Here is a 57,671-nt window from a genome sequence, read left to right as displayed (position 1 = left end):
AATAGTAAAATAGTTGAAATTTCAAGAAAATCTATTAAACAACGTCTAGCAGTTTTTAAAAATAATCCTAGCTATGCTTATGATTTTTATAGTAGAAAATATGAAAGTCAATTTATAGATCCAACTTTTCAGAGTTTACTTATTACGGCTCCGCAAAAATCTATTGAAGATAATTCTACATTTTTATTAAGGGTAAAAAATAAAATTGTTGAACAAATATATTTTGGTAATTTATCCAAGATATTATTTTATCTTATGAAAGTTTTTCAGTTATTTATTTACCTATTCACTTTAATTTTTTCAATAATTATTTTTAAAAGAAGAGATGAATTATATTTATTTATTCCCATATCTTTTATTGGTGGTAGTATTTTTCATATAATATGGGAAGCAAAGAGTAGGTATATTTTCCCATATTTTGTATTTTTAATTCCTTTGGCGGCTTGTAGTTTTGTTTATACAAAAAATTATCTTAAAAATATTATATTCAGAAAGGAAAAATACTATGAGTAAAATTAAAAAAATTATATTAGCATCAACTATTGCATTTATTTTACTTATACCTAATAATAGCTATGCATTAGGCAACTACATTCCTTTTCCAAACGCTAATCAAGAAGATAAAACAGAAGAGGTAATCTTTAGAGATTTAAACTTAAAAGAAGCCCTTCTGGAACATTATAAATTCCATATTGATAAGAATTATAGGGGAAATATTTTAACTAAAAAAATGATGACTGAATTTACAAGCTTGACTTTATCTTGGGCTAATATATTTTCTTTAGAAGGTTTAGAATATGCTATTAACTTAACTAGTTTAAATTTATCAAATAATTTTATTGAAGACATTACACCAATATCAAATTTAAAATACTTAAAAGATTTAAATTTGAATAATAATAAAATTAAGGTTGCTGATAAGTTAGCAAATTTATTACAATTAAAAAAGCTTGCTATCAGTAGAAATACTATATCAAATTTAGATTTTATCCCTAACGTTTCTTTAGAAGAATTAGACATATCATCTAATGGTATTTTAAAAAATGAATTAACTAAGGATGTTAATTTGTCATCATTAAGAGTTTTAAAAATTTCTAAAATGGGTTTGGATAATATTTCTTTTTTAGATAATGCCAATCAATTAGAAGTTTTGTATGCAGAAGATAATCAAATAAAAGATTTATCTCCCCTAAAAAATTTATCTAATTTAAAAATTCTTTATCTTGATAAAAATAATATTACAGATATTTCAGCTTTAAAAAATTTAGCAAATCTTGAAGAATTTACTGCTGAGAAAAATAATATAAAAGATATTTCATCATTAGATAATAAATTAAAATTACAAAGAATTGTTTTAAATGATAATTTAGAATTAAGAGATATTTCAAATTTAAAATCAGTAGAGAATTTGGCAAGTTTGTCAATTAACAATACTCAGGTTAGTGATATTAGTTCTTTGGTAGACTTAAAATATTTATATTATTTATCACTTGTTGGATCTAAGGTAGACAAGGATAAACAGGATGAATTAAAATTCTATAATGAAAATCCAAAAAAATTAAATAATATAGAGAAAAAATTAGAGATAATCAGCAATAAGACAGAAAAATATTTTTCTCTAAAAAATTATTTATTTATCTTCTTTATTATACTAATTACTTTTAGTGGAATAGTGAGTTATTGGAGAAAAAATAAATAATAAATAACTTGACAAGTATTATATTTAAAATTATAATATAAGCAACAATTAAATAACACCTCACTAAAGGTGAGGTGGAGGTCGCGAACTTTATTAGTAGGCATAAGTAGAGTGTAGAACTTGTTTAGGTGTGCCGAAAGGAATTTTCGCCGAAATGATATTTGTTACTACGCAGATATTGTTGGGGCTATACTTAATAGGTATAGAACTGTCATAGCTAAAGCTATGTTGAGCTACTGACTTTTAGAGGGGTGTTTTTATGCACAACTCTAGCTATTTGGTTGTGCATTTTATTTTTTAGGAGGTCTTTATGACAAAAAACGAATCAAATATTAAAAGAAGTCTTAAATCAAGACATATTACCATGATAGCCATAGGTGGTTGTATAGGAAGTGGTTTATTCATGACTAGTGGACAAGCCATCAGCAGTGCTGGACCTGGTGGAGCTTTATTATCCTACCTGTGTATAGGTCTAATGGTTTATTTTTTAATGACATCTCTAGGAGAGATGGCAACATATTTACCAACTACTGGTTCATTTAGTACTTACGCAACTCGTTATGTTGACCCGTCTTTAGGTTTTGCACTAGGTTGGAATTATTGGTTTAACTGGGTTATTACGGTTGCCGCTGATATAGAACTATCTTCCCTAGCTGTTAGTTATTGGGAACCTATGAGAATTTTACCAAGCTGGATATGGAGTATTATATTTTTATTAATTATCATTATACTAAATTCTTTAAGTGTAAAAGTTTATGGAGAGAGTGAATATTGGTTTGCCCTTATTAAAGTAATTACTGTTATTATATTTTTAATTATTGGTTGTCTTACAATTTTTGGAATTATGGGAGGAGGCTATGTTGGTTTTTCTAACTTTACATTAGGAGAAGCGCCTTTTGTTGGGACTGATACATCAACTTCTAGTAAAATGTTAGCGGCCTTAGGAGTATTCTTAATAGCAGGGTATTCTTTCCAAGGAACAGAATTAATAGGTGTTACTGCAGGAGAAAGTGAAAATCCAGAAAAAACTATTCCTAAAGCAGTAAAACAAGTATTCTGGAGAATATTAATTTTTTATGTTTTAGCAATATTAGTTATAGGCTTATTAATTCCTTATACTTCTGAAGACTTATTAGGAGCAGCTAGTAGCGAAGAAATAGCAAAATCTCCTTTCACTATTGTTTTTAAAAATGCAGGTTTTGCTTTTGCAGCTAGTGTAATGAATGCAGTAATTTTAACTTCTATATTATCTGCAGGAAATTCTGGCATGTATGCTTCTACTCGTATGCTTTATGCTATGAGTAAAGAAAAACAAGCCTTTGATATTTTTTCAAAATTAAATAAACAAGGAACACCGATTAATTCATTGCTAGGAACAACAATAGTTGTTGTTTTAGTTTTCTTAATTCAATTAACAAGTGCAAATGCTTATGTTTATATTGTTGCGGCTAGTGGTCTTACTGGATTTATAGCTTGGTTGGGTATAGCCATAAGTCATTATAGATTTAGAAGAGCTTACATAAAACAAGGTAAACAATTAGCAGGTTTAAAATACAGGGCTAAGTGGTTTCCCGTTGGTCCTATTTTAGCACTAATATTATGTATCGTTGTTATTATTGGTCAAGATACACAATTAATAACTCAAGGTATCGTTGATTGGGGTTCAATTCTTACAACATATATGGGAGTTCCTGTATTTTTATTCTTCTACATATATCATAAAATAAAATATAAAACAAAATTAATACCGCTTGATAAAGTAGACTTATCCCAAAAGTAATATAAATATTTCTAAAAAATTTATAATACAAAAAATATTATATAAAAACAAAAAAGAGTTTAACCTTTAAACTCTTTTTTGTTTTGCTCTTTTTTTTCTCCAAGTTTGTGAAGATAGTAAAACTATAAATGGAATAATTTCTAACCGTCCTAGTAACATAGACATAGATAATATTATCTTTGAAAAATATGGAATGCTAGAAAAATTTTCCATTGGTCCAAATTTATTAAATCCAGGTCCAACATTATTTAAGGTAGTTAAGATAGCTGAAAAAACTTCTTCAAAATCATTTAGTTGAAAAGATAATAAAATAGAAAATATAGAAAATACAATTATGTACAGTACAATATAATTTGAAATTTCACTTGTATCATTAATAACTTTATTATCAATTTTTAATGAAATTACTTTGTTTGGATTAATACATTTTTTTATGTAATTCTTTGTATTTTTTATCATAAACATTATTCTTGGAATTTTAAGTCCACCTGCAGTACCACCAGCACCACCACAAATCATTAAAAATAAAATAATTATTTGTGAAAACATTGTCCAGTTACTAAAGTCTAAATAAGTAAAACCTGTGGTTGAAATTATAGAACTTACTGTAAATAAAACATCTAGTAGTCTTTCATTAGGCAGATTTGCAGTATAGTATATATTAATGAATATGGCTATCGTAGCTAGTAAAATAATTATTAAAAATAATTTTAGTTCTTCATTTTTTAAGGCTTTAAAATATTTTTTTACTATAATTATATATATCAAATTTAGATTAAGTGAAAAGATAATCATAAATATTGTTATTATGCTAGTAACATAGTCGTTATTATAGTATGATATTCCGGAGTTTTTAGTAGAAAATCCTCCAGTTCCAGCAGTAGAAAATGTTAAGTTTATACTTTCAAATATGCCGATACCTGAGAACATCAATAGAATAAACATAATTATTGACAAGCCTATATATATTGAATATAGATAAATAGCTGTATTTTTTATAGAAGAAACTACTTTACCAAACATGGGACCTGCTACTTCTGCTTTCATAATATGTATATTATGAGGAGAGTGGGGTAAGACTGCTAGAGCAAATACTATTACTCCCATACCACCAATAAAATGGGTCATGCTTCTCCAAAATAATATACTCTTAGGTAATATTTCTATATCATTTATTATAGAAGAACCAGTAGTAGTAAAACCACTGACAGTTTCAAAAAAAGCGTCTATAAAATTAGTAATAGAATTTGAAAAAATGAAAGGTAGTGAACCCAACAAGGAATATATTATCCAAGTTATAGCGACTATAACTAAACCTTCCTTTGTGTAGAAATTTTTTTTCATTTGTTTTTGATTTGCAAGGAATAAAAATATATATGAAATAAGTATTGTAATAATTATTGTGTAAATAAAAGATAGGGTAATATTAAAATTTTCTTTATATATGACGCTACATAGAGTTGGAAATAATAGAAATATAGATAAAATTTTAAGAACCTTAGCAAGAACAAAAGATATAATTCTATAATTCATTACTTATCTCCTTTTATTAAAATGTCATCAAGTTCTTTAATATTTTGTTTATAGTTTACTATTACTATATTATCATTTGGAGCTATTATGTCATAACCGTTAGGGAAGATAAGTTTATTATTTCTGATAATAAAAGCAATAAGAATATTACTGTTTAAATTCAAATCTTTTAGTGCTATATTTGTAATTTTGCTATTTTCACTAACTTTAAATTCTATTAATTCAACTTGATTGTTAGCAATTTTATAGATATTTTCTATTAGGGAATCCTTACTACATTGTAAAGATTTACTATGTTTTGCAATAATATCTCCCACAATTCTTTTTGGTGTGATGTAAGAATACAAACCAATATCTTCAGCTATTTGCGTCAGAGAATTTCTATTAATCTTGGCTATGGCTTTGGATACTCCTAATTTTTTTGCATAAAGGCTAATAATAATATTTTCTTCGTCTAGTCCTGTAAGAGCAATGCAGCTATCAAATGTTTCTATACCTTCTTCTATTAAGACATCTCTATCGCTACCATCTGCTAATATAACATCTATATCTGGATAACAAGCACTGATTTTATTTGCTTTTTCCATATTAATTTCTACATTTTTAATATAAATATTTCCTTCTCTTAGTAAATCAATAAGATAATGAGTTAATTTACCAGAACCAATAATTAGAGATGATGAAATTTTATTGTTAATATTATCTTTTTTTCCTAGTAATTTATAAAATTGTTTTAAGTGTTTTTCATCAGCTGTGATGTGAACTCTATCACCAACTTTAAAAATATAATCTCCCTTAGGAACTATAACTTCTTCTTTTCTTTCTACAAGACATACTAAAGCAGGAAAATCAATAATTTTTTTACTGTCTATAAGTGAGATATTATTTAGAACACTTCCCTCTTCAATAGTAACTTCAATCATCTTAACCTTGTCTTTATAAAAAATTTCTATTTTATTTGCAGAAGGATATTTTAGCATATAGTTAATTTGTTTTGCAGCTTCGTATTCAGGGTTTAACATTAAGTCTATTCCCAAAGAATTTTTTAAAAATTCTTTTGTTTTTGTATATTCAGGATTTCTAATTCTAGCAATGGTATATTTAGCTCCCATTTGTTTCGCTGTAATGCAAGAAATAATATTTATTTCATCACTTGCTGTAACAGCTATAAACATATCGGCTTTACCTGCTTCTGCTTCTTCTAATATATTATAGTTAGCACCGTTGCCGGCTATGCCCTGAATATCATAAAGTTCAATTATTTTTTGAACTAATTTTTCATTTGTTTCTATTAATGTTAATTCGCTGTAGCTAGCTGATAATTCTTCACAAAGTAGATTACCAACTTTTCCGCCACCGACAATAACTGCTTTCATACAATTTCTCCTTAAAATATGACATAAAAAATTTAAAATAATTATATAACTTTAAAATGATATAGTCAAACAAATATTATGGCTACTACTTATACAAAAATATCTTGGTTATAATTGTGTTTTTAAATTTAGCTACTTATGATATAATTATATAGAATTGGAGGTATGTATGTTTAAATCATTATATAGAAAATATAGACCACAAACTTTTTCTGATGTAGTAGGTCAAAAACATGTTGTTTCGGTACTGCAAAGTGCCATAGTTCAAAAAAAAATTGCCCACGCTTATATTTTTTATGGTTCGAGAGGAACGGGTAAAACTTCTTTGGCAAAAATATTTGCAAATGAAGTGAATAATAATGCAGAATATTTAAGCGATAGTGTTGATATTATAGAAATTGACGCTGCAAGTAATAACGGGGTTGATGAAATTCGTGATTTAAAAGAAGCTATTAAGTTTTCACCAACTCAAAGCAAATACAAAGTATATATAATTGATGAAGTTCATATGCTAACTACCTCAGCTTTTAACGCCCTATTAAAAACTTTAGAAGAACCACCTGCCCACATAATTTTTATTTTAGCAACTACGGAAATACATAAAATACCTGCAACTATCTTGTCAAGGTGTCAAAAATTTGAATTTAAAAATATAAGTCAGGCTGAACTTGTAGAAAGATTAAATTATATAGCTGAAAAAGAAAATATAAGAGCAGAAAAAGATGCCTTAATAAAAATAGCACAGGTAGCCAAGGGCGGACTTCGTGATGCAATAGGAATATTGGAGCAAGCATCTAATTATAATTTAGAAAAAATTTCACTATCTGATATCTTAGCCCTAACCTCATCAGTAGGGGAAGAAGAAATACTTAATTTTTATAGATTAATATTGGAAAATAATAGCTCACAAGCACTTTTAGAATATTCTAAATTTCTAGAATTAGGCAAGGATACAAAATTATTACTTAGCGACTTAATAAATGTATCAAGAGATATAATAATTTATAAGAATATTAATAATAAAGATTTTTGTGAATATAGGGTTGAAGAACTTGCTGAAGTATTAAAAAATATTTCAACTGAAAGAATTTACAAAAACATAGAAGAATTAGCGAGTGCAGAAAATAATATAAGATTTTCAACAGAATATATTAGTTATATGCAGATATGTATAATAAAAATGTGTCAAACACCTGCTGAAAAAATGGAAAATAAGAAGTTAGATAATTCTAAAATAGAGCTATTAGAAAAAAGAATACAAGACTTAGAAGAAAAACTTAATAATATAAATCTTGCTAGTATAAATACAAATTCAAAAAATATAGATGATGTTGTAGAAAAAAACGATGTTGAAGACGAAGGAATTGAAAAACTAGACTCTTACTTTATTCCTAATAGGAAAAAAATAGAAAATTTAATTTTAAATTCTAACGACAAATTCACCATATATGCAAGAAATATTTTTTCAAAAATTCTTAAGGAAAGTTCGACTATTAATGGTGATATAAGTAATTTTTTAAAAAATTCTGACTTCTTATCTTCATCTAAAAATGGGGGTTTAATTGTTCTTAATAATTCACTTGATATTTTTAAAGTTAGTTCGGATGCTAAATATAATGACTATTTAGAAAATTCTTTTTCTAAGTTATTGGATGTTGAATATAGTATATACATATTACAAAAAGAACAATACGAATATTTATTAGAAAATATGAATATGAGTAAAGAAGAAAATTTAGAAGAAGAAAGTCTAGTCGAAGAAAAAAAAGAAAATACATTAAAAATAGAAAATTTATTTTCAGATATTATAGTTGAAAAGTAGCTGTTATTTCAGAAATAATACTATTAAATAAATGTTTTCTTTGTGAAAAGAAAAAATGAAAATCATTGACAATATAAAGAAATTTAACTAAAATTACATTATGGTAAAATTTAGGAGGGATAAACAAATGCGTGGTATGGGAAATATGCAACAGATGATGCGTAAAATGCAAAAAATGCAAAAAGATATGATGGATGCTCAAGAGGGGCTTAAAGATAAAATGGTTGAAGGAACTGTATCAGGAGATATGGTAAAAGTTATAGCTAATGGAGATGGTAAAATTTTAGATATAATAATAAAAGAAGAAATTGTAGATCCAGGAGATGTAGATATGTTACAAGATATGGTTATAACTGCAGTTAATGACGCCTTAGAAAAATCAAATAGATTAAAAGAAGAAACTTTAGGGAAATTTACTAACGGTTTAAATATTCCAGGACTTTAAGTATGAAATATCCAAAACCAATATTAGATTTGTTAAATAATTACATGAAACTTCCTGGTATAGGGAGAAAAACTTCAATAAGATTAGCATTTCATACACTAAAAATGAAAGACAAAGATATAGAAGAATTTGCATTAGCTCTAATAAATTTAAAACATAATCTTTGCAAGTGTACAGAATGTGGAAGATTAAACGAAAACAAAGTATGTGATATCTGTTCTGATAAATCCAGAGATAATAGTATAATATGTGTTGTCGAAAGCGACCAAGATTTGATGGCTATGGAAAATATGGAGCAGTATAGAGGACTATATCATATTTTAAATGGAGTAATTTCTCCTATGGATGGTATAGGACCAGCTGATATAAATTTAAAATCACTATTACACAGAGTTAAAAACGAAAATATTAAAGAGGTTATACTAGCAACTAATTCATCTCCTGAGGGGGAAGGGACGGCTAGTTTTATAGTTAAAATATTAAAAACAACAGATATAAAAGTGACAAGAATAGCGCAGGGAATTTCTTTTGGAAGTGATATTGTTTATGCTGATGAGCTAACTTTAGCTAGGGCAATATCTGGAAGAATAGAATTGTAAATATTAAATCACTATATAAATATTATTTTTAGGAGGGACGTAAATGTCACAACAATCAGTAAATGCGATTAAAGTTCTTGGTATTGATGCTATTAATAAGGCTAAATCTGGTCATCCAGGAATTGTAATGGGAGCTGCTCCATTATCTTATGCACTATTTAATAATCATATCAAGGTAAATCCAAAAAATCCATCTTGGATAAATAGGGATAGATTTATATTATCTGCTGGACATGGTTCAATGTTACAGTATGCACTACTTCACTTAGCAGGTTATGAAGATGTATCAATAGAAGAAATTAAAAATTTTCGTAAATGGAATTCTAAAACACCGGGGCATCCAGAGTTCGGACACACAAGAGGAGTAGATGCAACAACAGGACCTTTAGGACAAGGAATATCTACGGCAGTAGGAATGGCTTTGGCAGAAAGATTTTTAGCGGCTAAATATAATAAAGAGGGATATGAATTATTTAATCACTATACTTATGTAATTTGTGGTGATGGAGATATTATGGAGGGTGTTGCTTCTGAAACAGCCTCTTTTGCAGGATTACAAAAATTAGAAAAATTAATAGTTCTTTATGACTCGAACGATATTTGTTTAGACGGAGAAACTAAAGACGCTTTTAGCGAAAATGTTTGTAAACGTTACGAATCTTATGGCTGGAATACATTATTAGTAGAGGATGGTTCAGATGTTGCAGCAGTTACTTCAGCAATATCTCAAGCAAAAATTTCTAACAAACCAACTCTAATAGAAGTAAAAACAATTATAGGTGCTGGTTCACCTAATAAACAAGGAACAAACTCTGTACATGGTTCTCCTATTGGAGAAGAAGAAGCTAATTTATTTAAAAAAGAAATTGGTTGGCAACATGCACCATTTGAAATTCCGTCATCAGTTTATGAAGATTTCCAAAATTCTTTAATAAATCGTGGATTAGTTGCATACTCATCTTGGGTTAAACTTTATGAAGAATATAAAATTAAATATCCAGAACTAGCTCAAGAATTAGAGGCAGCACTATCAAGAAATGATATAGAGGAATTATCTAAAGCAAGTTTTAATTTTAAAGAAGTTGGAGAACAACAAGCAACTAGAAATTCATCACAAGATGCTTTAAATTCTATTGCTAATGTATTACCTACATTTTTTGGAGGTTCAGCAGATCTTTCTCATTCTAATATGACATTTATTAAGGGTGAAGGATTGCAAGATGACGAAAATAGATTATTCCGTAATATTCAATTTGGTGTTCGTGAATTTGGTATGGCGACAATTTTAAATGGTTTAGCTCTACATAGGGGAGTGCGTGTTTTTGGGGGGACATTCTTCGTATTCTCTGATTACTTAAAGGCCGCACTAAGACTTTCTGCTTTACAAAATTTACCCGTAACTTATGTATTTACACATGATAGTATAGCAGTAGGAGAAGACGGTCCAACACATGAACCAATAGAACACTTAGCATCTTTAAGAACAATTCCAAATTCTTATGTATTTAGACCAGCAGATGCAACTGAAACTCAAGCGGCTTGGTATCTAGCTCAAAAATCAAATACTAAACCATCATCATTAGTATTAACTCGTCAAAACTTGCCTGTTTTAGAAAATTCATCTTTTGAAAATGTAGCAAAAGGTGCTTATGTAGTTCATGAAACTTCTACAGATTTTGATACAATTATTATTGCAACAGGTTCAGAAGTTAATTTAGCTATTGAATCAGCAAAAGAGTTAGAAAAAGACGGTTGGAAACTGCGTGTGGTAAGTATGCCATCAGTAGAATTATTTGAAGAACAAAGTCAAGAATATAAAAATGAATTATTACCAAAATCTATTCGTCGTCGAGTAGCTATTGAAATGGGTAATACAGCATTGTGGTATAAATATGTAGGGTTAGACGGTTTAGTAATTGGTATTGATACTTTTGGGGCTTCGGCACCAGCAAGTAAAGTAATCGAAGAATACGGCTTTACAGTAGAAAAAGTTGTAGCCAGAATTAAAGAGCTGTAAAAATAGGTGTGAAATGGTATTTTATAGAAGCGGAGATATAATAAAGGCTAAAGTTACTGCAATCAAACATTATGGAGCCTTTATTCAAACAAAAGACGGTACACAAGGTTTAATTCATATATCAGAAATAGATAATAGTTTTATTGTAGATATAAATTATTATTTGAAAGTTGGAGAAATTATTGAAGTAAAAGTTTTATCATTTAGAGATGGTAGAATAAATGCCTCCCTAAACTTTAATAAGAATAGAAAAAAAATCTTAGGGAAAAATAATGAGAATTTGAATATTATTCAATTTAAGTATGGTTTTGAAACTCTAAAAAATAATCTTGAGCTTTGGCAAAAAAAAGCTGAATATGAAATTAGACAAAATAAAAAATAGTTGACAAGTTTAATATGAATATATTATAATGACTTCATATAAATTTGAAATTTAGGAATACTAGTAAAGTAAAATATTTAATAAGAGAGAGTCTGATGCTGAAAATGACTTAATATTTTTGTTAGTTGCTACCTAAGAATATATTTCGTCGGCAGAAAAGTCGTTATCAACACTGGAGTAGGTTTTATAAGCTAGAAAAAAGGTGGTACCACGTTAAATATGCGTCCTTGAACGAGAAGATAATTCTTGTTCAAGGATTTTTATTTTTAAATTTTAAATTTTAAAAAATATTTTAATAAAAAGGAGAGATAGCATGAAAAAATTATCATCATCACAAATTAGAAAAATGTTTTTGGATTTTTTTGAAGAAAAAGAACACATGGTTGAGCCCGGAGCATCACTAGTTCCAAATAACGACCCATCTTTACTATGGATTAATTCTGGAGTAGCCGCATTAAAAAAATATTTTGACGGTAGAGAAATTCCTGATAAACCTAGAATTACAAATTCACAAAAATCAATTCGTACAAATGATATTGAAAATGTAGGAAAAACAGCTCGTCATCACACATTTTTTGAAATGTTAGGTAATTTTTCTATCGGAGATTATTTTAAAGAAGAAGCTGTTTTGTGGGCTTGGGAATTTTTAACTTCTGAAAAATGGTTAGGTTTAGAAAAAGAAAAAATGTATGTAACTGTTCATCCAGAAGATAAAGATGCTTATAGAATATGGCATGATTTAGTAGGTCTAGAAAAAGAAAGAATTATCCGTATAGAAGGAAATTTTTGGGATATAGGAGAAGGTCCTTCAGGACCTAATACAGAAATATTTTACGACAGGGGAGAGGACACAGACAATACTGCACCAGCTTGTGAAATGTATCCTGGTGGAGAGAATGAACGCTATCTTGAAGTTTGGAATGTAGTATTCAGTCAATATAATCATAATCCTGATGGAACTTATACAGAGCTGCCTACAAAAAATATAGATACGGGTATGGGACTTGAACGTATTACATCTGTTATTCAAGATGTGCCAACAAATTTTGATACTGATTTATTCATACCTATTATTCGTAAAATAGAAGAAATTTCTGGAAAAACTTATAGAAGTAATGAAAATCAAGATGTAGCTTTTAAGGTTATTGCTGACCATATCAGAACAGCAGTATTTGCAATTTCAGATGGTGCTATGCCATCTAATGAAGGACGTGGTTACATTTTACGCCGTTTAATTCGTAGAGCTATAAGATATTCTAAATATTTAGATTTAAACTCTGCATTTATGTACAAACTGACACCAATTGTTGCAGAAATTATGATTGATTATTATCCAGAAGTTTCTAAATCTGTTGATTTTGTTCAAGATGTAATATTAAAAGAAGAAGAAAGATTCCATGAAACTCTGCAAGAAGGAGAAGCAATTTTAAAATCTATAGTAGCAGAAGTTCAAAATACAAGCAAAGTTATTCCAGGAGCAAAGGTCTTTAAACTATATGATACATTTGGGTTTCCTATTGAATTGACTGAAGAATATGCAGAAGAATACGGACTTACTGTTGATATAGCAGGATTTGAAGAAGAAATGGAAAAACAAAAAGAACGTGCTCGCAGTTCGCGTCAAGATGATTCATCTATGCAAGTTCAGTCAGACTTATATTCTAAAATACAAGGTGAGAGTGAATTTGTTGGATATAGCAACCAGGTTTCTAAGTCAAAAGTAATAGCTATAATAGATAGTGAAGAAAATATATTAAATTATTATAGTGATAAAGATGTAGTAAAAGTTATTTTTGATAAAACACCTTTTTATGCAGAAAGTGGTGGGCAAGTAGCAGATAGGGGAAGTATTGTTGGTAATAATTTTAAAGCAAAAGTTATTGATGTTAAAAAATTACCAGATAAACGCCATATCCATTTCCTTAAAATTATTGAGGGTCAGTTATTATTAAATAATGAATATGATTTATCTATAGATGTAACTTATAGATTTGATATTGAGAAAAATCATACAGCTACCCACTTATTAAATGAAGTATTAAGACAATTAGTAGGTAAACATATAAAACAAGCTGGTTCCTTAGTTACTGATGAAAAATTACGTTTCGATATAACACATTTCACAGCTTTAACACCACAAGAAATTTCTCAAGTAGAAAGAGTAGTCAATGAAAAAATTTGGGAGTCACTGCCAATAAGAACAAGTGAAATGCCAATAGCAGAAGCTCGTGCTTTAGGTGCACAAGCATTATTCGGAGAAAAATACGGTTCAATAGTTCGTGTCGTATCAATAGGAGATTACTCAGTAGAACTTTGTGGAGGAACGCATACAAACAATTCTTCAGAAGTTGGAATGTTTAAAATAATTTCTGAATCAGGAGTTGCCGCTGGAGTTCGTCGTATAGAAGCTATTACGGGTAAAGCTGTTTACAAATACTTGCAGGAACAAAATAATACTTTAGAAGAAGTTTGCAGATTGACAAAATCTAAAGAAACAACAGTTATAGAAAAAGTAGCTAGCCTGCAAAATGATTTTAAAAAATTAACTAAAGAAAAAGATAGTTTGCAACAAAAAATAGCTAATGCAGAAATAAATAGTTTATTATCTTCAGTTAAAGAAATTAATGGAGTTAAATTATTAACTACTGTTGTAGAATCAGAAAATATGAATCACTTAAAACAAATAGTTGATAATGCAAAAGATAAACTAGAAAATTATGTAATAGCATTTGCCTCAATTAATGATGATAAAGTAAACTTTGTTGTTGCAGTAGATAAGAATTTAACATCAAAATATCAGGCAGGAAAATTGGTAAATATACTAGCAAATGTTTGTGACGGTAAAGGCGGCGGTAGAGCAGATATGGCACAAGCAGGAGCTAAAGATATTTCTAAAATTAATGAAGCATTTTCTAAACTTGAAAAATCAATATAGTAGCTAGTTAATATTTAGTGTATAGAAAAAATACACACTAAATATTTTTTATTTCAAATATTTTAAAATTATTAGGATAGAAAAAATTTAGTGTTTATTTATGTTTCTAAAATTAAAACTAAAACTTTTAAGAAAATATAGAAGTGTGAACATCGAAAATAAAAATTTTTAATTTGTTATAACTTAGTGGTAATATTAAAAAAAGTGATGTATATTTTAAAATATTTGATATTTAGATTAATAAACAAAATATAAATTTTTTAATTTAGATAATATATTTAAAATAAAAAAAGTAGGAATTTATCCTACTTTTTTATTTTCTTAAATTATTTTTCAACTTTATAAATCCAACCAAATTTGTCTTCTACTTTTCCTAGTTGAATACCTGTTAATTGATTGTAAATAGCTTTTGTTCCTTTGCCAGTTTCAAAATTATTAACGACTATTTTTTTCTTGCCATCAAATAATTCCCCTACTGGAGATACAACTGCAGCTGTTCCTGAACCAAATACTTCTTCTAGTTTTCCATTATCAGCAGCATCATATAGTTCATCAATAGAAATTTTTCTTTCTTCAACATTTTCACCATTAGATTTTAATAATTGGATTATTGAATCTCTTGTAATACCTGGGAGAATAGAACCGTTTAATTCTGGTGTTACGTACTTACCGTCTATTTTGAAAAAGATATTCATAGCTCCAACTTCTTCTACATATTTTTGTTCTACTCCATCAAGCCACAATGTTTGTGCATAACCTAATTTTGCGGCCTTGTTTTGCCCTAAAAATGAACCTGCATAATTACCAGCAGCTTTGGCAAATCCAGTTCCACCACGTACTGCTCTAACATATTCATCTTCAACAAAAATTTTATTTGGCTCTAAGCCCCCTTTAAAGTAGGCTCCTGATGGTGAAAGTATAATCATAAATTTAACATTTGAGTTAGGTTTTACTCCTAAAAATTCGTCAGTACCGAACATAAATGGTCTAACATATAATGAAGTACCTTCTGCCGTAGGTATCCAGTCTTTATCTATTTTCAATAATTCTGTTAAAGCAGCTAGTGCAAATTCTTCATCTACTGTTGGTAAAACCATACGTTCAGCAGATTTATTTATACGTTTAAAGTTTTCCCAGGGTCTAAATAATACTGCGTCTCCATTAGCTATATATGCTTTCATTCCTTCAAAAACTGCTTGACCATAATGCAAAGTTGCATTAGCAGGAGATAATGAAAGATTTGCAAATTCTACTATTCTAGGATTGTGCCAACCCTCATTTTCATTCCAATCCATTTCAAACATATGGTCAGTAAATAATTTACCAAAACCAAGACTATTTTGGTCTGGTTTTTCTTTAGGATTTTTTGTTAATTCTATTTTTATATCTTTTACTTCTAATTTACTCATGTAATTCTCCTTTATTCTTAAATATGATAAATTAATTATAATATTTTAAGAAAAATATTGCAAGATTTTTAAGATGTTTTTTCAGAAAAATTAATATTATAAATTTATATTTCAAAAATTTACTTGATTTCTAATTTATATATGTTAAAATTGTTCCTATAGTTTTAATTTAATTCTATTATTACTAAATTTTTAGGAGGTAAATATTATGAAATTAAAAAAAAGTTTAGAAAATACTTTTAGTAAAGCCTTAGATATTATAAAAAGTTCTCCACTTAGAGAATTTGATGCTTATGCTTCACAGAGAGAAGGCGTTATAAAATTAACTTTAGGTGAACCAGATTTTGATACAGCAGATGTTATAAAAAAAGCAATTCAAACATCTTTGGACAACAACAGAACACATTATTCTTTGAACGCTGGAGTTTTAGAACTTAGACAAGCTGTAGCAGAAATGATGAAAGAGAAATATAATGTTGATTATACAGCTGACGAAGTTATAATCACTGTTGGAGCTTCTGCTGCGATAGAGCATACTATTTCTGCCTTAACTAATCCTGGAGATACAGTTTTAGTAACAACACCTTACTTTACATTTTATGATGGTTGCTCATACTTGAATAACTGTAATGTAGGTTATATTGATACATTAGAAACTGATTTTAAATTAACACCGGAATTATTTGAAGAAAATTATAAAAAATACGAAAATGTAAAAGCAATAGTTTTAAATTATCCTAATAATCCGTCTGGAGTTTCTTATACTAAAGAAGAATTATTAGAATTAGCAAATACTTTTAGAAAATATGATATTTTTATTATAAGTGATGAGATTTATGCTGATATTAGCTATAACTATAAGCACACTTCATTAACAGAAATTATACCTGAACAAACAATTTTAATAACTGGTTTATCAAAATCACACGCAATGACTGGTTGGCGAGTAGGTTTTATTGTCGCTCCACAAAAAGCAATTCAAAAAATTGTAGTTTATCATCTGTTTACAGTTTCTGGTATTCCGACTTTTATTCAAGATGCAGCAGTTGTTGCTCTTAAGGATAAAGAATCAAAAGAATATACAGAAAAAATGATAAAGACTTATACCGAGCGTCAAAAATATTTAGTTCCAGAACTAGAAAAATTAGGATTTAAAATTTCAGGTATTGACGGAGCTTTCTATGTTTTTGCAAGGATACCTAAAAAATATAGAACCATGAAAACTATGGAATTTTGTAAATTTTTGGTCAAGGAAGCTAGAGTTGGGCTTATTCCAGGAACAGCATTTGGAGAATCGTATGACGAATATGTCAGAATTAGTTATGCTACTAGTATTGAAAATTTAAAAGAAGCAGTTAAAAGAATTAGTCAAGTACTATAAATATAAAAAAACAGTGTCAAATTTAGTCGGCACTGTTTTTTAAATAAATGCTTAATAAATTTTCAACAAAACCTTGAAAAAGCATAACGATAAGTTTATAATTAAAGAAATGTTTAACTTAAAGGAGTTTTGTGATGAATTTTATAAAGAATGAAAGTTTATTTGATTTAAATAATGTAGGAAATCCTGTCTTGCTAGATAAATATATTTTTTATACTCAAACAACTACAAAAGAAGCAACAAATACTTACGAAACAAAATTATTTAGAATAGATATTAATACTAAAGCAATTACAGAATGGGGTAATGGGGGAAGTGTTTACACTAACTTAGAATTGTCGCCCAATAAGGATAAAATTTTATTTTTATCAAATAATACTAAAGATAAAAAAAATCAACTATTTTCAATGAGTTTGTCAGGTGGAATGGCAAAACAATTAACTTTTGAAAAAGAAGGAATAAGTAATTATATATTCAAAGAAGACAAAGTTTACTATCACACTTCTTCAAAACAAGAAGAAAAAGAAAATAAGTCAGAAGATAAAAATAATTTTCCAAAAGAAAATGTAATAGACAAGGTAATGTATAAGGCAGACGGAGTAGGTCTATTAGCTAGTAATTTGAAATATCAGTTTAAAAAATTAGAATTAGGTAAGTCTGAAGATGAAGTATTAATAGAAAAAAATGAAAATTTTACTATAAACTACATTTCAAAATGCGATACTTTTGCCCTTATGTCGATGTCAAAAAATATTTTTGATGAATGGCAGTACGGAAATTTAATATTAAAATATGATTTTAATACAAAAAAAGAAAGTAAATTATTTGATACAGAAGATAATTTTTATTTTGTTAATACTAATCCCAAAGAAAATAAAATTCTTTTTATATTGAACGATTTTTCTTATAAATTTGTAACACAAAATAATTTAGTCGTTTACGATTTAGAAACTAAAAAATTAACAAACATTACAGAAAAATTGGATATTGAAATAGGAGATCTCATAGTAGCTGATTTTCAACAAAGTATAAGTGGCGTTAATTTTGAGTGGCTTAATGATGATGAATTTATTTTTTCATCAACAGAAAAAGGAAAAATACTTTTATACACAGCTAACGTAAATGGTCAGATAAAAAATATATTAAATAAAGAAATTCATATCACAGGAAGTAGTTTTTGTGATAACAAAATAGCTATTACTTATTCTACTTTAAATTATCCGAGTGGTTTAGCCTTATTTGATATTGCAAGGGAAGAATTTACAGATATTTATAATCCTAACGAAAAATTTTTAAAAGGAACTAAACTTGCAAAAATTGACAGATTTTGGTTTAAAGCTCATGACGATTTATATATTCAAGGTTGGTATGTAAATCCTCTTGCTGTAAAAGAAAATAATCCTGCAATTCTTTATGTTCATGGAGGACCGCAAGTATGTTACGGCGAAAGTTTTTTTCATGAAATGCAGGTTTTAGCATCAAAGGGTTATGGTGTTATTATGTTAAATCCTAGAGGTGGAGGAAGTTACGGACAAAAATTTGTTTCAGCAATCTTGGGTGATTATGGTAATAATGATTTTAAAGATTTAATGACAGGTTTAGAATATGTTTTAGAAAAGTATTCAAGCATTGATAGAAGTAGAGTGTATCTTGCTGGAGGAAGTTACGGAGGGTTTATGACTAACTGGATAGTAGGTCATAGTAATATTTTTAAAGCGGCAGTAGCACAACGTAGCATATCGAACTGGATAAGTTTTTATGGAACAAGTGATATAGGAGCATTTTTTGTTGAATATCAACTAGAAAGAAACTTAAATAATATGGAAAAATTGTGGGCTATGTCGCCACTAGCTTATGCAAAAAATGTCAAAACTCCTCTGTTGTTATTGCATGGAGATGATGATTTACGCTGTCCTAAGGAACAAGCAGAACAAATGTATATAGCTTTAAAAAGAAATAATATTAAAACAAAATTAATAATTTTTCCGCAGTCAAGTCATGGACTTTCAAGAGAGGGACTGCCTAATTTAAGAATTGCAAGATTAAAAGCTATTCAAGATTGGTTTGAAGAAAATTAAAAAAGTTGGGAATGAAATTTCATTCCCAACTTTTTGTAAATATATGCAAATATTATTGAAAAATTTTTGTTAGACTTCTAAGAATTAAAAAATGCAAGCCTATAAGAAAAAAGTCAACAAAATAAAAAATAATTAGCAAGCAAGTTTTATATGCGTAAAACTCATCACTAAAAAACTGACTAGAAAAAAGTAGGAAGAAATAGATAATTTTATTTACGTTCCTTGTATTAGTTAAAAAATATTTGCGGCATTATTTTTTAAGAGTTTTAGAATTTTTGTCATAAAAAATTTTTTATATTATTTTTTCGGAAATTATATGTAATTAAATAAATTTTATAATTTTTCTAGGAATTTTTTATTATTTATTATAACCCTAGTGTGAGAACAGTCCGCTATTTTTTTCTTGTCATCATTTATTTTTTCGTAAGCTAAAGCGAAGAAAGTTATTATTTTTTCTTTTTTTATTTCTTTAATAGTAGCTTCTACTATAATTGTTGAAGAAATTTTTGATGGTGCTAGGTGATTTATATTAATATTACTACCGACAGAACCCAAATCTTTTTCTAAATATTTATTTAATAAGTCCTTGCAAGTTTCTTCTATGTAGGCGACTAACATAGGAGTAGAGAGAACATCTAAATCTCCACTTCCAATATTTTTGGCACTATGACTTATATCTACTATAAATTCTTTTGTTAATTTTTCATTTATGTTCATAATTTTACTCCTAATAAAAATTCACACTGTGTTCAATTAATTTTTTGTTTTTATATACAAACTTTGCTGAAAAGAAAGATTTTTTATCTATCAACCAGTCTAAAAAAATATAATCTCCTTCCCAAGTATTAATTTTTCTATTTTTTATATCTTCTTTTTTTATCCAAATCAAATCTCCCTCATCACAATTTTTTGTCATTTGACCAGAATATTTTTCTGCTGTAAAGACATAGGTATACCAATTAACACCTTGTTCAAAATCAGGAAAAGTTATTATTCCTCTTAGTGTCGGATTTGTTATATCTAAATTTGTTTCTTCTTTTACTTCACGAATAATACATTCTTCTGGACTTTCGCCATTTTCTATTTTACCACCTACACTTATGGTTAACCCCTCATGAACATCATTTTCTTTTTTATTTCTTGTCAGCATTAAAAATTCATCGCCATTATCTATATAGCACATAGCCCCTAAAGTATTTTTCATTTTAAATTCTCCTTAGATAAAAATAAAGAACTGTTTTCACAGCTCTAATTTAATATTATTTTTTATTCACCTTTATTAAACTATCTAAACCAGCAGCTCCTATTGCAAAAACAAGAGCAAGTATAGCACAGTTTTGTATAGTTAAACCTTGACTTACTCCGTTGCTACCAAGGATAGATGAAACTATAAATATAGCTATAAATGCGAATATAAATCCCCAGAATAAAGAAATTAAAAATTTCACAATATTACTCCTTTCTAGCTTATTAAATTTATTATATAATTAAAAAGAAAATATGACAAATATTTTTTAAATTGCTTGTAGAATTTTTATTTGCTCCAAAGATTTTTTTTATTACTCTTGGCTTGATTTTGTGCTTTTTTCAAAATATCAAGATATCTAGTGTCAGGTTCATAAACATATTTTATTTCTGCCAATCCTTCTTTTAACAATTCTTCTTGCACAAGTTTACCGTCTGCATAAACATAGGCTAAGGCTCTACCATATTTATCTAATTTTTGTTTGACATCAAATTCTAGTTCTACTTTTTTTGCATTTGCTAAAATTTTTCCGTTATATTCACTTGCTTCTGGACCATATTCTTGGACAGGAGTATTTTTTTTAACTGTTTCGGGTGTATCTATATTTAAGTATCTTACTGTCAAATCTTGTCCATTAAACTTAACTTTTATAGTATCGCCGTCTACTTTTTTAATAAATTTAACCTCATATCTTGTAGTATCTCCCTTTACATTTATTCCATTTATGTTTCCTGGCTTTACTTTGTCAATATTAACTACATCTGGATTTTTAAAAATATAAAAAGTGAAAACTAAAGCTATCGTAAAAATAAGTGATAATATAGCGTATAATTTTTTATTCATTTCAAACTCCTAAATTTTATTTCTAAAATATGATAACATAAAATTAGTTATTTTTCTATAAGTAGTAGTCTTGTATGCAACATTGAAAAAAAGCTGGGACTAGTATATAATATTATAGCTAGTAGAGTATATAAAAAGGTGAATTATATGACTAAGATAATTTTAAAAAATATGGAAGATACAGAAAAACTTGCAAGAATTTTGGCAAAAGAAACTGATGAAAAATTATTGCTAACACTTAGTGGAGATTTGGCTACCGGGAAAACAACTTTTACAAAATATTTTGCAAAACATCTGGGGATAAAAGATACAGTTAATTCTCCAACATTCAATATTCTTAAAGAATATACTACCGATAAAATTAATTTTTATCATATAGATGCTTATAGATTAGAAAATAGTGAAGAAGATTTAGGTTTTGAAGAAATTTTTTATGAAAATAATATTTGTGTTATTGAATGGGCAGAATTTATAGAAGATTTTTTACCTAGGGAAAGACTGAGTATAAAAATTCAATTTAATAATGACCTAAGAGAAGTTACAATTTTTTCTAAGGGTGAGTATTATGAAAAATTAGAAAGGAATTTAATTGAACAATGGTTAGCTTAATATTAGATGCTTCTAATGGTCATCTATCTATTGCTTGTTTTAGGAATGATACTTTGATTTCTGAATATAATATTGAATGCAAAAGAAACTTATCTGAAATTATTTTATTAGAAATAGATAATGTGATAAAAAAATCAGGTTTTACAAAAAATGATTTAACAGAAATAATAGCAACAAGAGGTCCGGGTTCTTACACAGCTCTAAGAGTTGTTTTATCTGTTGCTAAAAGTTTATCTTTTGCCCTTAACATACCAATAAAAACCTTATCTACACTAAGATTACAAAGTGTAGTAAATGAAAGTTACAACAAAGTTGTTGTGCCTTTAATTGATGGTAGAAGAGGTAACGTTTATGCGGTAGCATATTTAGATGGCAAAGAAATTTTAGAAGAAAATTACTATTCTATTGAGTTTATATTTGATTTTGTAAATAACTTAAATAGGGAAATTATTTTTGTTGGTAGTGATGTAAATAAGTTTGATTATTCTAAACTGAATGTAGATTATATTTTAAAAGATAAGCATACACTTGCTAAAAATTATATTTATGTAAAAGATTATGTACTAGCGACAGATTATTATAATGCCTTACCAAGTTATTTACGACTAACAGAGGCAGAAAGGAATTTAATTAATGATAAAAATAAATAAAGTAGGCGTAGAAAATTTAGATAGACTTTTAGAAATTGATAGTCAAAATTTTGATGACCCTTGGTCAAGAGAAATGTTTAAAAAAGAATTAGAACATGAAAATTCTGAATATTACGGACTTTTTAATGATGATGAAATTTTAGGATTTTGTGGTGGCTGGTATGCTGTAGATGAATATCAAATAAACAAAATAGTCATAGACAAACCACATCAAGATAAAAAATTAGGGCAATTATTTTTAATTTATATCATGCAATTATATGCAACTAAAAATGCTAAAAAAGCAACAATAGAAGTTAGAGAAAGTAATGCTAAGGCGATAAAAGTTTATACGAGGGCAGGATTTGATATTATCGGAAGGCGAGAAAATTATTATCAAAATAATAGAGAAAATGCTTATATAATGATAAGGGAATTTGGAAATGGATATTAATATTTTAGCGATTGAAACTAGTTGTGATGAAACCAGTGTCGCTGTTGTAAGAAATGGCAGAGAAGTTTTATCAAATATTGTTAGTAGTCAAATAAGCACGCATAAACAATATGGTGGTGTAGTTCCAGAAATAGCTAGTAGGCAACATATAGAAGTAATAATACAAGTTATTAGCCAAAGTTTAGAAGATGCGAAAATAAGTCTTGATAAAATAGATGCTATTTGTGTAACTCAAGGTCCAGGATTAATAGGTTCACTTTTAGTAGGAGTTAATGTAGCAAAAACTTTAAGTTATACTTTAGACAAACCACTTATAGCCGCTCATCACATAGCAGGGCATATTTATGTCAATAACATAGAAAATAATATTATTTATCCTTCTCTTGCTTTAGTAGTCAGTGGGGGGCATACAGAATTAGTCTTACTAAAAGATGAATTAGAATTTGAAATTATAGGTAATACACAAGATGATGCAGTAGGAGAAGCCTACGATAAGGTTGCTCGCCAGCTAGAATTAGAATATCCGGGTGGACCTAAAGTAGACAAATTATCAAAATTAGGAAAAGATACTTATAATTTACCTAGAGCAATGATTGATAGTGATGACTATAATTTTAGTTTTTCTGGTATGAAATCGGCAGTAATAAATATTATTCATAATGCAAAACAAAGGGGAGAAAATATAATTAAAGAAGACTTAGCTAAAAGTTTTCAAACAGCAGTGATTGATATCTTAGAAAGTAAAACCAAAAAAGCTATTAAAAATTTTAATATAAGGCAATTAATACTTGCTGGCGGTGTAGCAGGAAATAGTGATTTAAGAGAAAGTATGAAAAATTTAGCTAGTAATTTTGTAATAGAAATTTTAATACCTAGTATGGAATATTGTAGCGATAATGCGGCTATGATGGGGGCAGTAGGTTACTATTATTACAAAAATAATATTTTTGCAAATCCCTTATTACTCAATGCAAAATCAACTCTTAATTTAGAGGATATAAAAAATAATCAATATTAAAATTTTATTTTAAATAATTTATAGCAAATAAAAATTTAAGATAGTTAGAAAAAGTTTTTGAACTTTTAATTATTTTTAAAATTAATTATTAAAAATAATTAAAAATAAAAAATGAAACTATAAGATTATAGTTTCATTTTTTTATTGTCCTTATATACTTCATCAATAATAGCACCACCAAGACAAACATCGTCTTGGTAAAATACAACTGCTTGACCTGGAGTTACGGCACGAACTGGCTCATCATAAATAACTTTTACGGTATTATTTTCTAATATTTGTACTCTTACTTTTGTATCAGCTTGTCTATATCTGAATTTAGCCGTACAAGTAAAAGTAGTTTCTGAAATTTTATTTGAAGTAAATGATAGTGAACTTGCTAATAAACTATCAGAGTACAAAGTTTCATTGTGGAAACCTTGGCAAACGTAGAGAATATTTTTTTCTAAATCTTTGCCACATGCAAACCATGGTTCGCCATCAGTATCTTTAGTTCCTCCAATACCAAGACCATGTCTTTGTCCTATGGTGTAATACATTAAACCGTAGTGTTGTCCTCTTTCTACTCCTTGCAAGTCAACTATTTTACCTTTTTGTGCGGGCAGGTATTTACTTAGAAATTCTTTGAATTTTTTTTCTCCAATAAAGCAGATACCAGTAGAATCTTTTTTCTTGGCAGTAGCTAATCCTACTTTTTCTGCTATTTCTCTAACCTGCCATTTTTCTAATTCACCAATAGGAAATAAAATATCTTTTAGTTGATTTTGACTTAGTTGATTTAGAAAATAAGTTTGGTCTTTATTACTATCAAGACCTCTTAATAAGACTACTTCTCCATCTTTTTTTATTGTATGAGCGTAATGACCTGTTGCAACATAATCTGCTCCAAGGTCATAGGCGTAATCTAAAAATACTTTAAATTTTATTTCTTTATTACACATTATATCTGGATTAGGAGTTCTCCCTTTTTTATATTCATCTAAAAAATATGTAAAGACCTTATCCCAATATTCTTTTTCAAAATTAATGGAATAATATGGAATATCTAGTTGTTCGCAAACTTTAATAACATCTTCATAATCTTTTTCAGAAGTACAGACTCCATTTTCGTCTTTTTCTTCCCAGTTTTTCATAAATACACCGACTACATCATAGCCTTGTTCTTTTAGTAGGTATGCTGCTACGGACGAATCAACACCACCACTCATACCGACAATAACTTTTTTACCTTGCATTATTAACCTCTACTAATTATTTTTTCTTCTAGTATTTTTATTTTTTCTACTACTGTGTTTACATATTCTTTTTTTGTATCAAAACCTAAACTTATTCTTACAGAATGTTCAGCTCTTTTTTCATCAAACATATCTGCAATAATTTTACTGCCCTTTATATTTCCTGAACTACAAGCAGAACCTCCAGAAATATATATATTGTTTATGTCCAAATATGTTATAAGTCTTTGGGCTTGAATGTTTTTAAAATAGATATTTAATATATTTGGAAGAGAATTATTATGGTCGCCATTAATTTCAAAATCAATATTTTTTTCTGCCAATGATTTTAAGAAATAATTTTTTAATATTTGAATATTACTTATAGATTTTTCAGTTTCTTCTATACACTTTGCAAGAACCATAGCTCCAAAAATATCGCTTGTTCCTGAACGCATACCTTTTTCTTGTCCGCCACCAATTATAAAAGGATTGATTTTTTGAGATTTTGTATATAAAAATCCAAAATTATTTGTAGCACCTATTTTATGAGCAGAAACTGATGCAAAATCTAGGTTTAACTCCTGAACATCTATTTGTGTTTTGCAGTATGCTTGCACTATATCGCTATGAAATAAAATATTTTTTTCTTTGGCAATTTTTCCAATTTCTTTTATGGGTTGAATTATTCCCGTTTCATTATTTGCAAACATTATTGATATTAAAACAGTTTTTTCAGATATTTTTTCTTTTAATTCTGCTATATCAATAAGACCATTTTTATTTACTTTTAACTTAATTATATTGAAATTATTTTTTTTTAATTTTTCAGCATATTCTCTTACTGAAGGGTGTTCGACACTAGAAATTATAATATCACCACCACTAAATTCTTTTGCTACATGATTAAATACCATGTTATTTGCTTCTGTGCCACCAGATGTAAAAATTATTTTTTCAGAACTTGCATTGATAGAAGTAGCTATTTTTTTTCTAGCCTCTTCTAATAATTTAGCATTTTTTTTTCCTAATTTATGTGGGCTACTAGGATTTGCATATTCATTTTCTAAGATGTCAATCATTTTTTTATATATGTCAAAATGTTTTAATGATGAAGCTGCGTAATCTAAATATATATTATTCAAGCATACCACCTCGTTTATTATTTTCATTACATTGTAACATAAAAGTAATGAACACTCAATTTTTATAAATTTTATTGTCTTTATTAAGCCGAAATATTTTGACAGTAAAATTCTATTATATTATAATTATTTTAGAAATAGTAGGTGATAAATATGAAATATAATAAAGAAGAAATAATAGTTTTTATTAAAGAAAATATAAAAGAAATTTTCCTAGCCTTATTTACAAGTGTAATTTTTTCTGTAATCATATTTTTCTTATTTTTTAATAATAGCAAAAGTATAGATACCAATAAAAATATTAGCGAATATGTAGTAGGAAATAAGGAAGATTTAAAAAAAGAAGAAATAAAACAGGAAAAAATTTTTGTAGATATCAAAGGACAAGTTAATAAGCCAGGTCTTTATGAATGCGAAAATAATACTCGTATAAAAGAAGTAATTGATATGGCTGGAGGACTAACTTCAGATGCTGATATAAGTTCTGTAAATCTTAGTCAAAAAGTTCATGACCAAATGCTAATTTTAATACCAAAACAAGGGGAAGAAGCTCAGCAAAATTCTAGCGACAGTAACAAAAAAATTATAAATATAAATAGGGCTAGTAAAGAAGAACTTATGAAAATAAGTGGCATAGGAGAAACTAAGGCAAAAGCAATAATTGAATACAGAAAAAACAAGGGAATATTTAATAAAAAAGAAGATATAACGAAAGTAAAAGGGATAGGAAAGGGAACTTTTGAAAATATAAAAGATGAAATTGATGTTTAAGGAGAAATATTATGGAAGATAGAATTAGTTGGGACGAATATTTTATGGCACAAAGTCATTTATTATCGCTTAGGTCTACTTGTAGCAGATTAAGTGTAGGTGCAACTATAGTCAGAGATAAAAGAATTGTTGCAGGTGGATACAACGGTTCGATTAAAGGAGATGAACATTGTATAGACACTGGCTGTAAAGTTGTAGAAGGACATTGTGTGCGTACCATTCATGCAGAAATTAATGCTATTTTACAATGTGCTAAATTCGGAGTGTCAACAGAGTTTGGGACTATATACGTTACTCATTTTCCATGTTTAAATTGCACAAAAGCAATTATTCAAGCTGGAATAAAAGAAATTTGTTATGCTAATGATTACAGAAATAATGAATATGCCAAAGAATTGCTAGAAAAATCTAAAATAAAAGTTCGTAAGATTGAATACAATCCAAAATTAGTTGTTGAGAGAATGTTGAAAGAGTAAAAGCAAATGAAAAATTTTTTACTGGCTTTAGTAGCATTAGCATCTATCTTATTAAATATTAATAAAATTACATCATTATTAGTACTAGCCTTACTTTGTTTTTTAATATTTTTAAATAAAAAAGAAATAACTACTAAAGAAACTATAAAATTAATATTAGTTTTTTTAGTTTTTTTTATTAGAACAAATTTTATTATTTCAAATAATGTTTCAATCTTACAAAATTCAGAAAATGTAGATATAAAAATAGAAATTGTAGATAATATTTATATTAATGGAGACCATTTAAAAACAATAGGTTCTGTAAATGGAGAAGTTGTAAATATAAATTATAAAATAAAAAGTGAAAAAGAAAAAAATTATTTTAGGCATAATTTTAAGGGAGGACTTTTACAAACAAAGGCTAGCATTTCAGATATAAAAGAAAAAAATAATTTCTATTCATTTGACTATAAGACCTATTGTGAAAAACAAGGAATTTTTAAAAATATACAGATAGAAGAAATATTAAATATAGATGAAAAAGTTGATGGTATATATAAAAACATAAAATTATTGAGAAATAAGGCGATTAAAAATATAGAAGAAAATATTAAATTTGACAAACAAGGTTATTTTGAAGCCTTAATTTTTGGAGAAAAAAGTAATTTATCAAGAGAAGAAAAAAATAATTTTTCTAACTTGGGTATTAATCATTTACTGGCTATATCTGGTTTACATATTGCATTAGTAGTTTGGCTAATATACTTTATATTTAGAAGACTAGGACTATCAGAACAAGCAATAAATAAAATAATTTTTATATTTTTACCCATATATATTATCTTAGCTGGAGCAAGTCCGTCAGTTATAAGGGCAGTTTGTATGCTTCTTATTTATATGCTATGTATTAAGAAAAATATGTCTAGCATTAATTCTTTATTATTAAGTTTTGTAATAATGCTCTTATATAATCCGCTTTATTTATATAATTTAGGTTTTCAATTTTCATTTTTTATTACTTTTTGTTTGATAATGTCAAGTGATTTTATAAATAATTCTAAGAGTAATATAGGTAAAATATTTAAGATAAGTCTTGTATCTGGTTTAGCAAGTTTACCTATTTTAATATATAATTTTTATGTATTTTCATATATTTCAATTTTTAGTAATTTGTTATTCGTTCCATATTTCACCCTAATAGTATTTCCTTTAGTTATAATTAGCTATTTAATATCATTAATTTCTTTAGATTTATTTAATGGATTATGTGTTCCCTTATTAAATATAGTTTTTTATATTAATGATAAGTTAGAAGAAGTTTTTACTAAATTATTATTTATTATTAAAGTAGGACATATAAATAATTACACTGCTTATATAATTTTGATATTTGTCATATTAATATTGATATACTTAAATAAATATAAGTATAAAACATTTATTTTATTAACAACTATATTAATTTGCTTTTTATTATTAATTCCTAAATTTAATAATTTCAATAGAATAGAAAATTTAAAAATAGCCAATAGAGATGTAGCCTTTATAAAAAATAATAATATTTCTTTTCTTATAAATAGCTCGGCTAATCAGCGAAATTTTTACAGCGATTTTAGAAAAAAAAGAGAAGATTATGATATAATGAACGAATATAATTTATTATTTAATTATGAAGCTATTTATAGTGTAGATTTTCTAATACTAAGCAAGGATAAAAAAGCAGATATAGGTTTTGCTAAAAATCTTCTAGCTAAAAAACTTATTAAAAAATTATTAGTTACCCAGCAAATAGAAGATAAAGAAAGCGTAAAAGAAATAATAGACCTGGCAATTTTTTTGGATATTAAAGTAGAAATTTTAAAAAATAATAAGGTTTATAATATAGACGGATTAATTTTAGAAAATTTTGATGAAAATTTTAATTTTAAAATAATGTAAACAAGGAATAAAATTAATGAAAAATATATATATATTATATGGAGAAAATAAGGAGGCATTGCTAGATTTTCAAAATAATTTGGCAGAAAAATTTTTAGGCAAAGCTATTGATAATTTTACATATTTGAAATTTAATATGGAAACAACTAATATTTCAGACCTGTTATATGAATGCCAAAGTAGTGGATTTTTTTCAAATAAAAAAGTTATAGTGGCAGAAAATAGTATTTTTTTACAGACCAAAGCAAAAAAAATAAAATTTGAACATGACCTAGAAGCACTTTCTTCTTATTTGAATAATTTTAATGAAGAAATATTATTAATCTTTACTGTCCTAGATAAAATAGATAGTAGAAAAAATGTAGTAAAAAAAATAAAAGAAATAGGTGAAATAAAAGAATTTAAAGATTTTAAGGAAAAAGAATTAGAAAACTATATAATTACTTACTTAAAATCTAAAAAAATTAATATCTCAAAACACGATGCTAATTTTTTAGTTGTCTTTAGTAAAATGGATTTTGCAGGAGTAAAAAAAGAATTAGAAAAATTAGAACTCTATTGTTTTGATAAAAAAGAGGTAAGGAAAGAAGATATTGAAAATATAGTAATTAGAAGTAGGGAGTATGACGTATTTGCATTAACTAATGAACTATTCAAAAAAAATTATATAGAACTAAGAAATGTTTTTAATTCTTTGAAACTTAAAGGAGAAGAACCGATACTACTTTTATCTTTGATAGCCTCCCAACTTAGAGTTTATTATAAGGTAAAAATGTTATTACAGGAAAATTTTGCTCAAAAAGATATAGCAGCAAAATTAAAAATACATCCTTATAGGGTGGAACTTGCAGTAGAAGCGGTTTATAAATATAGTCTTGATAATTTAATGGAAACTATCATAATATGTAAAGAATATGATAAACAATTAAAATATTCTTATATGGATAAATATCTTGTTTTAGATTTGCTTATAAATAAACTCATAGAAAAATTATCTTAAAAATGTAAATATTAATTCTAAAAAAATTATTGAAATATAAAATATTATTTGCTATAATTAGATAGTTGTACTTAACAACATCTTAATTATTCGTAATTAAGAATATTAATTAATATTTCTTAGTAATATAAAATTGTAGTGGGAGGTGAAGATAGTGCCAAATATTCAATCATCAGTTAAGAGTGTAAGAAAAGATACAAAAATTAACGCTTCTAATTCATCAAAAAAATCTGAAATGCGTACAGCAATAAAAAAAGCTAAATTAGCAAAAGCTGATGGTGCTGATAATTCTGCAGAATTAGTAAACCTAGCTTTCAAAAAAATTGATAAAGCTGCTAAAACTAACCTTATTCATAAAAATGCAGCAGCTAGATATAAATCAAGCTTAAGCAAATAATTTTAAACCAATGCATTATTGCATTGGTTTTTTTATAAAAATTAAATAAATTTGAAACATAGGTCATATAATGGTATAATTTATTGAAATAGTCTATAATTTTAAAACTATTATTAAATAAAAACTAGGAGGAAATTATGAATAAAAAACACTTGGTAAATCTTGCTTTAATTGGGGTTGCAGTTTATTCATTAGCAGGAAAGAAAAAAGAAAAATATTCATCAAATGAACTAGAAAAAATAAATAGATATTCAAAATATTTAGAAGACAAAAACTTTGTTGTAGTGGATAGTAAAAAATATAAAAAGAAAAATAAAAAATTAAAAATTTCTAATCTTGTAAAATATTATCCTCTAGCAAAAAAAGTAGTTGAAGTTTTATTGTAGTATGCTGATACCAGATAAAAATTATTCTTTTGCTGAAGAAGAACCAAAAAATAAATTAACATTAAAAAAATTTGCAAAAGAATTATATTATAGAATTATGCACGATGAAATTTCTTTAATATCTGCTAATCTTAGCTACTATTTTATTTTATCATTGTTACCTATGTTTTTAGTGGCACTAGCATTAACACCATATTTTAATATCAATCAAGATTATTTATTGAATAAAATAGAAGCAATAGCACCTGGTGTTTTGGGAGAATATATTTTTGGAATGATTAGTGAAGTATTGAATAATAAAAATGATACTATCTTGACCTTAGGTATTTTATTTTCTCTTTGGTCGGCTTCCAATGGGATTTATGGTCTTATGTATGCTTTTAATATAGCTTTTAGGGTTAAGGAAGAACGTATGTGGCTTACAGTCAAATTTATTAGCGTATTTTTCACAGTAATATTAATGATAGCAATGTTTATTATGTTACTACTATTGGTTTTCGGTAGACAAATTACATGGTTATTATTTCACAAACTAAGTTTTGATGAAGGATTTTACAATTTGTGGAATTATATAACCTACTTAATTCCCTTATTGCTAACATTTTTTATTTTCACTGTTTTATATATGTTAGCAACAAATATAAAAATACCCTTTAAAATTGCTGTCAACGGAGCTTTATTTTCTTCTTTATCTTGGATTGTTATAAGTAAATTATTTGGATACTACATTGACCATTTTTCAAATTACATAAAAACATACGGCTCAATAGGTGCTATCATGTTGTTCATAATTTGGCTGTATTTTACAGGTTATATACTAATAATAGGAGCAGAAATTAATGCTATTTTATATAATTACAGAATAGAAGAAAGAAAATTTGAAGAAACACATATTAATATAAAGTAAGGAGAATTTTATGATAAAAAATATTTATTTAGCAGGTGGTTGTTTTTGGGGTGTAGAAGGTTACTTTCAACAATTAAAAGGTGTTGTAAAAACACGAGTTGGTTACAGTAACGGTAAAACTCAAGTAACAAATTACAAAAAAATTAAAAAAACTGACCACGCTGAAGTAATTTATTTAGAATATGACAATGAACTTATAAGTCTAAATGATATTTTAAGACATTATTTTAGAATAATTGACCCTGTAAGTATCAACAAGCAAGGTCCAGATGTAGGTAGACAATACCGAACAGGTATTTATTATATTGACGAAGAAACTAAAAATGAAGCTGAAAAATATATAGCAGAACTGCAAAATAATTTTTCAGAAAAAATTGCTGTAGAAGTAGAAGAAGTTGCTAACTATATAGACGCAGAAGAATATCATCAAAAATATTTAGACAAAAACCCTAACGGATATTGTCATATAGATCTAAGTTTAGCAAAAAAAAGTTTATAATAAAATCAAAATTAAAGGAGTTTACTTATGAGTGAAGTTTTAATATTCGGACACAAAAATCCTGATACTGACACAGTATGTTCAGCAATAGTATATAATAATTTAAAAAGATTACAAGGTATGGATACAGAAGCTGTTGTATTAGGTGAAATAAATGATGAAACAAGATATTCCTTAGAATATTTTAGAGTAGATGTACCAAGAATAGTTACAGAAGTAACTGAAGGTCAAAAAGTTATTTTGGTAGACCATAATGAGATGCAACAGTCAGTTGTTGGGATAGAAAAAGCAGTTATTAAAGAAGTTATTGACCACCATAAAATTGCAAATTTTGAAACGGCAGTTCCCCTATATTTCAGGGCAGAGCCATTAGGATGTACAGCAACAATACTAAAAAAAATATATGAAGAACAAGGTATAGATATTAATAAGACAATGGCAGGTTTAATGCTATCTGCTATTATTTCAGATTCTTTATTATTTAAATCACCAACTTGTACACTTAGAGACAAGATAGCCGCTGAAGATTTAGCTAAAATAGCAGGAATTAATTTAGAAGAATATGGGCTTGCAATGTTAAAAGCAGGAGCAAACACTAAAGATAAAACTATAAAAGAATTAATAGATGTAGATGCTAAAGAATTTATTTTGAATAATGATAAATTGGTTATTGCACAAATAAATACAATAGACACTAAAGAAGTTACAGACAGACAAAAAGAATTGGAAGAAACAATTTATCAAGAAATTTCTAATAAAAGCTTGTCAGCCTTCGTTTTTGTTGTTACTAACATTTTAACTTCTGATTCTGAAGTTTTAGTTTTAGGAGATAAAAAAGAAAAAGTTGCTTCAGCATTTGGAAAAAGTTTAGAAAATAATTTAATGACCTTAAAAGGTGTTGTATCAAGAAAAAAACAAGTTGTTCCACCAATCACAGAAGAGTTCAATAAATAGAATGGAGAAATATGAATAAATATCAAATACCATCTTTATTATCTATATTAAAAAGTATGTTAATAAATTTTCTTATAGTCTTGGCTTTTGCTGGATTCTTCAAACAAAGTTTATATATAGAAAGTCCGATATACGCTTTATACGGTGCTAGTTTAATAACTTTGTTTTATAAATTTATTAGACCTGTATTTTTATTTATGAGTATTGTACCAATAATTATGACTTTTGGATTTTTTATAGTTATAATAAATGCAATTATTATTTTGTTAGTTTCAAATGTTCTAAATCCACATTTTATAATTAGTTCTTTTGGTTCAGCACTGGGATTAGCAATATTTATATCAATATTCAATTTATTTATAAATAGTAGGGATAGAAAAATAATAATAAAGAGAATTAAGTAGGAGATTTATGGGAAGAGTTGTAACAAAAGATATAATAGAAAAATTAAATTTAGAAGTTATTACTGGTGAAACTTGTCTTGACAGAGAAATAGAATCTGCTGATATATCAAGACCTTCTCTGGAGCTAGCTGGATATTTTTCATATTACAATCCTACTAGAGTTCAAGTTTTAGGAGAAACAGAATTATCGTTTTTTAATCTTTTGAGTGAAAAAGAAAAAAAAGCTAGAATGAGAATGCTTTGTACACGAAAAACTCCATGTATAATAATTTCAAGAAGTTTAGATGTGCCAGAAGCCTTATTAGAAGCAGCTATTAGATATGGAACTCCAATATTAAGAAGTGATATGCCTACAACAAGGATTATAGCTAAGTTGACCTATATTCTAAGTAGAGAATTTGCTCCTGAAATTTCTGTGCATGGCGTATTTATAGAAGTATATGGTATAGGAGTTCTCATAACTGGTGAAAGTGGTATCGGCAAGAGTGAAATTGCTTTAGAATTAATAAAAAGAGGGCATAGACTTATTGCTGATGATAGGGTAGATATAAAAGAATTAGATAATGGATTTTTAATTGGAAGATGCGGTTCTCCTATAATAAAAAACTTATTAGAAATAAGAGGGTTAGGAATTATAAATGTTATGACTTTGTTTGGAACTGGAGCTGTTAGAGAAGATAAAGTCGTAAACTTAAATATTCATTTAGAATCTTGGGACAAGTCTAAAAATTATGATAGATTGGGTTTATACAATGAATATAGATTAATTCATAATACTAAGGTAGAAAAAAAAGTTATTCCAGTTAGCCCAGGAAGAAACGTTGCAATTATAATAGAATCTGCAGCTATGAATTTTAGATTAAATAAAATGGGTATAAATACATCTCAAGAGTTTGCAAATCGTTTAAAAGATGAAATTAAAAATAAAAAAGGAGATTAAGTTATGTTGAATATTTTTTTAAATCCAATAGCTTTTGAATTGTTTGGGCACCCAGTTTATTGGTATGGAATAATAATTTCTCTTACTATATTTGTCGCTTATTATGTGGCAGAAATAGAAGCTAGGAAGCTAGGGGTAATAAAAGATAAAATGTTAGACTTATTACTAATTGCTATCCCAGTAGCATTTATATTTGCTAGAGCTTATTATGTAATATTTAGATGGGATTATTACTCTCAAAATAAATCAGAAATAGTAGCTATATGGGACGGTGGTATAGCCATATATGGAGGTCTTATTGGAGGACTTTTAGTTTTAATATATTTTTCTAAGAGAAATAATTTAAAACTAATAAAGTTGTTGGACATTATAGCTCCTAGCTTACTTATAGGGCAAATGTTTGGAAGATGGGGAAATTTTTTCAACCATGAAGCATACGGAGAAATTGTAAACAAAGAATTTTTACAAAATCTACACATACCTGAATTTATAATAAATAATATGTATATAAATGGTAATTACAGACAGCCAACATTTTTATATGAAAGTTTGTGGTGCTTTATTTCATTTATAATTTTATTTAGTATTAGAAAAAAATTATATTCAGGTGAAGTATTTTCATTGTATATGATTTTATATGGGGTAGAAAGATTTATAGTAGAAGGTATGAGAACAGATTCTCTTTATATAGGTTTATTTAGAGTGTCTCAAATAGTTTCTATAATCTTTATAATTTTAGGAATTACGTATTTTATCTATAACAGACTAATAAATAAACAAGATAAATTATTATATATTAATAGTTAAATTTTTGGAGAAGATAATGGAAAAAATATATGATTTAATAATTATTGGTGCAGGACCAGCTGGGATGACTGCTTCTATATATGCAAGTAGAGCCAACCTTTCAGTTTTAATGATTGAAAAAAAATATCCTGGGGGACAAATGCTTTCTACAGCTGAAATTGAAAATTATACAGGCTACGAAGAAATTACAGGACCTGAACTTTCAGAAAAAATGTTTGAACATTCTAAAAAATTCGGAACAGAGTTTACATTTGGAGAAATAACAAATATTAGACTTGAAAATGATATTAAAATACTAATAGCTGGAGAAAAAGAATATAAGTCTAAAACTGTAATTATTGCAACAGGTACAGAAGCAAGATTACTTGGAATACCAGGAGAAAAAGAATTTTCTAGTAAGGGTGTTTCTTACTGTGCAGTTTGTGACGGAGCATTTTTTAGAAATAAAAATGTTGTAGTTATTGGCGGTGGGGATTCTGCTATTGAAGAAGCTTTATATCTAGCAAATTTAGTAAATAAAGTTACGGTTGTGCATAGAAGAGATGAATTACGTGCCCAAAAAATATTGCAAGATAGAGCTTTTAAAAAAGAAAATATAGAATTTTGTTGGGATAGTATAGCACTTGCCATAAAAGGAGAAAGAAAAGTGAATTCCATAGATATTAAAAATGTTAAAAGTGGAGAGATAACAAGTCTTGATGCTGACGGAATTTTTATATATGTAGGTATGATGCCTCAAACAAAAGATTTTGAAAGTTTAGGAATATTAGATTCTTACGGATACATTCCAACAGATGAACACTTAGCAACATCAATTCCTGGAATTTTCGTTGCTGGTGATGTAAGACAAAAAGAAATAAGACAGGTAGTTACTGCTGCTAGTGATGGAGCAGTAGCAGCCCAAAGTGCATATAAATATATAGAATTATCATAAAAGTAGTGTGTAAAAAACTAATTTTTAATTAATAAGTATAGGGAAAAATATAGTATATCATCAAATCGTTTTTTGAATATAGCCATAGGAAAGTTAGTTAAATTATGGAAAATAGGATTTGATGAAGCTAGAAAACCGACTGACATTGAAATAAAAAACGTGCTATCTTTAATAGACCTAGAAAATATAATTTTAAATGAAGATGAGTGTAGCATTTATTTAAGTAAAAAAAATATGGAGATAGATTTGGGAGCTTTAGCCAAGGGATATTTTGCTGATAAGATAAAAGATTATTTACTGGCTAAAGGAGTAAAATCAGGAATAATAGATTTAGGTGGTAATGTTTTAACTTTAGGTACTTCTTATAAAAATAATCATGGTTTCTGCTTAGTTGGCATTCAAAACTCTAAAGAAAACAGGGGTAATTTACTAGGAGTAATTCCTATTAAAGATAAGTCAGTTGTAACTTCTGGAATTTATGAAAGAGTATTAAATTTTAATGGAGAAAAATATCATTATATTTTTGATAGTTTGACTGGTTACCCCATAAAAAATGAAATTGCAAGTGTAAGTGTGATTGCCAATAAATCTTTGGATTGTGAAATATGGACAACAATATTATTTTCCTATTCAATAGAAAAAGCATTACATATAATTAATTCTATGAAAGATTTTGAATGTTTGATAATCGATAAAAATAATAAAATTTATTTATCAGATGGAATTAAAGATATATTTATAAAATTATAAGTATAAAATAATTCTTGACATTATTACTTGTTCTATGCTATTATTGTATAAAATTTAATATATATTGTTATAAAAAGAGGCCGCGATGACTAATTTAAAAGGTAGCATCGCCGAAGCAATATTTGCTGGGGCTACTATTGAATAAATGTAGCACTGTCAGATGAGAATGCCCATTCTCTTTCTTGGTGAGCTTTTTATAATAGGGCAAAAGGAAATAGAATATTTTTTAAAAAAGCTATAAGAACCTTTTGTTCTTCTAGCTTTTTATTATTTTAAGAAATAAAGAGGAAGAAAAAATGAAATTATTTAATGGAATGACGGTAAAAAATAATGAATTACACGTAAGTGATGTTAGTGTTACAGAATTAAAAAAAAATTATGGAAGTCCACTATACGTATATGATGAAAATTTTATAGAAAATACCTGTGAGATATTTTTAAAAAATTTTTCAAGTTCAAAATTTAATACAAAAATTTTATACGCTTCAAAAGCATTTTCTTGCTTGGAAATATATAGGATAGTATCAAAACTTGGACTAGGTTTAGATGTTGTTTCAATAGGAGAAATATTTACAGCAAAGAATGCCAGTTTTGATATGAGTAAATTATACTTTCATGGCAATAATAAAACTTACAGAGAATTAGAATTTGCAGTCGAGAATGGAGTAGAAAATATAATTATAGATAATGACTACGAGCATGAAATAATAAATGACTTGGCTAAAAAATATAATAAAAAAATAGATGTATTACTTAGAATAAATACAGGGATAGACGCACATACACACGAGTACATTAAAACTGCTAAAGACGATTCTAAGTTTGGTTATTCAATTTATGATGATAAAATATATTCTCTGATAAGAGATATAGCCAACCAAAGCAACTTAAATTTTAAAGGATTTCATTCTCATATAGGTTCTCAAATTTTTGAAAAAAATTCTTTTTTTGATGCGGTAAAAACAGTATTTGAATTTTCAAAATCTGTTGAAGATAAACTTAATATATTTATAAGTGTTTTAAATCTTGGTGGAGGATTTGGTGTATATTATTCTAAGGAAGATAATCCATTTTCTTTAGCGAAATTTTTACAAGAATATATACTTGTTATTGAAGAACAACAAGAAATTTTTGGTTTGAAGTTAGAAAGTGTAATAATAGAACCAGGGAGAAGTTTAATATGTAATGCAGGTAGTACACTTTATACTGTCGGTGGAACAAAAAAAACTTATTCAGGTAAAGAATATATTTTTGTTGATGGTGGTATGGGAGATAATCCGAGATACGCCTTATACAAAGCAAAATATGAATGCTGTTTAGCAAATAAGGTTAATGACAAGTGCGGTAATCTTTATACAGTAGCAGGTAAATATTGTGAATCTGGCGATATTTTAATTAATGAAATCAAGTTGCCAAAGGCAGAAAAAGATGATTTATTATTAGTATCTTCTACGGGAGCGTATAATTATAGCATGGCAAGTAATTACAATAGAATTACAAAGTTACCAGTTGTATTTGTTAAAAATGGCAAGCATAGATTGGTAGTTAAGGGTGAAAGTTTAGAAGATTTAATTAAAAATGATATTTAGGAGGTAGTTTTATGAGTATATATAGAGGAAGTGGAGTAGCCATAGTTACACCTTTTTTAGAAAATGGAAGTATTGATTATGCAACTTTTGAAGAATTGTTAGAATTTCAAATTAAAGAAGGAACAGATGCAATTATCGTAGCAGGAACAACTGGAGAAAGTGCTACAATGACAGACGATGAGCAAATAGCTATTATAAAATTTGCAGTAGATAAAGTGAAAAAAAGAGTACCTCTTATAGCTGGTACAGGTTCTAACAATACTAAGCATGCCGCTGAACTTAGTATAGAGGCAGAAAAATTAGGAGTTGATGCTTTATTAGTAGTTACTCCTTATTACAACAAAACAAGTCAAAAAGGTTTGATAGAACATTTTGAATATATAGCTAACAGTGTTAATATTCCAATTATTCTTTATGGAGTTCCAGGAAGAACGGGTCAGATAATGACCGCTGAAACAATTTCTCACTTATCAAAACATAAAAATATAGTTGCATATAAAGATGCCGTAGGTAATATTTCTCATACATTAGAAGTTTTAAATTTATGTGGTGATAATATAGATATTTATAGTGGCAATGACGATATAAATGTGCCGATAATACTAGCTGGTGGTAAGGGTTGTATTTCAGTTTTAGCAAATATTTATCCAAAAGCAACTCATGATATGTGTAATTTAGCTCTGTCAGGAGATATAAAAAATTCTATGCAGCTCCAATTAAAATACAATAAATTTGTGAATTTATTATTCTCAGAACCAAATCCAATGCCAGTAAAAAAATGTGTAGAATATCTTGGTTATGGAACTTGTAATTACAGACTTCCTATGACAAATATTTCTGATACTTTAGCTGATTTATTAAAAACTGAAATGGAAAGATTGAAGTAGGTGTCAAGATGAAAATTATTATAAGTGGTTATAGTGGAACTATGGGAAAAGTTTTGGTAGATTTCATTAAAGAATGTGAAGATGATATAGAAATAGTTGCAGGAGTTAGTAAAAATAAAACAAATACAGAAAATTTTTCAGAATATGAAAGTTTTGATGATATTAAAGAAAAAGCAGATGTCATAATAGATTTTTCCCATCACAGTTTAACAAAAAATTTAGTAACTTACGCAGCTAAATCAAAAACTAATGTAGTAATAGCTACTACTGGTCATGATGAGGAAGAATTATTTTTAATAAATAAATTATCTCAAGACGTTGCCCTTGTTTACAGTGGTAATTATAGTTTGGGAGTTAATGTAGTTTTAGAACTTGTCAATCAAGCCAGTAAAATGCTTTATGGTTATGATATAGAAGTTATAGAAAAACATCATAATAAAAAAGTTGATGCACCAAGTGGCACTGCAAAAATGATAGTAGATTCCATAAATAATGTATCGTCATTTAGCAGAGTTTATGGTCGTGAGGGAGAAAGTAAAAGGAAAGAAAAAGAAATTGGTATCCATGCAGTTCGTGGAGGAACGATAGTAGGAGAACACGAAATTATTTTTGCAGGAGAAGATGAAATTATAGAGATAAAACATACAGCACTTAGTAAAAAAATGTTTGCTAAGGGTTCTATTAAAGCAGCTTTTTGGTTAAAAAATAAAAAAACAGGAATATATTCTATGAAAGATGTATTAAATTTAAAATAATTTAGTTAAGGAGAAATAATAATGAAAACAACAGAAGAAATTATAAATTACATAGCAAACTCAGTTAAAAAAACTCCAGTTAAGGTCTATGTTAATTTTAAGGAAAAGGAAATAGATTTTCCAGCAACTTTGGAAGTTTACGGCTCTTGTAAATCTAAGGTTATCTTTGTTGATTTAAAAGATTGGCAAGAATACTATAAAGAAAATAAGGATAAGATATTAAATTTTAGAGTAGAAAATGAGACTAGAAATAGTGCAATTCCTATGAAAGATTTAACTAAGGTTAATGCCAGAATTGAACCAGGTGTTTCAATTAGAGAACATGCAGAAATAGGAGATAATGCAGTAATTATGATGGGTGCAGTCATAAATATTGGTGCTAAAATCGGTAAAAATACTATGATTGATATGAATGCAGTTCTTGGTGGACGTGCTGAAGTCGGAGAAAATTCTCATATAGGAGCAGGTGCAGTTTTATCTGGAGTAATCGAACCTGCTAATGCAACTCCTGTAAGAATTGGTAATAATGTTTTGATAGGTGCTAATGCAGTAGTATTAGAAGGGGTACAAGTAGGAGATAATGCTGTTGTAGCGGCTGGAAGTATAGTTACTAAAGACGTAAAAGCAGGTGATGTTGTAGCAGGCGTTCCAGCAAAAGTAATAAAATCAAGGTCGCAAGTTGCTAACGAGAAGATAGATATAATTGCAGAACTAAGAAACTTGTAAAATAGGTGGCAACATGAATATAGTAACATTAGAAATGTTAAAAAAATGGCGAAGAGATTTGCACGCTAATCCAGAATTATCAATGGAAGAATTTGAAACTAAAGAATATATAAAAAATATTTTATTAAAAAATTCCATAGAATATAAAGAAGTTTTGGCTACTGGATTAATAGTATCATTTAAAAGTAATGAAGAAAATAAGAAAGAAGATACTATAATTTTCAGGGCTGACATAGACGCTTTACCAATTCATGAAGAAAATAAAATTGAATTTAGGTCGAAAAATGATGGAATAATGCACGCCTGTGGTCATGATGGTCATACTGCCATGCTAATAGGAGCTGTATTAGAAACGAAAAATTATTATGAAAATAATAAGGTGAGATTTAATACTATGTTTGTTTTTCAACCAGCAGAAGAAACAATAGGTGGAGCTGGTTTATTAGTTACAGACTACAAAGATTATTTTTCAAAATATAATATTCTTGCAAGCTATGCTTTACATCTAAATCCTGATTATCCAGAAAATATTATAATTTCTAAAGAAAAAGAAATTATGGCTAGTGCCACTGAATTTAGGGTTGATATAAAAGGAAAATCAGCCCATGTCGGTTTGAAATACACAGGTATTGACGCACTAAATGTAGCCAGTATATTTTACCAAGAATTATTAAAACTCAACACATTAAACTTAAAAGCAAGAGATACTAATATAATTCATGTTGGAAAAATGTGGGGCGGAAATGCCTTAAATATAGTTGCACAATCAGCTAATTTAGAAGGAACAATCAGAACATACAAGACTAGTAATTATAATACTATCAAAGAAAATATATTATCCATAGCAGAGGGATTAGAAAAAATCACAAATACAAAAATAAGTGTAGATTTTGGTGAAGGCTATGACGCTGTATTTAATAATAAAGAAGAATACGAAATAATAAAAAAAGTTTGTAAAGCAGAAAATATAGAATATAAAGAATTACCTGAAGCCTATCTGTACGGAGAAGATTTTTCTGCATTTACTAAAATATCAACCATTAATTATAGTTTTTTAGGAATAAGAAATGAAGAAAAATCTTATGTATCGGGATTACACACACCGACATTTAACTTTGACGAAAATATTTTAGAAACTGGAGTTAAGTATTACATGGGGATATTAAAATACTATAATAAATAAAAAGAGGAATTTATGGCATTACTGGAAATAAATTATCAAAATATAATAAAAAATGTAGAGCAACTGAAAAATAATGAAAAAAAAATAATAGCAGTTGTAAAAAATAATGCCTACAATATGGGGCTTGAAGATGTAGTAAAAACTCTGTATAAAATTGACGTTAATTATTTTGCTACAACCAACATAAAAGAAGCAATAAAAATTCGTGAAATATTGGGTGAAGAAGTCAACATATTTCTATTTAATGCAAATTACGATTTTGATATTTTAGAAAAATATAATATTGAAGCAAATATTCCCAATATAAACTATTTAAAAACAAATTTAAAAAAATTAAAAAATATAAATCTACAATTAGAATTTTCAGGCTCTATGAGGAGAGCTGGTGCGAAAAATCTAAAAGAAGTTATAGATATAATAAATTTTTGTAAAGAAAATAAGTTAAAATTAAAAGGATTTTGGTCGCATTTTGCATTTGCAGATGAATTTGACGGTTTATATGAAGAAGAAAAAAAATTAGTTTTAGAAGTTTATAATTTTGCAAAAAAAATATATAAATTTGAGGTAGTTCATTTACAAAATAGTGCATCTTTTTTAAGAGATGGTTCTTTTGAAGAAGTTACACACATACGTCCAGGCATAATGATTTACGGTTCATATCCATATAATGTAAAAAATAATCCTAGTAAAATATCCTACACACCCTACCAAGCATTTTCCGTAAAAGCTAATGTAATAAATATGGTTACTTTAAAAAAAGGAGAATGTATAGGCTATTCTAATTCCTACATAGCTGATAAAGAAAAACAAGTAGCAGTAGTAGACATTGGTTATGGCGATGGAATACTAAGAGCAAGACTAACAGGAAAAACATGTTTGATAAAAAATAAAGAATACAAAATATTATCAACTATGATGAGCCATATTGTAGTTGATATAGATGAAAATATAAATATAGGTGATGAAGTGATAATTTACAGTCAAAAATTACCTATCTACAATTATAATAAATTTTGCAATTCTAATTCTGAACAAATGGCAGTTTTGAATTACAATAGTTTAAATCTAAAAAAAATATATTAATATTGAAAGGAATGAAATAATTATGAAAAAATCAAAAGTAGCAGTTTTGGGTGCAACTGGTATGGTAGGTCAAAGGCTTATAAGTTTACTAGAAAATCACCCATATTTTGAAGTAGTAAAACTAGCAGCATCATCAAAATCAGCTGGTAAATTATATTCAGAATTAATGGCTGACAGATGGAAATTAGAACAAAATCTTCCTGATTATGCTAAGGATTTTATTTTATATGATGTTTTTGATATAGATAATGTTGCAAAAGATGTTGATATGGTTTTTTGTGCAATTAATTTAGATAAACAATCTTTAATTAAATTAGAAGAAGATTATGCTAAAAAAGAAGTTATTGTTGTTTCAAATAATTCAGCTAACAGAATGAAAAATGATGTTCCGATGATAATTCCAGAAATTAATGCAGAACATTTAAAAATAATTCCATACCAAAGAAAAAGATTAGGAACTAATAAAGGTTTTATTGTTGTAAAACCTAATTGTTCAATACAAAGTTATGTTCCTGTTTTTCATGCTTTAAAAGAATTTGGAATTAAGGAAGCATCTATTTGTACTTATCAAGCAATATCTGGTAGCGGAAAAACTTTTGCAGAATGGCCTGAAATGGTTGAAAATATTATTCCATTTATAAGTGGAGAAGAAGAGAAGAGTGAAATAGAACCTCTAAAAATTTTTGGGAAAATTGAAGACGGAAAAATAGAATTGGATAATTCAATGAAATTATCTGCTCAATGTATAAGAGTTCCAGTTTTAGATGGACACTTAGCCTGCGTATCATTTAATCTTAATGAAAATCCAGGTTTAGAAGTAATAAAAAATAAAATAAAAAATTTCAAATCAGAAATTAGCAGCTATAACTTACCTTTATCACCTGAAACATTTATAAAATATTATGAAGAAGATAATCGCCCTCAACCTGTTTTAGATAGAGATAATGAAAAAGGTATGCAAATTTCTGTGGGTAGACTAAGAGAAGATACACTATTTGATTATAAATTTGTAGCTTTATCTCATAATACTATGAGAGGAGCAGCTGGAGGATCATTACAAACAGCAGAATTAATTAAAAAATTAGGTTACTTAGATTAGAGTTTAAATATTCATATATTAAATTTAATATATGAATATTTATTTTATAAAAATTATTTTTCAAAAAAAGTGTTGACACCAATTTGTATATGTGGTATTATTTTCTCTGTGAGTGTTTTATGCTCCTATAGCTTTTTGAAGCTTTAATTTTTTATTTTTAAAATGAACCACCTGGATGTGTGGGACAAGAAAATATTATAATTCAAGAAAGGAGGAATTCTAGGAATGCCTACTATCAATCAATTAGTTCGTAAGCCTCGTAAATCAAAAGTTGTAAAATCAGATTCACCAGCACTTAATAAAGGTTACAATTCTCAAAGAAAGAAAGAAACTAACATTTCTTCTCCGCAAAAAAGAGGAGTTTGTACTCGTGTTGGGACTATGACACCGAAAAAACCTAACTCAGCTTTACGTAAATATGCCCGTGTACGTTTATCAAATCAAATAGAAGTTACAGCATATATTCCAGGTATCGGACACAACCTACAAGAACACAGTGTTGTTTTAATTCGTGGAGGTCGTGTTAAAGACTTACCAGGGGTACGTTACCATATAATTCGTGGTGCTTTAGATACTGCTGGAGTTAATAACCGTATGCAAGGACGTTCTCTATACGGAGCTAAAAGACCAAAAGAGAAAAAATAATAACTTAAATAAAATTTGATATTATAAGAAAGGAGGCAACATAATGCCACGTAAAGGACCAGTAGCAAAACGTGATGTTTTGCCAGATCCAATTTATAACTCAAAATTAGTTACAAAACTGATTAATAAATTAATGCTAGATGGAAAACGCGGTACTGCACAAAGAATTTTATATTCTGCGTTCGATATCGTAAAAGAAAAATCAGGTCGTAATGCTATCGAAGTATTTGATGAAGCATTAAATAATATTATGCCTGTTCTTGAAGTTCGTGCTAGACGTGTTGGTGGTTCTAACTATCAAGTTCCAGTTGAAGTTCGTGCTGACAGAAGAATAACATTAGGATTACGTTGGTTAGTTAATTATTCTCGTCTTAGAGGAGAAAAAACTATGGAACAACGTTTAGCTAATGAAATATTAGATGCAGCTAATAACTCAGGTTCAGCTGTTAAAAAACGTGAAGATACTCACAAAATGGCGGAAGCAAACAAAGCATTTGCACACTACCGTTGGTAATTTGAATGTTAATATATCAGGTTATAAAATAGCTTGATATTTAACTTTTTATTAAATAACTTAATTATATGAAAGGAGAAAAATGACTCATGGCTAGAGCGTTTTCTTTAAAAGATACTCGTAATATCGGTATCATGGCTCACATTGATGCGGGGAAAACTACTACTACTGAACGTGTTCTATTTTATACTGGGAAAATCCATAAAATAGGAGAAACTCATGAAGGTGCTTCTCAAATGGACTGGATGGAACAAGAACAAGAGCGTGGGATAACTATTACTTCAGCTGCAACAACTGCTGAATGGAATAATAACCGTATTAATATTATAGACACTCCTGGACACGTAGACTTTACTGTTGAAGTAGAGCGTTCACTACGTGTTCTTGATGGTGCAGTAGCAGTACTTGACGCACAATCAGGTGTTGAGCCACAAACAGAAACAGTGTGGCGTCAAGCTACAACTTACGGAGTTCCACGTATTGTTTTTGTCAATAAAATGGATAAAACAGGAGCGGACTTCTTTTACTCAGTAGGGACAATACATGACCGTCTTCAAGCGAATGCACACCCAATTCAAATTCCTATCGGGTCTGAAGAAAATTTTGAAGCAGTAATTGACTTGCTAGAAATGAAAGCAATATATAACGAAGGACAAAAAGGGGAGGTAATTCGTGTTGCAGAAATTCCAGCAGAATATCAAGAAAAAGCTGAAGAATATCGTGAAAAATTAATAGAAGCAGTTGCTGAAACTGATGAAGAATTGATGGAAAAATATCTTGGAGAAGAAGAACTTTCTATTGAAGAGATAAAATTAGCAATCCGTCGTGCTACTTGTAAAGTAGAATTTTTCCCAGTAGTATGTGGTTCAGCATTTAAAGATAAGGGTGTTCAAGCAATGCTTGATGCAGTTGTAGAATACCTACCATCTCCACTAGATGTTCCAGCAATTAAAGGTATAAACCCAGATACAGATGAAGAGGTAGAAAGACATTCTTCTGATGAAGAACCATTTTCAGCTCTTGCATTTAAAGTTATGACTGACCCATACGTAGGAAAACTTACTTTCTTCCGTGTTTATTCAGGAGTTCTTTCTTCTGGTTCTTATGTTAAAAACTCAACAAAAGGTAAACGTGAACGTGTAGGACGTATTCTTCAAATGCACGCAAACTCTCGTAATGAAATTTCAGAAGTTTATGCAGGAGATATTGCAGCTGCTGTAGGTCTTAAAGATACTACAACAGGAGACACTCTATGTGATGAAAAACATGAAGTAATTTTGGAATCTATGGAATTCCCAGAGCCAGTTATTCAATTATCAGTTGAACCTAAATCAAAAGCTGACCAAGATAAGATGACGACAGCTCTACAAAAATTACAGGAAGAAGACCCAACATTCCGTGCTGGAACAGACGAAGAAACTGGACAAGTTATCATCGCTGGTATGGGAGAATTACACTTAGATATTATCGTTGACCGCATGCGTAGAGAATTTAAAGTTGAATGTACAGTTGGGGCTCCAATGGTATCTTACCGTGAAACATTCAAAACTTCTGCACAAGTTCAAGGTAAGTTCACTCGTCAATCAGGTGGTCGTGGACAATACGGAGATGTTTGGATTGAATTTACACCAAATGAGCCAGGAGCTGGATTTGAATTTGAAAATGCTATTGTCGGTGGGGTAGTTCCTCGTGAATATGTTCCAGCGGTAGAAGCAGGACTTAAAGATTCTATGGCAAATGGTGTCTTGGCAGGTTACGAATTAATTGACGTTAAAGCTAAATTATTTGATGGTTCATACCATGATGTCGATTCATCTGAAATGGCATTTAAAGTTGCGGCATCACTAGCTCTTAGAGAAGCAGCTAAAAAATGTAATCCTGTAATTTTAGAACCTATTATGAAAGTAGAAGTAGTTATGCCTGAAGAATATCTAGGAGATATTATGGGTGATATAACTTCTCGTCGTGGACGTGTAGGTGGAATGGAAGCTCGTGGTAATGCACAAGTTGTATCAGCTGAAGTACCACTTTCAGAAATGTTTGGTTATGCAACATCATTACGTTCAGCAACTCAAGGTCGTGGAACTTACTCAATGGTATTTGATCACTATGAAGAAGTACCAAAATCAATTTCTGAAGAAATTATCAAAAAAAATAAAGGATAATTAAAAAAGTTATACTTTTATAGTTGCAATTTAATCATTAAAATTATAAAATATAGTTATCATAGATGTACTCTATGTAACTTGTAAAAAATATATTTATTTCAAGGAGAAAATTAAAAAATGGCAAAAGAAAAATTTGACCGTAGTAAAACTCATGCTAATATCGGTACAATTGGTCACGTTGACCACGGAAAAACTACTTTAACTGCTGCAATAGCTACAGTTTTAGCAAAACGTTCTGGTAAAGGAGAGGCTAAATCATACGATGCTATCGATAACGCTCCAGAAGAAAGAGAACGTGGTATTACAATTAATACTTCTCACATCGAGTACGAAACAGAATCTCGTCACTATGCACACGTTGACTGTCCAGGACACGCTGACTATGTTAAAAACATGATTACTGGTGCTGCTCAAATGGACGGAGCAATCTTAGTTATTGCTGCTACTGATGGACCAATGGCTCAAACTCGTGAACACATCTTATTATCTCGTAATGTTGGAGTGCCTAAAATTGTTGTATTCTTAAACAAATGTGACATGGTAGATGACGAAGAATTATTAGAATTAGTAGAAATGGAAGTTCGTGAATTACTTTCTGAATACGGATTTGACGGAGATGATGTACCAGTAATTCATGGTTCAGCTCTTAAAGCTCTTGAAGGTGAAGAAGCTTGGGAAGATAAAGTAGTTGAATTAATGAACGTTGTTGACGAATATATCCCAACTCCAGAACGTGACAATGCTAAACCATTCATGATGCCAGTAGAAGATGTATTCTCAATCACTGGACGTGGAACAGTTGCTACTGGACGTGTTGAACGTGGACAAGTTAAAGTTGGAGATGTAGTAGAAATCGTTGGATTAACTGAAGAACCATCTTCAACAACTGTAACAGGAGTTGAAATGTTCCGTAAATTATTAGATTATGCTGAAGCAGGAGATAACATCGGTGCATTATTACGTGGTGTTGCTCGTGAAGATATCGAACGTGGACAAGTTTTAGCAGCTCCTAAAACAATTACTCCACATACTCAATTCGTAGCTGATGTATATGTATTATCAAAAGAAGAAGGTGGACGTCACACTCCATTCTTCACAAACTATCGCCCTCAATTCTATTTCCGTACAACTGACGTAACAGGTGTTGTTACTTTACCAGAAGGTACAGAAATGGTAATGCCTGGTGATAATGTAGCAATCAACGTAGAACTTATTTCTCCAATAGCTATCGAAACAGGAACTCGTTTCTCAATTCGTGAAGGTGGACGTACAGTAGGGTCAGGTGTTGTTACTGAAATTACTAAATAATTAAAATATTTACAAAAGGACTAGTAATATAGTCCTTTTGTTTTGTATTTAATAATAAATTTCTTATTGAAAAATTTTTAATTTAATATATAATTGTTATTAGATTAAATTTAAAGGAGAATTTTAATGACTAACAATGGAAGATTAAAACCTATCTTAGATGTAAATGAAAAACCAAAGTTAGCCTTATGGATAACGTTGAGTTTACAACATTTATTTGCCATGTTTGGAGCTACTGTTTTAGTACCAATTTTAACTGGTCTACCCGCTAGTGTGGCATTGGCAACATCAGGTATAGGAACATTAACTTATATTATTATTACGAGAGGTAAGATACCTGCTTATTTGGGGTCTTCATTTGCATTTATTACACCTATTATAGTTTTATCTACTTCTCACAATGTTCAAACGGCAATGCTCGGAGCCTTTTTAGCCAGTTTAGTTTATGGTTTTGTGGCTTTATTTATTGCTAAATTTGGGGTTAATTGGTTACTAAAATTATTACCACCAGTTGTTGTAGGACCTATAATAGTGGTAATAGGTCTTGGTTTATCACCAACCGCAGTAGATATGGCTATGAATAAAACTGTAAATGGCGTAAAAGAATATAGTTTAGAAAATTTTTTAGTAGCCTTATCTACTTTAGCTGTAACAATAATTTGTTGTGTTGCATTTAAAGGTTTTGCAAAACAAATACCAGTTCTGCTTGGTATAGTCTTTGGATATATAATAGCATGCATAGCTGGAATTGTAGATTTCACACCAGTAATAGAAGCTGCCTGGTTTAAAGTTCCAGAATTTATAATACCATTTGTAACTTACAAACCTGAATGGAATGTTGCCGCCTTGGCTATGGTTCCTATTGCAATAGTTACAATTAATGAACATATAGGACACCAAATGGTTTTATCAGAAGTAGTAGGTAAAAATTTTATTAAAGACCCTGGCTTACACAGGTCAATACTAGCAGACGGGATTGCAATGATGTTTGCATCACTTTTAGGTGGTCCACCAAGTACAACTTATGGTGAAAATATCGGAGTTTTAGCTATAACAAGAATATTCTCTGTTTTTGTTTTGGCGGGTGCTGCAGTTTTTGCCCTAGCTTTAAGTTTTATCGGTAAATTTTCTGCTTTAATATCAACTATACCTAATCCTGTAATGGGTGGTGTATCAATATTATTATTTGGAATTATTGCTTCTAGTGGATTAAGAATGCTAGTAGATGAAAAAGTTGATTTAAGCATTAATAGAAATTTAGTAATTTCATCAGTAATAATAGTATTAGGTGTTGGTGGAGCTATGTTGAAATTTGAAAGCATTAATTTTGAATTGCCAGCCATGGCTCTAGCAGCTATATCAGGAGTTTTATTAAATGCCTTTTTACCAAAAGAAGTTAAGTAGATAGTATGGAAGAAAATTTATTAAATTTTGCGAATATAATATTTTCTATAATTTTTATATTTATTACCAGTTATTTACTTTACAAAAATAATAATGGAATATATAAATATTTCTTTGTAATTTTTTTCACTATTGATGATACATCTTAGTTAAAATAATTATTTTATAAAATTGTGGACTTGTATTTCTATATTAAGTTCTGCATTTATAATGTATGAAATTAAAAAACTTTTAGATTTTAATAAAAAAGAAGAGTTATAATATTAACTCTTCTTTTATTTTTTTATATTATAAATAAATTTATAGTAAAAGAAAGAAAGCTGTGATAAAATTATTTTATAGTCTTGCTATGAGGTGGTTATATGAAAATTGCTATAACAGGAAGTATTGCTTGCGGAAAAAGTACAGTTACTAAATATTTACTAAAAAAAAAATATGTAGTAATTGATGCTGATAAAATTGGACATGATATACTTTTAGATTTTAAAGTAAAAGAAGAAATAAGAAATATTTTTTCAGAGAAAGTTTTTGACGGAAAAGAAATTAATAGAAAAAAACTTGGAGAAATAGTTTTTAATAGCAAAGAAAAACTTGCTTTGTTAAACAAGATAAGCCACCCTAGAATAAGGGAAATAATTATTGAAAAATTATCAAAAGAAAATGATCTAGTATTTTTAGATATGGCACTTCTTTTTGAAGCTAATTTTTTTGATTTGGTTGATAAAATTATAGTTGTTCATTTAGATTATGATAAGCAACTAGAAAGACTTATGACTAGAAATTCTTTAACAAGAAAAGAGGCTGAAAAAAGAATTTCCAGTCAGTTATCTTCTGACCATAAAAAGAATTTAGCAGATTTTGTAATAGATAATAATGGAAGTATTAAAGAAACTGAAGAGCAAGTTGATTATATTTTGAAAATTATTGAAGGAGAAGTAGATGACATTAAAAATTAATAATTTATCTGGTGGTTACAATAGAAAAAAAGTTATAGAAGATATAAATTTTGAAGTTCCGTCAGGTAGTATAACAGCCCTAATAGGATTAAATGGTGCAGGCAAAAGCACCACTATAAAACATATACTGGGATTATTAAAAGCTACTGAAGGTAGTATTTTTATAGATAATCTTAGCTTAGAAAAAAATTTGGAAACTTATAGACAAAGTATATCTTATGTTCCAGAAAGTCCTGTTCTTTATGATGAATTAACTTTGGAAGAACATATAAATGTTACGGCTATGGCTTATGGTTTGGATATGGATACTGCTTGGCAAAGAGCTGATAAATTGCTTAATTTGTTTAAGTTAGAAGATAAGAAAAAATTTTTCCCTATATATTTTTCAAAGGGTATGAAGCAAAAAGTTATGCTTATATGTGCTTTTTTAATAGAGCCTAACTTATATATTATTGATGAACCATTTTTAGGTTTAGACCCAATAGCTATAAATAGTTTAATAAAACTTATTTGTGATGAAAAAGAAAAAGGGAAAAGTATTTTGATGTCTACGCACATTCTTGCTACTGCAGAAAAATATTGTGATAATTTCGTTATTATTCATGAAGGGAAGATATTAGCATCTGGAGATTTAGAAAAGCTGAGAAATAAATTTAATATGCCTGCTGCTTCCTTAGATGAAATATATTTATCAATAACAACTAAGGAGTAAGTATGGGTAATATAAAAGAAATTTTAAGATTAAGAATAAAAAAAGAAAACGAAAAAAGAGCTAGTTACAGGAAGTATATTTTTAATTCTCATCTGGTTATGTTTTTACTAATATTAATAGGGGCTATAATGTTTAATTATTCAAATTGGCTAAATAAGGCGAGTAATTTTGAACTATATTCAGTTTTATTTTCCTTGCAATTTTTAATGGCATATTTGCTTACTACTTTAAAAGTAAAAACATATATAAGAGAAGCAGATTCAATATTTATCTTACCTCAAGAGATTAATTATAAAAAAATTATTAATAAATTAATTTCTGGAACAATTATAACTAAGTTATTTATTAGTATATTTTTTATAAGTGTAAGTTATCCTATAATAAATAAGCTAGAATTTTCGATTTTTAGCTTCTTATCATATTTTTTATCTATTTTTATAACAATAATATTTTTTACTATCTACAAATATTATAAAGTTTTTTATGATAATCTTGATATGAAAGATATGCTTATTATGTTTTTTGTTTATATTTTTATAGTTATTAATTTTTTAATACTACCTAAAGTGAATTTTATTTTTATTTTAGCAATTTTAATTTTTTATAATTATAAAAAAAATATGAGTAATAACATTAATTGGTACGGGGCAGCAGAATATGATAAGATTAGAAATGAAAATTATTTAAAATTTATAAATATGTTTGTAGATGTTCCTATAAATACTACAAAAGTTTCCAGAAGAAAATATTTAGATATATTACTACCTAAACTTAGCAATAATAACTTTTCAAGGGAAAATACTTATAGATATTATTATATAAGAGCTTTTTTAAGACAAGAAAATACAGTATTTTTAATAATAAGACTTCTTGCTCTTGCTATTATTTTTGTAATTAGTTTTAAAAATGTTTATGTTAGTGCTGTAATAATTATTTTATTTAATTATTTAGCTGTAATTCAGTTGATACCTAGCTATAAAAGATTAAATGAACTTATTTGGTCTTATATTTTACCTGTTGATGAGGAGATAAAATATAAGAGTTTTAAGGAGCTTATATACAAATATTTATTAGTTTCAAGTTGCATTTTATTGTTTATAGCCCTAGTAATTAATTTTAATTTTTTAAATTTAGTTATACTCTTTATTGCAACTATAATGGCAAGTTTAATAAATACTTATTTTTTAAGTAAATCGGTATAGGTGGTGATAATTTGAAAAATATAGCAATTATAGGTGGTGGAATATCTGGTGTAACCACAGCCTATTTTTTAGATAGATTGGCAAGTTCAAAATCTAAGAAAATAAATATTGATATTATAGAAAAAAATTCTGAATTTGCCAAAGACAAGCTAAATAAATTTCAATATGGTCAAGAAATTTATGATAGTGGCTGGCATAATTCTATTAATAATAACAGCGTATTATTTCAGTTCATGCTTGAATTAGGGCTTTATAGATACTTAATTAAAAGTAAAAATACAAGCAAAGTAATTTATACAAAAAGTGGTTTAAAAAATATACCTAAAAAAATGCTATTTGGCTATCCCTTAGATAGAAATGAATTATTGGCTAGTGATTTATTATCTTTTAAGGATAAAATTTCAATTTTATTTGGTTTGTATAATAAATTTAACTTTAGAAATTTAAGTATTATTAGTGTAAAAGATTTTTTTATAAATAATACTAATAGTAAATTTTACAATAAAATAGTAGAACCAATACTGACAAGTCATTATGGCAGTGATATTTCTAACCAAAGTTTATCGCTTGTTATTCCCCAATTAGCTTTTGCAACAATAAAAAATTCTGATATTAAAAATGTTATTGAAAATATGTATAGCAATAATGTAGTTGATAATATTACATCTGGTTATGAATATATCCTAAAATTTACCCTGCGTTCATTTTTAGAAAATATAGAATCTAATCTTGGTAATAAAGTTTTTACAGAATTTAATAATGAAGTTACTAATATTGAAAAAGAAGATGGAAAATATGCCTTAACAATAGGTAATAAAAAAAGATATTATGACTATGTAATTATAAGTGTAAAACATACAGAATTTTTAGAATGGTTTAAGGAAGATAGAAAACTTATAAATTATTATAAAGACTTAAAATTTATTTCTAATATTGTTATAACCATAATATGTAAAAAAGATAGTTTAATGATAAATCCAGAAATAGGGGAAATTATTTTTGATAAACAAGTCGATTCATTTATTACCAATGTAGAATATGTTAGTAACAAATGGGTGGAAATTAAATCAAAAAATATACATATGCTTAGGGTTTATGTAAAAAGACAATCTAAAGTAAATAAACTTATAAATAAATCTGATAAAGAAATAGAAAATATTATAAGTAATGAATTAAAATCAATACACAAAAATTTTACTTTTGAAAAAATGTATATAAATAAAATAGAAAATAACTATATGTATGCTGACATAAAATATAGTAAATATATTCATGAAATAGGTGAATACCTTGCTAGAGCCTATGATAGAATTTATTTCATAGGAAATTCTAAAAAGGCAATTAATTTAGAAAATACAATTTTAGAAGCAAGAGAAACAGCAAAAAATTTAATTGAATTAATATAGAAGGAGAAACAATATGAATTTTAAATACAATACAACAGGTGGAGTTGTAGTAACAGAATTTTATAAGGGAGATAAACAAAATACAGACTTATTTGAATATGCAGTAGAAAAAGGTGTTTTTTCAGATGAATATGGTTCTCTATATAGTCATTTACCATTTAATGATGTAAAAGAAGTATTTTTAGGTTTGGGTGATGAAGAATTACTTAGTGAAGACTTGTACAGAGAAATTTATTTTAAATTAGCTAAAAAATTAATAGCTGAAAAAGAATATGAATTTACTTTGACCTTATCTGCTAATGTAGAATATATAAAGGCAGCTCTTGAAGGTCTTTATCATGCAACTTATAGTTTTGATAAATATAAAACTGATAGAAAAAAATTACCAGAATTAACTATTAATGTAAATAGTAATATTGCTGAAGTAGAATTTTTTGAAATATTAGCAGAAGTAAAAGATATTATGCAGTCTATCTTTTTAAGTAGAGATTTAGTAAATGAAAGAGCAGAATACTTATATCCTGAAACTTTGGCAAATATTGCTAAAGAAAAACTTTCTAAAGTTGGTGTAGAAGTTAGTATTTATGATGAAAAAGAATGTGAAGAAATGGGCTTAACTGCATTTTTATCTGTTGGACGTGCTTCTGAAAGAAAACCAAGATTTATTGTTATGAAATATCTGAACAATCCTGAATCAGAAGAAATTTATGGCTTTGTAGGAAAAGGTGTAACTTATGATACAGGAGGTTATTCACTTAAACCATCAGCCAGCATGGAAACTATGAATTGTGATATGGGTGGAGCAGGAACAGTAATAGGAGCCATTCACTTAATAGCAAGTAGAAAAGTAAAAACTAATGTTATTGCAGTAGTGGCAGCTTGTGAAAATATGGTAAGTGGAAGTTCATATAAACCTGGAGATGTGATTTATTCTCTATCAGGTAAAACTATTGAAGTAGAAAATACTGATGCAGAAGGAAGAATTACACTTGCTGATTCTATCTACTATACAACTAATAAATTAAAAGTAACTAAAGTTATAGATATTGCGACTTTAACAGGAGCGTGTGTGGTTGCACTTGGAGAAATTTTTACAGGATCTATAACAAATAATCAAGAATTTTTCGATAAATTTAAGCTAGCAGCTGACAAGGCTGGAGAAAGAGTATGGCAAATGCCAGTAGATGATAGTTATAGAAGATTAAATAAATCTAAGGTTGCTGATGTAAAAAATACTGGTGGAAGATACGGAGGAATGATTACTGCTGGTTTATTTATAGAAAATTTTGTTTATAATAATATTCCTTGGATACATCTTGATATAGCTGGAACGGCTTATTTATCAAAACCAGAAAAATATATGGTAGCTGGTGCCACTGGTATTCATGTTAAAACTCTTTATAATTTAGTAAAATAATATAATTTTAAAGATAAAATTTAAAAGAAGTTAGTATGTATTACTAGCTTCTTTTTTATAATATATAAAAATTTTTTATGATTTGTAGAGGAAAGATACATATTTTTAATATTCTATTTATTTGACAATAATATTCTATTTATAATAAAATTAAAAATTATTGTTTAGATAGGAGAATATTTGATGACAATTAATAATGATTTTAAAGATATAGTTTTCGGAAGAAAATCTATAAAAATATATGATGAAAATGTAAAAATATCAAATGAAGAAATTTTGAAAATGATTGATGAAGCGGCAACTGCTCCTTCTTCTTTTAACTTCCAGCCATGGCGTTTTGTTGTAGTAAATACTCCAGAGGGTAAAGAAAAATTAAAACCTATGGTAAATTTTAATTTACGTCAAAACGAAACTTCAGCTGCCATGCTAGTTATATTTGGCGATAAAAAATGCCAAAATTATGGCGAAGAAATTTATCAAGAAGCAGTAGACAAGGGATATATGCCTCAAGATGTAAAAGATAAAATACTACCAGGTTTTGTAGAACTTTACGATAAACTTTCTAATGAACAGATGACTAATGTTGTAAAAGTAGATGCAAGTTTATTTGCCATGCAATTTATGTTGATTGCTAGAGCATATGGTTATGATACTAATGCCATAGGAGGATTTAATCACTCAGAAATAGCAGAAACATTAAATATGGATAAGGAAAGATATGTTCCTGTCATGATAATTTCTATCGGTAAAGCAGCCGCAGAAGCTAGAGAAACAGTAAGACTAGCTGCAGAAAAAATTACAAAATTTATTTAAAAATAAAAACTGTAAAAAAACTAAAATCCTTAAATATAAATATAA

56 protein-coding genes and 2 riboswitches (1 of these 58 only partly in view) are annotated in these 57,671 nt (G+C 27.8%); of the genes, 47 read left to right on the top strand and 9 right to left on the bottom strand.

Annotated elements, in window-relative coordinates:
* From KMP11_RS05680 to KMP11_RS05670, 3 genes are all read left to right on the top strand, one after another.
* A protein-coding gene (locus KMP11_RS05680; protein WP_216279675.1) for a hypothetical protein crosses the window boundary here: on the top strand, nt 1–513 show its final stretch. It extends 1,038 nt beyond the left edge of the window; the window shows 513 of its 1,551 coding nt (coding positions 1,039–1,551); its start codon lies beyond the left edge, outside the window; its stop codon occupies nt 511–513.
* Entirely contained in the window at nt 506–1,699 is a 1,194-nt protein-coding gene (locus KMP11_RS05675) for a leucine-rich repeat domain-containing protein (protein WP_252344637.1), read from the top strand. The genes KMP11_RS05680 and KMP11_RS05675 overlap by 8 nt, the downstream gene beginning before the upstream one ends.
* A gap of 67 nt (nt 1,700–1,766) precedes the next feature.
* A riboswitch (Lysine riboswitch) is annotated at nt 1,767–1,943 on the top strand.
* Between the two features lie 66 nt (nt 1,944–2,009).
* Nucleotides 2,010–3,479 (top strand): amino acid permease, encoded by a 1,470-nt coding sequence (locus KMP11_RS05670; RefSeq protein ID WP_215755703.1) that lies wholly within the window; start codon nt 2,010–2,012, stop codon nt 3,477–3,479.
* A gap of 66 nt (nt 3,480–3,545) precedes the next feature.
* Here the strand turns inward: KMP11_RS05670 and KMP11_RS05665 are convergent, their stop codons facing one another.
* Complete coding sequence (locus tag KMP11_RS05665; RefSeq protein ID WP_215755704.1) at nt 3,546–5,012, bottom strand: TrkH family potassium uptake protein; 1,467 nt, start codon at nt 5,010–5,012, stop codon at nt 3,546–3,548.
* Nucleotides 5,012–6,388, bottom strand: a complete 1,377-nt coding sequence (gene trkA, locus KMP11_RS05660; RefSeq protein WP_216279674.1) for a Trk system potassium transporter TrkA — start codon at nt 6,386–6,388, stop codon at nt 5,012–5,014. Before trkA ends, KMP11_RS05665 begins: the two co-directional genes overlap by 1 nt.
* Before the next feature lie 169 nt (nt 6,389–6,557).
* Between trkA and dnaX the strand changes: the two genes are divergently transcribed.
* The 6 genes from dnaX (at nt 6,558) to alaS (ending at nt 14,588) form a co-directional block, all read left to right on the top strand.
* Nucleotides 6,558–8,210, top strand: a complete 1,653-nt coding sequence (dnaX, locus tag KMP11_RS05655) for a DNA polymerase III subunit gamma/tau (RefSeq protein ID WP_216279673.1) — start codon at nt 6,558–6,560, stop codon at nt 8,208–8,210.
* Nucleotides 8,211–8,337: 127 nt separating this feature from the next.
* Nucleotides 8,338–8,655, top strand: a complete 318-nt coding sequence (locus tag KMP11_RS05650) for a YbaB/EbfC family nucleoid-associated protein (protein ID WP_216279672.1) — start codon at nt 8,338–8,340, stop codon at nt 8,653–8,655.
* A gap of 2 nt (nt 8,656–8,657) precedes the next feature.
* Nucleotides 8,658–9,254, top strand: coding sequence for a recombination mediator RecR (gene recR / locus KMP11_RS05645; protein ID WP_215755708.1), 597 nt, complete (start codon nt 8,658–8,660; stop codon nt 9,252–9,254).
* 43 nt (nt 9,255–9,297) lie between these two features.
* Entirely contained in the window at nt 9,298–11,271 is a 1,974-nt protein-coding gene (gene tkt, locus KMP11_RS05640) for a transketolase (protein ID WP_216279671.1), read from the top strand.
* Nucleotides 11,272–11,284: 13 nt separating this feature from the next.
* The gene (locus KMP11_RS05635) at nt 11,285–11,653 is read left to right on the top strand and encodes a S1 RNA-binding domain-containing protein (RefSeq protein ID WP_215755710.1); all 369 of its coding nucleotides are present in this window, start codon (nt 11,285–11,287) and stop codon (nt 11,651–11,653) included.
* Between the two features lie 313 nt (nt 11,654–11,966).
* On the top strand, nt 11,967–14,588 hold the full coding sequence (gene alaS, locus KMP11_RS05630; protein ID WP_216279670.1) for an alanine--tRNA ligase: 2,622 nt from the start codon (nt 11,967–11,969) through the stop codon (nt 14,586–14,588).
* Nucleotides 14,589–14,914: 326 nt separating this feature from the next.
* Here alaS and KMP11_RS05625 read toward each other — a convergent pair whose 3' ends face one another.
* The gene (locus KMP11_RS05625; RefSeq protein ID WP_216279669.1) at nt 14,915–15,997 is read right to left on the bottom strand and encodes a branched-chain amino acid aminotransferase; all 1,083 of its coding nucleotides are present in this window, start codon (nt 15,995–15,997) and stop codon (nt 14,915–14,917) included.
* Nucleotides 15,998–16,205: 208 nt separating this feature from the next.
* Between KMP11_RS05625 and KMP11_RS05620 the strand changes: the two genes are divergently transcribed.
* Together KMP11_RS05620 and KMP11_RS05615 are read left to right on the top strand one after the other, a co-directional pair.
* On the top strand, nt 16,206–17,378 hold the full coding sequence (locus tag KMP11_RS05620; RefSeq protein WP_216279668.1) for a pyridoxal phosphate-dependent aminotransferase: 1,173 nt from the start codon (nt 16,206–16,208) through the stop codon (nt 17,376–17,378).
* Between the two features lie 134 nt (nt 17,379–17,512).
* Nucleotides 17,513–19,456 (top strand): S9 family peptidase, encoded by a 1,944-nt coding sequence (locus KMP11_RS05615; protein ID WP_215755714.1) that lies wholly within the window; start codon nt 17,513–17,515, stop codon nt 19,454–19,456.
* 333 nt (nt 19,457–19,789) lie between these two features.
* Here the strand turns inward: KMP11_RS05615 and KMP11_RS05610 are convergent, their stop codons facing one another.
* The 4 genes from KMP11_RS05610 to KMP11_RS05595 all read right to left on the bottom strand — a co-directional run bounded on the left by KMP11_RS05610 (nt 19,790) and on the right by KMP11_RS05595 (nt 21,545).
* Nucleotides 19,790–20,173: a thioesterase family protein gene (locus KMP11_RS05610; RefSeq protein ID WP_215755715.1), complete on the bottom strand. Its 384-nt coding sequence runs from the start codon at nt 20,171–20,173 to the stop codon at nt 19,790–19,792.
* A gap of 10 nt (nt 20,174–20,183) precedes the next feature.
* Entirely contained in the window at nt 20,184–20,660 is a 477-nt protein-coding gene (locus tag KMP11_RS05605; protein WP_252344638.1) for an NUDIX hydrolase, read from the bottom strand.
* Between the two features lie 55 nt (nt 20,661–20,715).
* A complete protein-coding gene (locus tag KMP11_RS05600; protein ID WP_215755716.1) occupies nt 20,716–20,904 on the bottom strand; it encodes a DUF2929 family protein in 189 nt (62 codons plus the stop codon).
* An 86-nt stretch (nt 20,905–20,990) separates the two neighbouring features.
* Entirely contained in the window at nt 20,991–21,545 is a 555-nt protein-coding gene (locus tag KMP11_RS05595; protein ID WP_216279667.1) for a thermonuclease family protein, read from the bottom strand.
* A gap of 147 nt (nt 21,546–21,692) precedes the next feature.
* On the opposite strand from KMP11_RS05595, the gene tsaE reads away from it, so the two are divergent.
* From tsaE to tsaD, 4 genes are read left to right on the top strand one after another with little or no spacing between them, the layout of a single operon-like run.
* Nucleotides 21,693–22,154 carry a tRNA (adenosine(37)-N6)-threonylcarbamoyltransferase complex ATPase subunit type 1 TsaE gene (gene tsaE, locus KMP11_RS05590; protein ID WP_215755718.1) on the top strand — a complete coding sequence of 154 codons (462 nt, stop codon included), beginning with the start codon at nt 21,693–21,695 and terminating at the stop codon, nt 22,152–22,154.
* Entirely contained in the window at nt 22,142–22,804 is a 663-nt protein-coding gene (gene tsaB, locus KMP11_RS05585; RefSeq protein ID WP_215755719.1) for a tRNA (adenosine(37)-N6)-threonylcarbamoyltransferase complex dimerization subunit type 1 TsaB, read from the top strand. Before tsaE ends, tsaB begins: the two co-directional genes overlap by 13 nt.
* A complete protein-coding gene (gene rimI / locus KMP11_RS05580; protein ID WP_215755720.1) occupies nt 22,788–23,237 on the top strand; it encodes a ribosomal protein S18-alanine N-acetyltransferase in 450 nt (149 codons plus the stop codon). Before tsaB ends, rimI begins: the two co-directional genes overlap by 17 nt.
* The gene (gene tsaD, locus KMP11_RS05575) at nt 23,221–24,255 is read left to right on the top strand and encodes a tRNA (adenosine(37)-N6)-threonylcarbamoyltransferase complex transferase subunit TsaD (RefSeq protein ID WP_371741331.1); all 1,035 of its coding nucleotides are present in this window, start codon (nt 23,221–23,223) and stop codon (nt 24,253–24,255) included. Before rimI ends, tsaD begins: the two co-directional genes overlap by 17 nt.
* Before the next feature lie 125 nt (nt 24,256–24,380).
* Here the strand turns inward: tsaD and mnmA are convergent, their stop codons facing one another.
* Together mnmA and KMP11_RS05565 are read right to left on the bottom strand one after the other, a co-directional pair.
* The gene (mnmA, locus tag KMP11_RS05570; protein ID WP_215755722.1) at nt 24,381–25,490 is read right to left on the bottom strand and encodes a tRNA 2-thiouridine(34) synthase MnmA; all 1,110 of its coding nucleotides are present in this window, start codon (nt 25,488–25,490) and stop codon (nt 24,381–24,383) included.
* Nucleotides 25,491–25,492: 2 nt separating this feature from the next.
* Nucleotides 25,493–26,623 carry a cysteine desulfurase family protein gene (locus KMP11_RS05565; protein ID WP_371741376.1) on the bottom strand — a complete coding sequence of 377 codons (1,131 nt, stop codon included), beginning with the start codon at nt 26,621–26,623 and terminating at the stop codon, nt 25,493–25,495.
* Between the two features lie 144 nt (nt 26,624–26,767).
* Here KMP11_RS05565 and KMP11_RS05560 point away from each other — a divergent pair, with 144 nt between their 5' ends.
* From KMP11_RS05560 to KMP11_RS05405, 32 genes are all read left to right on the top strand, one after another.
* The gene (locus KMP11_RS05560) at nt 26,768–27,385 is read left to right on the top strand and encodes a helix-hairpin-helix domain-containing protein (protein WP_216279666.1); all 618 of its coding nucleotides are present in this window, start codon (nt 26,768–26,770) and stop codon (nt 27,383–27,385) included.
* 11 nt (nt 27,386–27,396) lie between these two features.
* A complete protein-coding gene (locus tag KMP11_RS05555) occupies nt 27,397–27,861 on the top strand; it encodes a ComE operon protein 2 (protein ID WP_215755725.1) in 465 nt (154 codons plus the stop codon).
* Nucleotides 27,862–27,867: 6 nt separating this feature from the next.
* On the top strand, nt 27,868–29,781 hold the full coding sequence (locus tag KMP11_RS05550; RefSeq protein ID WP_216279665.1) for a ComEC/Rec2 family competence protein: 1,914 nt from the start codon (nt 27,868–27,870) through the stop codon (nt 29,779–29,781).
* Between the two features lie 16 nt (nt 29,782–29,797).
* A complete protein-coding gene (gene holA, locus KMP11_RS05545; RefSeq protein WP_215755727.1) occupies nt 29,798–30,781 on the top strand; it encodes a DNA polymerase III subunit delta in 984 nt (327 codons plus the stop codon).
* 154 nt (nt 30,782–30,935) lie between these two features.
* Nucleotides 30,936–31,178 carry a 30S ribosomal protein S20 gene (rpsT, locus tag KMP11_RS05540; RefSeq protein WP_215755728.1) on the top strand — a complete coding sequence of 81 codons (243 nt, stop codon included), beginning with the start codon at nt 30,936–30,938 and terminating at the stop codon, nt 31,176–31,178.
* Nucleotides 31,179–31,315: 137 nt separating this feature from the next.
* Nucleotides 31,316–31,564, top strand: a complete 249-nt coding sequence (locus tag KMP11_RS05535) for a hypothetical protein (RefSeq protein WP_215755729.1) — start codon at nt 31,316–31,318, stop codon at nt 31,562–31,564.
* A 1-nt stretch (nt 31,565) separates the two neighbouring features.
* On the top strand, nt 31,566–32,471 hold the full coding sequence (locus KMP11_RS05530; protein WP_215755730.1) for a YihY/virulence factor BrkB family protein: 906 nt from the start codon (nt 31,566–31,568) through the stop codon (nt 32,469–32,471).
* A gap of 10 nt (nt 32,472–32,481) precedes the next feature.
* On the top strand, nt 32,482–32,970 hold the full coding sequence (gene msrA / locus KMP11_RS05525; protein ID WP_215755731.1) for a peptide-methionine (S)-S-oxide reductase MsrA: 489 nt from the start codon (nt 32,482–32,484) through the stop codon (nt 32,968–32,970).
* 27 nt (nt 32,971–32,997) lie between these two features.
* The gene (locus KMP11_RS05520) at nt 32,998–33,924 is read left to right on the top strand and encodes a manganese-dependent inorganic pyrophosphatase (protein ID WP_216279664.1); all 927 of its coding nucleotides are present in this window, start codon (nt 32,998–33,000) and stop codon (nt 33,922–33,924) included.
* A gap of 11 nt (nt 33,925–33,935) precedes the next feature.
* Nucleotides 33,936–34,328, top strand: coding sequence for a phage holin family protein (locus tag KMP11_RS05515; protein WP_215755733.1), 393 nt, complete (start codon nt 33,936–33,938; stop codon nt 34,326–34,328).
* Between the two features lie 7 nt (nt 34,329–34,335).
* A complete protein-coding gene (gene hprK / locus KMP11_RS05510; protein WP_215755734.1) occupies nt 34,336–35,268 on the top strand; it encodes an HPr(Ser) kinase/phosphatase in 933 nt (310 codons plus the stop codon).
* 3 nt (nt 35,269–35,271) lie between these two features.
* Complete coding sequence (gene lgt, locus KMP11_RS05505) at nt 35,272–36,075, top strand: prolipoprotein diacylglyceryl transferase (RefSeq protein ID WP_215755735.1); 804 nt, start codon at nt 35,272–35,274, stop codon at nt 36,073–36,075.
* Between the two features lie 13 nt (nt 36,076–36,088).
* Nucleotides 36,089–37,009 (top strand): thioredoxin-disulfide reductase, encoded by a 921-nt coding sequence (gene trxB, locus KMP11_RS05500; RefSeq protein WP_215755815.1) that lies wholly within the window; start codon nt 36,089–36,091, stop codon nt 37,007–37,009.
* Between the two features lie 27 nt (nt 37,010–37,036).
* Nucleotides 37,037–37,759, top strand: coding sequence for an FAD:protein FMN transferase (locus tag KMP11_RS05495; protein ID WP_371741375.1), 723 nt, complete (start codon nt 37,037–37,039; stop codon nt 37,757–37,759).
* A 66-nt stretch (nt 37,760–37,825) separates the two neighbouring features.
* Nucleotides 37,826–37,960: riboswitch (Lysine riboswitch) on the top strand.
* A 95-nt stretch (nt 37,961–38,055) separates the two neighbouring features.
* Nucleotides 38,056–39,348, top strand: a complete 1,293-nt coding sequence (gene lysA, locus KMP11_RS05490) for a diaminopimelate decarboxylase (RefSeq protein ID WP_216279663.1) — start codon at nt 38,056–38,058, stop codon at nt 39,346–39,348.
* A gap of 11 nt (nt 39,349–39,359) precedes the next feature.
* A complete protein-coding gene (gene dapA, locus KMP11_RS05485; protein ID WP_215755738.1) occupies nt 39,360–40,235 on the top strand; it encodes a 4-hydroxy-tetrahydrodipicolinate synthase in 876 nt (291 codons plus the stop codon).
* Between the two features lie 8 nt (nt 40,236–40,243).
* Nucleotides 40,244–40,990: a 4-hydroxy-tetrahydrodipicolinate reductase gene (gene dapB / locus KMP11_RS05480; RefSeq protein WP_215755739.1), complete on the top strand. Its 747-nt coding sequence runs from the start codon at nt 40,244–40,246 to the stop codon at nt 40,988–40,990.
* A gap of 21 nt (nt 40,991–41,011) precedes the next feature.
* Nucleotides 41,012–41,716 (top strand): 2,3,4,5-tetrahydropyridine-2,6-dicarboxylate N-acetyltransferase, encoded by a 705-nt coding sequence (gene dapD, locus KMP11_RS05475; protein WP_215755740.1) that lies wholly within the window; start codon nt 41,012–41,014, stop codon nt 41,714–41,716.
* A gap of 13 nt (nt 41,717–41,729) precedes the next feature.
* Complete coding sequence (locus KMP11_RS05470; protein ID WP_216279662.1) at nt 41,730–42,899, top strand: M20 metallopeptidase family protein; 1,170 nt, start codon at nt 41,730–41,732, stop codon at nt 42,897–42,899.
* Nucleotides 42,900–42,911: 12 nt separating this feature from the next.
* Complete coding sequence (gene alr, locus KMP11_RS05465; protein ID WP_216279661.1) at nt 42,912–43,982, top strand: alanine racemase; 1,071 nt, start codon at nt 42,912–42,914, stop codon at nt 43,980–43,982.
* A gap of 22 nt (nt 43,983–44,004) precedes the next feature.
* Nucleotides 44,005–45,081: an aspartate-semialdehyde dehydrogenase gene (gene asd / locus KMP11_RS05460; RefSeq protein ID WP_216279660.1), complete on the top strand. Its 1,077-nt coding sequence runs from the start codon at nt 44,005–44,007 to the stop codon at nt 45,079–45,081.
* Between the two features lie 225 nt (nt 45,082–45,306).
* Nucleotides 45,307–45,726 (top strand): 30S ribosomal protein S12, encoded by a 420-nt coding sequence (gene rpsL / locus KMP11_RS05455; protein ID WP_215755744.1) that lies wholly within the window; start codon nt 45,307–45,309, stop codon nt 45,724–45,726.
* Nucleotides 45,727–45,769: 43 nt separating this feature from the next.
* The gene (rpsG, locus tag KMP11_RS05450; RefSeq protein ID WP_215755745.1) at nt 45,770–46,240 is read left to right on the top strand and encodes a 30S ribosomal protein S7; all 471 of its coding nucleotides are present in this window, start codon (nt 45,770–45,772) and stop codon (nt 46,238–46,240) included.
* Nucleotides 46,241–46,329: 89 nt separating this feature from the next.
* Nucleotides 46,330–48,405: an elongation factor G gene (fusA, locus tag KMP11_RS05445; protein WP_215755746.1), complete on the top strand. Its 2,076-nt coding sequence runs from the start codon at nt 46,330–46,332 to the stop codon at nt 48,403–48,405.
* Nucleotides 48,406–48,525: 120 nt separating this feature from the next.
* Nucleotides 48,526–49,716 carry an elongation factor Tu gene (tuf, locus tag KMP11_RS05440; protein WP_215755747.1) on the top strand — a complete coding sequence of 397 codons (1,191 nt, stop codon included), beginning with the start codon at nt 48,526–48,528 and terminating at the stop codon, nt 49,714–49,716.
* Between the two features lie 126 nt (nt 49,717–49,842).
* Complete coding sequence (locus KMP11_RS05435) at nt 49,843–51,120, top strand: solute carrier family 23 protein (protein WP_216279659.1); 1,278 nt, start codon at nt 49,843–49,845, stop codon at nt 51,118–51,120.
* A 362-nt stretch (nt 51,121–51,482) separates the two neighbouring features.
* Complete coding sequence (gene coaE, locus KMP11_RS05430; RefSeq protein ID WP_216279658.1) at nt 51,483–52,076, top strand: dephospho-CoA kinase; 594 nt, start codon at nt 51,483–51,485, stop codon at nt 52,074–52,076.
* Entirely contained in the window at nt 52,060–52,788 is a 729-nt protein-coding gene (locus KMP11_RS05425) for an ABC transporter ATP-binding protein (RefSeq protein WP_216279657.1), read from the top strand. Before coaE ends, KMP11_RS05425 begins: the two co-directional genes overlap by 17 nt.
* A gap of 2 nt (nt 52,789–52,790) precedes the next feature.
* Nucleotides 52,791–53,990: an ABC transporter permease gene (locus KMP11_RS05420; RefSeq protein ID WP_216279656.1), complete on the top strand. Its 1,200-nt coding sequence runs from the start codon at nt 52,791–52,793 to the stop codon at nt 53,988–53,990.
* 11 nt (nt 53,991–54,001) lie between these two features.
* Nucleotides 54,002–55,396 carry an FAD-dependent oxidoreductase gene (locus KMP11_RS05415; protein WP_216279655.1) on the top strand — a complete coding sequence of 465 codons (1,395 nt, stop codon included), beginning with the start codon at nt 54,002–54,004 and terminating at the stop codon, nt 55,394–55,396.
* Between the two features lie 13 nt (nt 55,397–55,409).
* Entirely contained in the window at nt 55,410–56,813 is a 1,404-nt protein-coding gene (locus KMP11_RS05410; protein WP_216279654.1) for a leucyl aminopeptidase, read from the top strand.
* 183 nt (nt 56,814–56,996) lie between these two features.
* Nucleotides 56,997–57,626, top strand: a complete 630-nt coding sequence (locus tag KMP11_RS05405; protein WP_216279653.1) for a nitroreductase family protein — start codon at nt 56,997–56,999, stop codon at nt 57,624–57,626.
* Nucleotides 57,627–57,671: the final 45 nt, after the last annotated feature.

Source organism: Gemella sp. zg-570 (assembly GCF_018866345.1).
GTDB lineage: Bacteria > Bacillota > Bacilli > Staphylococcales > Gemellaceae > Gemelliphila.
The sequence above is the reverse complement of the archived record's forward strand: the minus strand, read 5'-3'. Positions and strand labels throughout refer to the sequence as shown.

Excerpts from the sequence above, each read along its gene's own strand:
- KMP11_RS05675 (WP_252344637.1), top strand. The coding sequence starts at position 506 with ATGAGTAAAATTAAAAAAATTATATTAGCATCAACTATTGCATTTATT.
- KMP11_RS05670 (WP_215755703.1), top strand. The coding sequence starts at position 2,010 with ATGACAAAAAACGAATCAAATATTAAAAGAAGTCTTAAATCAAGACAT.
- KMP11_RS05665 (WP_215755704.1), bottom strand. The coding sequence starts at position 5,012 with ATGAATTATAGAATTATATCTTTTGTTCTTGCTAAGGTTCTTAAAATT.
- trkA (WP_216279674.1), bottom strand. The coding sequence starts at position 6,388 with ATGAAAGCAGTTATTGTCGGTGGCGGAAAAGTTGGTAATCTACTTTGT.
- dnaX (WP_216279673.1), top strand. The coding sequence starts at position 6,558 with ATGTTTAAATCATTATATAGAAAATATAGACCACAAACTTTTTCTGAT.
- KMP11_RS05650 (WP_216279672.1), top strand. The coding sequence starts at position 8,338 with ATGCGTGGTATGGGAAATATGCAACAGATGATGCGTAAAATGCAAAAA.
- recR (WP_215755708.1), top strand. The coding sequence starts at position 8,658 with ATGAAATATCCAAAACCAATATTAGATTTGTTAAATAATTACATGAAA.
- tkt (WP_216279671.1), top strand. The coding sequence starts at position 9,298 with ATGTCACAACAATCAGTAAATGCGATTAAAGTTCTTGGTATTGATGCT.
- KMP11_RS05635 (WP_215755710.1), top strand. The coding sequence starts at position 11,285 with ATGGTATTTTATAGAAGCGGAGATATAATAAAGGCTAAAGTTACTGCA.
- alaS (WP_216279670.1), top strand. The coding sequence starts at position 11,967 with ATGAAAAAATTATCATCATCACAAATTAGAAAAATGTTTTTGGATTTT.
- KMP11_RS05625 (WP_216279669.1), bottom strand. The coding sequence starts at position 15,997 with ATGAGTAAATTAGAAGTAAAAGATATAAAAATAGAATTAACAAAAAAT.
- KMP11_RS05620 (WP_216279668.1), top strand. The coding sequence starts at position 16,206 with ATGAAATTAAAAAAAAGTTTAGAAAATACTTTTAGTAAAGCCTTAGAT.
- KMP11_RS05615 (WP_215755714.1), top strand. The coding sequence starts at position 17,513 with ATGAATTTTATAAAGAATGAAAGTTTATTTGATTTAAATAATGTAGGA.
- KMP11_RS05610 (WP_215755715.1), bottom strand. The coding sequence starts at position 20,173 with ATGAACATAAATGAAAAATTAACAAAAGAATTTATAGTAGATATAAGT.
- KMP11_RS05605 (WP_252344638.1), bottom strand. The coding sequence starts at position 20,660 with ATGAAAAATACTTTAGGGGCTATGTGCTATATAGATAATGGCGATGAA.
- KMP11_RS05595 (WP_216279667.1), bottom strand. The coding sequence starts at position 21,545 with ATGAATAAAAAATTATACGCTATATTATCACTTATTTTTACGATAGCT.
- tsaE (WP_215755718.1), top strand. The coding sequence starts at position 21,693 with ATGACTAAGATAATTTTAAAAAATATGGAAGATACAGAAAAACTTGCA.
- tsaB (WP_215755719.1), top strand. The coding sequence starts at position 22,142 with ATGGTTAGCTTAATATTAGATGCTTCTAATGGTCATCTATCTATTGCT.
- rimI (WP_215755720.1), top strand. The coding sequence starts at position 22,788 with ATGATAAAAATAAATAAAGTAGGCGTAGAAAATTTAGATAGACTTTTA.
- mnmA (WP_215755722.1), bottom strand. The coding sequence starts at position 25,490 with ATGCAAGGTAAAAAAGTTATTGTCGGTATGAGTGGTGGTGTTGATTCG.
- KMP11_RS05560 (WP_216279666.1), top strand. The coding sequence starts at position 26,768 with ATGAAATATAATAAAGAAGAAATAATAGTTTTTATTAAAGAAAATATA.
- KMP11_RS05555 (WP_215755725.1), top strand. The coding sequence starts at position 27,397 with ATGGAAGATAGAATTAGTTGGGACGAATATTTTATGGCACAAAGTCAT.
- KMP11_RS05550 (WP_216279665.1), top strand. The coding sequence starts at position 27,868 with ATGAAAAATTTTTTACTGGCTTTAGTAGCATTAGCATCTATCTTATTA.
- holA (WP_215755727.1), top strand. The coding sequence starts at position 29,798 with ATGAAAAATATATATATATTATATGGAGAAAATAAGGAGGCATTGCTA.
- KMP11_RS05535 (WP_215755729.1), top strand. The coding sequence starts at position 31,316 with ATGAATAAAAAACACTTGGTAAATCTTGCTTTAATTGGGGTTGCAGTT.
- KMP11_RS05530 (WP_215755730.1), top strand. The coding sequence starts at position 31,566 with ATGCTGATACCAGATAAAAATTATTCTTTTGCTGAAGAAGAACCAAAA.
- msrA (WP_215755731.1), top strand. The coding sequence starts at position 32,482 with ATGATAAAAAATATTTATTTAGCAGGTGGTTGTTTTTGGGGTGTAGAA.
- KMP11_RS05520 (WP_216279664.1), top strand. The coding sequence starts at position 32,998 with ATGAGTGAAGTTTTAATATTCGGACACAAAAATCCTGATACTGACACA.
- KMP11_RS05515 (WP_215755733.1), top strand. The coding sequence starts at position 33,936 with ATGAATAAATATCAAATACCATCTTTATTATCTATATTAAAAAGTATG.
- hprK (WP_215755734.1), top strand. The coding sequence starts at position 34,336 with ATGGGAAGAGTTGTAACAAAAGATATAATAGAAAAATTAAATTTAGAA.
- lgt (WP_215755735.1), top strand. The coding sequence starts at position 35,272 with ATGTTGAATATTTTTTTAAATCCAATAGCTTTTGAATTGTTTGGGCAC.
- lysA (WP_216279663.1), top strand. The coding sequence starts at position 38,056 with ATGAAATTATTTAATGGAATGACGGTAAAAAATAATGAATTACACGTA.
- dapA (WP_215755738.1), top strand. The coding sequence starts at position 39,360 with ATGAGTATATATAGAGGAAGTGGAGTAGCCATAGTTACACCTTTTTTA.
- dapB (WP_215755739.1), top strand. The coding sequence starts at position 40,244 with ATGAAAATTATTATAAGTGGTTATAGTGGAACTATGGGAAAAGTTTTG.
- dapD (WP_215755740.1), top strand. The coding sequence starts at position 41,012 with ATGAAAACAACAGAAGAAATTATAAATTACATAGCAAACTCAGTTAAA.
- KMP11_RS05470 (WP_216279662.1), top strand. The coding sequence starts at position 41,730 with ATGAATATAGTAACATTAGAAATGTTAAAAAAATGGCGAAGAGATTTG.
- alr (WP_216279661.1), top strand. The coding sequence starts at position 42,912 with ATGGCATTACTGGAAATAAATTATCAAAATATAATAAAAAATGTAGAG.
- asd (WP_216279660.1), top strand. The coding sequence starts at position 44,005 with ATGAAAAAATCAAAAGTAGCAGTTTTGGGTGCAACTGGTATGGTAGGT.
- rpsL (WP_215755744.1), top strand. The coding sequence starts at position 45,307 with ATGCCTACTATCAATCAATTAGTTCGTAAGCCTCGTAAATCAAAAGTT.
- rpsG (WP_215755745.1), top strand. The coding sequence starts at position 45,770 with ATGCCACGTAAAGGACCAGTAGCAAAACGTGATGTTTTGCCAGATCCA.
- fusA (WP_215755746.1), top strand. The coding sequence starts at position 46,330 with ATGGCTAGAGCGTTTTCTTTAAAAGATACTCGTAATATCGGTATCATG.
- tuf (WP_215755747.1), top strand. The coding sequence starts at position 48,526 with ATGGCAAAAGAAAAATTTGACCGTAGTAAAACTCATGCTAATATCGGT.
- KMP11_RS05435 (WP_216279659.1), top strand. The coding sequence starts at position 49,843 with ATGACTAACAATGGAAGATTAAAACCTATCTTAGATGTAAATGAAAAA.
- coaE (WP_216279658.1), top strand. The coding sequence starts at position 51,483 with ATGAAAATTGCTATAACAGGAAGTATTGCTTGCGGAAAAAGTACAGTT.
- KMP11_RS05425 (WP_216279657.1), top strand. The coding sequence starts at position 52,060 with ATGACATTAAAAATTAATAATTTATCTGGTGGTTACAATAGAAAAAAA.
- KMP11_RS05420 (WP_216279656.1), top strand. The coding sequence starts at position 52,791 with ATGGGTAATATAAAAGAAATTTTAAGATTAAGAATAAAAAAAGAAAAC.
- KMP11_RS05410 (WP_216279654.1), top strand. The coding sequence starts at position 55,410 with ATGAATTTTAAATACAATACAACAGGTGGAGTTGTAGTAACAGAATTT.
- KMP11_RS05405 (WP_216279653.1), top strand. The coding sequence starts at position 56,997 with ATGACAATTAATAATGATTTTAAAGATATAGTTTTCGGAAGAAAATCT.